A 57,671-nucleotide genomic window follows, 5' to 3' on the forward strand; every position below is an offset into this window, starting at 1 on the left:
AAACTAGTGCTTTTGCAACAACCCCAGAGCATGATTCAGCTAAGAATGAAGCTAGTCGAGCTGGACAAGAAGGATTTGATTTAGTTGTTGCTGCCGGTGGTGATGGTACAATCAACGAAGTCGTCAATGGACTAGCGCCATTAAAAAAACGACCAAAGATGGCCATTATCCCAGCGGGAACAACCAATGATTACGCTAGAGCGTTGCATATTCCCCGTGAAGATCCTGTTGAGGCAGCTAAGGTTGTCTTAAAAAAACAAATGATTCGTATGGACGTTGGTAAAGCTGATGAAAATTACTTTATCAATATTGCAGCTGGTGGTTTATTAACTGAGCTGACATATGATGTTCCTTCGGATTTGAAAACATTATTTGGCTACCTAGCTTATTTAGTTAGAGGTGCTGAACTATTACCCAGAATTCGACCAATCGAGATGGACATTAAGTATGATGATGGTGAATTTAAGGGTAAGGCTTCAATGTTCTTCTTGGCATTAACTAATTCAGTGGGTGGTTTTGAACAAATTGTTCCTGATGCTGCTCTAGATGATGGTAAGTTTACATTGATCATTGTTAAAACAAGTAATTTGGTTGAAATTATGCATTTGGCTGCTAAGGTGATTAACGGCGGAAAGCATATTAATGACCCTAGAATTATTTATAAAAAAACAAAGAAAGTTGTCGCTAAACCAGTTAAGAATCGAATGCAGATTAACCTTGACGGTGAGTACGGTGGCGACGCTCCCATGAAGTTTGTAAACTTGAAGCAACATATTGAAATGTTCGCTAACCTAGACGATATGCCAAATAAGGCGTACACTGATGACAGTGAAGAACTAATTAACTTAGAAAAGACATTTATTGAAAATGTCGATAAGCTTCCAGATAATGATACTGATGTTAATAACTAAGAGATAAAATAAGGGATTGCGTGGCGGTTAACTTTGCTTCGCAATTTTTATTTGGTTAAAGGAAAAGGTGCATACATGAAATTTACGGCCCCAGTTGCCAAGAACGAAACTTATGAAGTAACGATTCAAGACTTAACTTATGAAGGGATGGGTGTTGCCAAGATTGAAGATTTTCCAATCTTTATTGAAAATGCTTTAGTCGGTGAAAAGGTAATTACCTTGATTACTAAAGTTAAGAAAAACTTCGCATTCGGGCGAGTGGACAAGGTTTTAGTTGAAAGTTCAGACCGAGTTCATGGAATCGAAAAGGCATATACTCAAACTGGGATTACTCCATTACAACATTTAAAATACCCGGCACAATTAAAGTTTAAGCAACATCAAGTCCAAGTTGATTTTGATAAATTAAAGATTCCTGCCGAAGTTAATGAAACTATCGGTATGGAAGATCCATTCCATTACCGAAACAAGGCTCAAATTCCGGTTAGAAATGTTAATGGATTGCTATCAACTGGTTTTTACAAGAAACATTCACACGAAATGATTCCGTTAGAAGACTTTAAGATTCAAGACGAAAGAATCGATAAAGCAGTCCTAATCGTGCGTGACATTCTTCGTAAGTTCCAATTAGAAGCTTATGATGAACGTAATCATACTGGAGTTATTCGGAATATTATGGTGCGAGTTGGTAAGTACTCTGGCGAAATGATGATTGTGTTAGTTACCAGAACTAAAAAGTTGCCTAGTGTCGAAGAAATCACCCGACAAATCAACGAACAAATTCCTGGTTTGACTAGTTTGATTCAAAATATCAATCCTGAGAAGACTAACGTAGTGTTAGGCAAAAAGAATGTTTTATTAAGCGGTGTTGATCGAATTCATGATCAATTAATGGGATTAGACTTTGAAATTTCAGCTAACTCATTCTATCAAGTTAATCCGGTACAAACTGAAAAGTTGTATCAATTAGCAATTGATAAGGCTGAATTGACCAAGGATGATGTTGTTATCGATGCTTATAGTGGTATTGGTACCATTTCATTGTCTGTTGCTAATTCAGTGAAGCAAGTTTACGGTGTCGAAGTAGTTGAAGACGCTGTGAAAGATGCTGAAACCAATGCTAAAATCAACAAGATCAAAAATGTTAAGTTTGTTGTTAACAAAGCAGAAGAGCAGATGGAAAAATGGCAAGCTGACGGTTTGAAACCGGATGTTGTTATTGTTGATCCGCCACGTAAGGGCCTTGCTGAATCATTGATTAAGAGTGTTGCTGACATGAATCCTAAACGTGTAGTTTATGTATCATGTAATCCTGCTACGTTGGCTCGTGACGTTAAGTTATTTGGCGACTTCGGTTATCATCTTAATCAACCGGTTCAACCAGTGGATCAATTCCCACAAACAGTTCACGTTGAAAGTGTTTCTGTTTTAGAAAAAGCTTAAATCACTCCATCAAATAAAGTTTAAAGTAAAATAAAACTGTTATCTCAATGCAATTGATTGGGATAACAGTTTTTTTGTTTATACTAAAAATATGGGGGAAAATTGACATGAGCATTATTATCAAAATATTGGGCACTTTGGTTGCTTTGGAATACTTTTATATTTTATACCTTGAGACATTTGCCACGGCATCTAAGCTTACGGCTAAAGTTTTTAACCAAACACAAGAGGAACTACGACGGCCTACTGTTAATACATTATTAAAAAATCAGGGTGTGTATAACGGTTTGATTGGCGGTTTGATATTCTTAGCAATCTTTTTATATGGCAGTCAACCAGCATTGATGCTTTTGATGATCTATACGGTGCTAGTTGCTATTTATGGCGGAATTACTAGTAATCCTAAGATTATTTTATTGCAGGGTGGCGTGGCGATGATCACGTTGATTGCTATCTTGTTGGGACTATAGAAGTTTCCACAAAAAAAGACGTTACTATTTAGTAACGTCTTTTCGTTTGATTAATTTTCAAAGTATCTTGCAACAAAAGCAGCTAAGATAGCACCAATTTCTGGAGCTACTAGGAATACCCAGTAATGTGATAGAGCTGAACCACCAGCGAAGATTGCTGGCCCAAATGATCTAGCAGGGTTCAATGAACCACCAGTTAAGTTCAAGGCAATGATAATCAAGAATGCAAGAGCAATTCCGATGATTAATCCTGCCATGTTTGGGTTGCCAAATTTATCACTAGTAACCAACAAAATAATAGTTACAAAGATGAATGTGATCAAGATTTCCACAATAATGGCTGTGAGAGAAGAAATATTAGGAAAATCATTTTGACCTAGAGAAGTACTTGGTAAACCAAGAGATTTAACGAAGTACAACACGAAGGCAGAACCAACGATTGCACCAACAAATTGGGAAACGATGTAACCAATTGCGTTAGGCAAATCAATCTTATGATTGATCCACATTGCGGTTGTAACAGCGGGGTTAAAGTGACCACCAGAAACAGCACCAAATGAGTATGCTGAAATAGTGATTGCTAATCCAAAGGCAAGTCCAATTGCTAAAACATCACCCTTGGCGATAACTACGGTACCAGTTCCTAGTAAAACTAGGATCATCGTACCAAAAAATTCTGCAAGAAATTTTTTCATGACTATTCTCCTATAAAATAAAATATAATTGCGTTTATTATGCTAAATTATATTGTCCATGTATGTCAAGGATATTTACCATACATAGAACGGATTCCGTTGAAATGAAACGTTTTTTGTAAAAAAGTGCATAAAATTTTCTAGATAAGTATAATCACTGTGAACACTGATTTGAAGCCGGTTTGGTCTGCATAAGTAATTATATAAAAGAGATAATCATTTGAATTAGTTAGCTGATTTTGTTACGGTTGTATCTGTTAATTTATTTTTTGAGGACTTATTTAAGTGCTTATAAAAATAAATTTTTTATTTTAAAGAATGTAAGGAGGAGCACATGACAACTAAACTTCAAGTGCAAAATCTTACCAAAATATTTGGTCGCCGGATTGGCCGGGCCCAAGAATTAATTGATGCTGGTAAGTCAAAGGCTGAAATCCTCGAACAAACAGGATCTACAGTCGGTGTTAAAAATGCTAGTTTTGAGGTTAATGAAGGAGAAATCTTCGTTATCATGGGACTTTCTGGTTCAGGTAAGTCAACAATGATACGAATGATCAACCGATTGATCGAACCTACATCTGGTCACATCTTAATTGATGGCCAAGATTTAACAAATCTAAGCAAGAAAGAATTATTAGAAGTTCGTAGAGAACAAATGAGTATGGTTTTTCAAAGCTTTGCCTTACTCCCAAACAGAACAATTATTGAGAACACCGCTTATGGTTTGGAAGTTAAAGGTGTTGGTAAAGAAGAACGATTACAACGAGCTCATGATGCGTTGGAACTAGTTGGATTACATGGTTATGATGATCAGTTACCAACCCAATTATCTGGTGGGATGCAACAACGAGTTGGCTTAGCTAGAGCTTTAGCTAATGATACAGAAATCCTATTAATGGATGAAGCATTTTCCGCTTTGGATCCACTTAATCGTAAGGATATGCAAAATGAACTTTTGGATCTTCAAGAGAACTTGCATAAAACGATTGTCTTCATTTCTCATGACTTAAATGAAGCTTTGAGGATTGGTGATCGGATTATGATTATGAAGGACGGTGAGATCGTCCAAACTGGAACACCTGAAGAAATCTTGACACAACCAGCTGATGCTTATGTTGAAAGATTTATCGAAGATGTTGATCGGACAAAGGTCTTGACTGCTGCAAACGTTATGATTCGTCCGAATACAGTTAATATTGATAAAGATGGTCCAAGAATCGCCATTCGCCGAATGCGTGAGAATGAAATTTCGTCAGTTTATGTAGTGAATAGTAAACGCGAGTTTGTGGGAATAGTTGATGCAAAACATGCCTTAGACTTGATTGAAAAGGGTGAACGTAAGTTAGATTCTATTGTTGAAAAGGACATTCCAACAACACAAGAAGACACTCCAATCACAACGATTTTGGATCAAATTTCTAAATCTCCGTTCCCATATGCCGTGGTTGATAAACAAAATCATTTATTAGGAATCATCATTAGAGGCGCCGTTCTTGGTGCAATTTCAGGAAATGAGGTGACTGAAGATGAATAACATTCCTCAATTACCAGTAGCACAATGGATTGATAGCTTAGTTAAATGGTTATCAGGTTTTGAAGGATTCTTTAATGCCATTACTAACTTTATTGGTGGCATCGTTGATGGTTTTCAATGGGTCTTTGACATTATTCCAATTTGGTTAGCAATCGTTTTGATTGCAGGATTAACTTATTATCTACTTAGAGATCGCAAGCATTGGTCAATGATCGCGTTCGAAGTGGTTGGTTTGTTATATATTTGGAATCAGGGTTATTGGCGTGACATGACGCAAACACTAACATTGGTACTTACTTCAAGTTTGATTGCGTTAATTATTGGTATCCCAATAGGTATTTGGATGGCTAAGTCCAATACGGTTCAACTAATTGCTAAACCAATTTTGGACTTTATGCAGACCATGCCTGCCTTTGTTTATTTGATACCAGCCGTTGCCTTCTTTGGTATTGGGATGGTACCAGGGGTTATTGCCTCTGTTATCTTCGCTATGCCACCAACAGTTCGGATGACAAACTTGGGAATTCGCCAAGTGCCAAACGAATTGATAGAGGCTGCTGATTCATATGGTTCAACATCATGGCAGAAATTGATTAAAGTACAATTACCCTTGGCCAAATCAACCTTAATGGCTGGTGTTAACCAGAGTATGATGCTATCACTTTCAATGGTTGTTATTGCTTCAATGATCGGAGCCATGGGCTTAGGAAACAAAGTTTACTTTGCCGTTGGTAGAAATGATGCCGGAAGCGGTTTTGCTGCCGGATTAGCAATTGTTATTTTAGCCATCATTTTGGACCGAGTAACACAGGCAATCAACAAAACCCCATCAGATAAATCATAGGAGGGGTTAATATGTTAAAAAAAATTACTAAATTAACGACATTCCTCGCATTAGGTGTCTTGGCTGTTGTTTTGGCTGGATGCTCAAGTCAAACAGCTAAATATAATCCTAATGAACCAGTTGGTAAGCAAATCAATTACACGATAACTGGAATTGATGCTGGTGCAGGAATTATGGCCAGTACTCAAAATGCCATCAAAGACTATGGTTTGGATAAGGGTAACTGGCAGTTGCAAACCAGCTCAACGGCTGCAATGACTAGTACGTTAGACAAAGACTATAAGAAAAAATTACCAATTGTTATCACTGGTTGGACACCTCATTGGATGTTCACTAAATATAAACTCAAATTCTTAAAAGATCCTAAAAATGTCTATGGTAAAGCTGAAGACATTCATACGATTACCAGAAAGAATTTAAAACAAGATAAGCCTGAAGCATACGAAATGCTTGATCGTTTTCACTGGACCCCTAAACAGATGTCATCTGTTATGATCAAGGTGAATAACGGTGAAGAACCATCACAGGCTGCTAAAAATTGGATTAAGAACAATTCTAAACAAGTTTCCGAATGGACTAAGGGAATTAAGCATGTTCACAATCAGTCAATCAAAATGACATACGTTGCCTGGGATTCTGAAATTGCCTCAACCAATGTGGTTGCCCAAGTTTTAAAATCTTTAGGTTATAAAGTTACTATTCAAGCGATGGAAATGCAGCCTATGTGGGCCGCAGTTGCCGGAAATGATGCTGATGCAATGGTTAGTGCTTGGTTACCTAAAACGTCTGCAGTTTTCTATAAAGATTACCGTAGTCAAATCGATGATCTTGGAATTAACTTACGTGGTGCTAAGGTTGGTTTAGCCGTTCCTTATTACATGACCAACGTTAATTCAATTGAAGATTTAAAGAAATAACAGTTTCATAGCTAATCAAAAGAGTGAATCGTCATATGGCGATTCACTCTTTTTGTTTGAACCAATTTTCTATAAAAGCGTTTACATTTGTTCAGAATTCAGATATGATTGATTTATAAGAAATGAAAGGGGTTACATTTATTATGACACTTACAAATTCAGAATTAGCAAAGTACTTAGATCACACTAATTTAAAACCAGATGCTACAAGAGAGAGCATTATCGAAACTTGCGAGGAAGCCGTTAAATATAACACCGCTTCCGTTTGTGTAAATTCACACTGGATTCCATTAGTAGCTGAAAAGTTGCAAAACAGTGATGTTAATCCAATTACAGTAGTTGGCTTCCCATTAGGCGAAACTAACACCGAAACTAAGGTTTTTGAAGCCCAAACATCCATCGATGATGGTGCCGAAGAAGTTGATATGGTAATCAATATTGGTGAATTGTTGGACGGTAACACTAAATTTGTAACCGAAGATATCAAAGCAGTTGCAGATGCTGTTCATGAAAAGGGCAAACTACTAAAAGTTATTTTAGAAACTTCATATTTAAACAATGATCAAATCGTTGCCGGATGTAAAGCTTCTGAAGAGGCAGGTTCAGATTACGTTAAAACATCAACTGGTTTTTCTTCTGCTGGCGCTAAGCTTGAAGACGTTAAGTTGATGAGAGAAACAGTCGGCGACAGATTAGGGGTTAAGGCTTCTGGTGGAATTCATTCTAAAGAAGAAGCTTTGGCAATGATCGATGCCGGTGCGAGTCGATTAGGAGTTAGTGCCACTGTTAAGATTCTTTCATAATTAGAAATTATTTTAGGGGGTAATTTGATGACTAAAAAATATAAACGAATTTTCGGAATAGTATTAGATTCTGTTGGTACTGGTGAAGCAGCTGATGCAGCAAAATACGGGGATGTTGGCTCAGATACTCTTGGGCATGTTGGTGAAGCCTATAAAGGTGATTTGAAGATTCCAAACTTACAAAAAATGGGTTTGGCTAATTTAAGAGACAAACCAATTCTAGGTGTTGATAAAGTTGACCGTTCCTTAGGATATTATGGCAAAATGAAAGAAATTTCAGCCGGAAAAGATAGTATGGACGGCCATTGGGAAATGATGGGATTACCTGTTGAACAAGCTTTGAGTACATTTCCAAATGGTTTTCCAAACTCAATCATTAAACAAATCGAAGACTTTTCTGGTCGTAAAGTGATTGGTAACCGTCCAGAATCTGGAACGAAAATCATCGCTGAACTCGGGGAAGAACAGATGAAAACTGGAGATTTGATTGTTTATACCTCTGGAGATTCTGTATTGCAAATCGCTGCCCATGAGGATGTTATTCCTTTGGAAGAACTCTATCGAATCTGTAAATTCGCTAGATCCATTGTGAACGGACCAGAATATATTGTTGGTAGAATTATTGCTCGACCATACGTTGGTCCTGATAAGAATCACTTTACTAGAACAGCTAACCGTCATGATTTCACACTCGAACCAACTGGAACAACTGATTTAGATTACTTACAAACAGCCGGAGTTCATACGGTTGGAATCGGTAAGATAAATGATATTTTCTCAGGTCATGGAATAGATGAAGGATATCATAATGAAAGTAATATGGATGGCATGGATCACGTAGATCATGTTATGGCAGAAGACTTTGAGGGATTCTGCTTCACTAATTTGGTTGATTTTGATGCTATGTATGGTCATCGTCGTAATCCAATTGGCTTTGGACAAGCATTGATGGACTTCGACAAACGATTAGAACGTGTTTTGAATAATCTAAAAGATGATGATTTACTTTTGATTACAGCAGACCACGGAAATGACCCTGGTTTCACCGGTAGTGACCATACTAGAGAATATGTTCCATTACTTGCATATTCACCATCGATGTCTCAGACGGACAGTCTAGGGGTTAGAGACACCTTTGCAGACTTTGGTGCAACAATTTTAGATAATTTTGATGTCACAGGTAATCCTGTAGGCACAAGTTTTCTTGATAAATTGAAATAGGAGGCGAAAAGATGAGTACACATATTGGAGCAAAAAAAGGTGAAATTGCAGAAACTGTCTTAATGCCAGGAGATCCATTAAGGGCTAAGTTCATTGCAGACAATTTCTTGGAGGACGTAGTTCAATACAGTAGCGTAAGAAATATGTTTGGTTTTACAGGAACTTATCAAGGTAAAAGAATTTCTGTTCAAGGTTCAGGAATGGGTATTCCTTCATTGGCGATTTATACAACAGAATTAATCAAAGAATATGGTGTTAAAACAATTTATCGAGTTGGTAGTTGTGGTGGTATGAGTCCTGATGTTCATATGCGAGACATTATTTTAGGCCAAGCGGGGACAACGGATTCATCAATTATTGAAAATACTTTTGGACCCAATATGTATTATTCACCAATTGCCGATTTTGAATTGTTGGACTCTGCATATCATGTTGCAGAAGAAATGGGAATCAAGACAAAAGTTGGTAATATTTTTGCGGCAGATCGTTTTTATAATGATGAAATCGATACGCAAAAGTTGATTGATTACGGCGTCTTGGCAACTGAAATGGAAACAAGTGGTCTCTATTTGTTAGCAGCTAAATACCATGTTCGGGCGTTGACGATTTTAACCGTGTCAGATCATTTACTGACGGGTGAGGCAATGTCGGCCAAAGATCGGGAAACTTCATTTGATGAAATGATGAGATTGGCTTTAAATACTGCTGTTAAAAATATTAAAGACTAATTGAGGTGGTTTGAGTGGCAGTTAATCGGGATATTGATAAGTTAAAACTAAGTTTGCAAGTGGCAGAAATGTATTATCAAGATAACGCAAGTCAATCCGACATTGCGGCGTCTTTGAATATTTCAAGGCCAACAGTTTCTCGATTGCTGCAATACGCTAAGGAAACTGGCATCGTTAAAATTCAAATAGTTAATCCTGTAGTGAGTGTTCAAGTACTGGCAGATAAATTACACGAAAAGTATGGGGCTGAGTTTCATGTAGTTCCAAATAACTATGTTGGAACTAGCTCGATTCAAGACAGTGTTGGTAAATATGCGGCTGATTATCTGACTTCGATAGTAAAACCTCAAGATGTGATCGGCATTGGTTGGGGTAAGACTATTCATAGTGTTACCAGCCATTTGGAAGATCAGTTTGTGCCAGGAGTCAGAGTAGTTCAATTAAAAGGTAGTGTGAGCTTTGCCAATGAGAAAACTTATGCGCATGAGAGTGTGGAGGAATTGGCTAAGGCTTATCACGTCACGCCTGAATATTTACCATTACCAGTGATTTTTGACAATTTAGCTACTAAGCAGATGGTCGAACAAGATCGATATATTAATAATATTTTGACTCTTGGAAAAGATGCTAACATTGCGTTATTTACTGTCGGAACTGTCAGGTCTGAAGCGCTGGTTTTTCAATTAGGTTATTTTGATGAATCAGAAATTAAACATCTACAAAGTGCGGCCGTAGGAGATATCGTCTCTCGGTTTATTGATGGTCAAGGCCGGGTGGTGGATCCGAAAATTGATGCTCGGACCATTGGAATTGATTTAAGTGATCTGCAGAAAAAAGAACATGCCATTTTGGTTGCGTACGGTAATCAAAAAACTGCTGGAGTTCATGCAGCACTAAAAGCAGGTTATACAAATTGTGTAATTCTTGATCAAACACTTGCCCAATTATTATTAGATTTTTAATGATCAAAGTTTTGTAAGCGGTTACCCAAAGCGGAGGAAATTTTATGAGAATGGTAGATATTATTCATGCAAAACGTTCGGGATCAGAATTAACTGATGATCAGTTACAATTCTTCGTAGACGGCGTCGTCAGTGGAGAAATTCCTGATTACCAGACGAGTGCATTATTAATGGCAATTTATTTTCAAGGGATGACTGACAGAGAGCAGTCAACATTGACGATGAAGATGATGGAGTCAGGAGATCATCTTGATTTAAGCGCTATTCCTGGCGTCAAAGTTGATAAACATTCAACTGGTGGAGTTGGTGATAAGGTAAGTATTCCACTAGCAGCCGTGGTGGCTTCGTTGGGAATTCCTGTGCCCATGATTTCTGGTCGAGGTTTGGGACACACAGGCGGCACTTTAGATAAATTAGAAGCGATTCCTGGTTATCAAGTCGAGATTTCTGAACAGGAATTTATTGATCAAGTGACTAAAGATAAATGTGCAATTATCGGTGCAACAGGTAATATTGCTCCGGCGGATAAGAAAATATATGCCCTCCGAGATGTTACTGATACAGTTGACTCCATTCCGTTGATTGCTGGTTCCATCATGAGTAAGAAAATCGCATCCGGGACTGATGCACTAATTATCGATGTCAAAACAGGTTCAGGAGCATTTATGAAAACTCTTGATGATTCGCGTAATTTGGCAAAGGCATTAGTTGGTATTGGCAAAGGTGTGGGCATGCAATGCATGGCTATGATTACTGATATGAATCAGCCGTTGGGGAACGCTATTGGTAACGCCTTAGAAATTAAAGAGTCTATTGAATTACTAAAGAATAATGGCCCACACGATTTGGTGGAATTAACCACAACAATTGGTGGTTATATGGCAGTCATGGGTAAGGTAGCCAGCACACCTGAAGATGGTAAACAAATGTGCCAGGAAGTCATCGAAAATGGTCAAGCTCTAGCTAGTTTTAAGAAAATGATTGCTGATCAACATGGTAATGAAACTGTAGTTGATGATCCTGATAAAGTTTTGCCACAGGCTAAGTATCAGATTGAACTTCCTGCAAAAGTTACTGGTGTCGTGTCTAAAATTGTGGCTGATGAAGTGGGTATTGCCAGCATGTTGCTTGGCGGTGGTCGTCAAAAAGCTGATGATAAATTGGATTATTCAGTTGGAATTTACCTTCACCACAAGATTGGTGATGCCATTCAGTCCGGTGAATCATTGTTAACGATTTACAGTAATCGAGAAAATGTCGATGATATCAAACAGCTCCTATATGATAATATCGAAATTTCTGATTCTGCCTCAGCACCAACTTTAATTTATGAAACAATTGAATAAAATTAAGAACCTCCGGTAGTCATACCGGAGGTTCTTTGTTAGCTAGCAAAAACATTTCAAATAAAAAAATTTTTGGATATTTAATTGTCGTCAATCGTTTATCTCTGTAAGAGATTGCCAAGCCAAAGAAATATTATCTAAAAAATTTAGTTTGATATTCAAACTAAATTATATTATTATGACTATCGTCCACTAAGGACGTTTTATTTTCACCTAATAGTTTGACTTTCAAACTAAATTTAAGTGTTATATTTCACTTAAAAAAACAAGGAGAAATAACGAATGAGTGTTTTAGATACGTCAGAAATTATGGATTTAATCCCTAATCGATATCCGATTTTGTTTATGGATAAAGTTGATGAGTTGAATCCAGGGGAATCGATTACGGTAACCAAGAACGTAACGATCAACGAAGAATTCTTTCAAGGACATTTTCCTGGTAACCCTGTAATGCCTGGAGTTTTAATTATCGAGGCACTTGCTCAAGCAGCATCCATTTTGATTTTAAAATCTGATGATTTTAAAGGAAAAACTGCTTATCTTGGAGCCATTGATAATGCTAAATTCAGAAAAGTTGTTCGACCAGGAGATGTTCTAAAGCTACATGTTGATTTGGAGAAAGTCCGATCAAACATGGGCACAGTTAAGTGTTCTGCTAACGTTGATGATAAGGTTGCTTGTTCTTGCAAATTAACATTTATCGTCGCAGATGCTGACAAGAAACTATAATTTTTGGAGGTAGATTGATCTAGTGGCTGATCGAAGCATAGAAGAGAAGAAATCCGATTTTAATTTTATTAGTGAATCAATGATTGATGTGTACGACAGTATTATGCGAATTGAGGAATCCGAAATTCGCAAAAGTCGTTTTAAAGATGTTACTGCCAAAGAATTGCATTTAGTTCATGCAATTGGTCTTCATAGACAAAGAGCCACTACCGAGGTTGCTAACTACTTAAAACTCAGCAAGGGGACTTTGACGGCAAATATCAATACGTTAGTCCGTAAAGGTTATGTGATGAGAATCCCCAACCAAATTGATCGGCGAATCATTAATTTAAAACTGACTGATAGGGGTCGACTTTTGTATCGTGCCCACAGTGCATTTCATTCGACACTAGTTAAAAGTGTTTTAGACGGATTTTCAGATGACAATATTGAAGTTATTGAGCAGGTATTAAAAAAATTATTGAAATTTATTGATGAGGTATCTGACTAATGAAATATGAAAATATTTCTGTTCTCCAATCAGCGAGAAAAATTCCGGATCGGGTAGTTACCAATGATGATTTAGCCAAAATGATGACCACTTCAGATGAATGGATTACCCAACGAACTGGAATTAAGCGACGACATGTTGCTAACACGGAAACAACTACAAGTTTGTGTATTGATGTTAGTCGTGAACTGATAGCGGAGTCTGATATCGATCCTGTTGATATTGATTATATTGTTGTCGCTACTATGTCCCCCGATTACTTAACTCCATCAGTTGCTGCTACAGTTCAAGGCGAGATTGGGGCTAGTAATGCCGTCGCATTTGATTTAAATGCAGCTTGTTCTGGATTTTCTTACGGACTTTCAGTAGTTCAAAACTTATTGGTAAGTGATGAACCAAAAAAAGCTATCTTAATTGGTGGCGAGGTTTTGAGCAAGCTGATTGACTGGCATGATCGCAGTACGGCAGTTTTATTTGGCGATGGTGCCGCAGGAATGTTACTGGCAAATAGCAGTAATGCTGGAGCAATTTTAGGCACTGATTTAAATACCCTAGGCGATTTGGGCAAGTATTTAACCGCTGGTCAAACTGGAGAAGTTACACCATTTCAAACTAAACAAACAGAATTTAATAGATTTTTTACCATGAATGGTCGGCGAGTTTACAATTTTGCTGTTAAGAACGTGCCTGTCTCAATTGAGGCGGCATTGAAAAAGGCTGATTTATCACTTGCTGACGTGGATCACTTTGTTTTGCACCAAGCTAACATCAGAATTATTGAGAGAATTGCTGAAAAGCTGGAAGTTGATTTTGACAAATTTGATACTAACATCAGCGAATACGGGAATACCGCGGCAGCTAGCGAACCAATTTTGTTCGATGAGTTAGTTAAGGCCAACAAAATAAAGCGTGGAGATATCGTGGTTCTCTCCGGTTTCGGTGGGGGATTAACGATTGGCACAATCGTATTAAGATACTAATTTTATTTATTAAAAACATTTGGAGGATTTTAAAATGACTAAAGAAGAAGTATTCAATAACGTAAAGACAATTATCGTGGACCAATTAGATGTGGACGCAGACAAGGTTAAAGAAACAACTAATTTTAAAAATGACTTGGATCTTGATAGTTTAGATATCTTTGAAATTGTTGATAAGTTAGAAGATACATACGAAATTGAAATTGAAACAGATGATGGCATGTCAACAGTTGGCGAATTAGTAGATTACGTTACCGAACAAGTTAACAAAAAGTAGGCCATTGTTTTGAAATTAGGATATCTATTTAGCGGTCAGGGGAGTCAATTTGAAGAAATGGGTCAGGATCTTTACAGAGCTGAACCACTGTATAAGCAAACTGTAGATGAAGCCACGGATGTTTTAGGTATGGATCTGAGCAATGCAATGATTTTCGATGATCCTAATAATATTCAAGTAGCAATATTGACGATGAGTACCGCTATTAATCGGGTAATCGCACAGGATATTGAAGCTCCCATCGTGGCAGCGGGATTAAGTTTGGGTGAATACAGTGCTTTAGTTGCGGCCCGAGCAATGTCGTTTAGTGATGCATTGAAATTAGTTCGAGATCGCGCACATTACATGGAAATAGCTGGCAAAAACAATCCTGGCAGAATGACTGCAGTGTTAAACGCTGATGATCATTTATTAGCTGAAGCACTGAACTTTGGTAATGTAAATGGTCGTGTTTTTCCGGCAAATTACAATACTAATTCACAAGTAGTTATTGGTGGGGATGAAACTGGTGTCAGCCAGGCGTCAGAATACCTGAAGCAACATGGGGTAAAGCGTGTTATCCCAATGAAAGTTGCTGTTGCTTCTCACACTCCATTAATGATCGAGGCTAGTGAAAAATTGGGTAAAAGACTGTCAGAGGTTGAATTTCATGAGCCTGTATTTCCGGTCATTAGCAACACTATTTCCGCACCATTTACTAAAGATAATCTTGAACAAACTTTGAGGCGACAACTGATTGAGCCAACTCATTTTGCCGACGGAGTGCAAATCATGACTAATTTGTCAGCTGATACTTTTATCGAATTAGGACCGGGAGCAACTTTAAGCAAATTAATTAAAAAAATTAATCGATCTGTTGATACTTATCATGTAGATAGTGTTTCAACGTTGACAGACTTGAGAAATCAATTGGGGGAAGGTAAATGACATCTGATAACCGTGTGGCGTTAGTTACTGGTGCTGCCAAGGGAATTGGCTTGGCCACAGCTAAACGTTTGTATGACGATGGTTTTACTGTTGTAGTTAATACTCATTCAGAACTTTCAAGTGAGCAAAAAAATGCATTTGAAGAATCTTCGTATGATTTCGATTTAGTTGTTGGCGATGTATCCGACGATAACGCAGCTAAAACGATGGTGGATAATGTTTTTGAAAAATTCGGCAGAATTGACATTTTAGTCAACAATGCTGGAATTACTAAAGATAAGTTGCTAACTAGAATTAATATCGATGATTTTAAAACCGTGATTGATACCAACTTAGTTGGGACCTTCAATATGACTAAATATGTCATGAAATACATGCAAAAGCAGCGGTCGGGATCAATCGTTAATCTTTCAAGCATCTCAGGAATTCATGGAAATATTGGCCAAGCAAATTACTCAGCTAGTAAAGCTGGCGTAATCGGTCTGACCAAGACAGCTGCTCGTGAAGGGGCATTGAGAGGAATTCGTGTGAATGCTGTTGCACCTGGAATGGTCCGGACAGATATGGTTGAGGCAATGAGTGAGAAACGTCAGCAGGAATTCGCAGAAAGTATTCCTTTGAAAAGATTTGGAAACGTTTCTGAAATTGCTGATGCGGTTTCATTCTTAGCAAATAATGATTACATTACTGGCCAAGTATTGACAGTCGATGGCGGTTTAACTATTTAAAAGGAGCACGTTTATGAATAGAGTTGTTGTTACAGGAATCGGAACGGTTAATCCGTTAGGAAACGATGTTGAGTCATTCTTAAATAATATGTTTGATTCTAAAGTTGGAATTACTGAGATCACTAAGTTCGATGCTTCTGGTACTGGAATCACGGTGGCTGGTGAAGTTAAGGACTTTGATCCAACTGTTAGATTAGATAAGAAATCGTCTCGCAGAAATGATGCCTTCAGTAATTACGCTGTTTATAGCGCTAAAGAAGCAATGGAAATGGCTGGATTAAATGAAGATAATCTTGATCCTTATCAACTAGGTGTTATTTACGGTTCCGGAATTGGTGGCTTAACTACGATTGAAGAACAAGTTATTAAAATGCATGACAAGGGACCCAAGCGAGTATCACCACTGTTTGTTCCTAATTCTATTGCTAATATGGCTGCTGGAAATATCGCTATTGAATTTAATGCTTTAAATACTAGCCAAGCAGTTGTTACTGCCTGTTCATCAGGAACTAATTCAATCGGTAATGCATTTGAATTCATCAAATCTAGTAAGGCAGATGTAATGATCGCTGGTGGTTCAGAGGCCTCAGTTAATGAAATTGGTATCGCAGGTTTCGCGGCTTTAACAGCTTTAAGTAAGAATGAAGATCCATTGCGGGCTTCAATTCCTTTTGATAAAGATCGGGATGGATTTGTTCTTGGCGAGGGTGCCGGAACATTGATCTTGGAAAGTTATGACCATGCAAAAAATCGTGGTGCTAACATCCTTTGCGAAATCGTTGGTTACGGCACAACAAGTGATGCATATCATATGACCGCACCGGATCCAGAAGGCCGTGGTGCTATTCGTGCAATGCAACAGGCATTGGATGAAGGAAATATTGATGCCAGTGAAGTAGATTATATCAATGCTCATGGAACTAGTACTAAAGCTAATGATAGTGCGGAATCTAAAGCTATTATGAGTGTTTTTGATGACAATGATCATGTCAAGGTAAGTAGTACCAAATCAATGACTGGCCACTTGCTTGGTGCCGCTGGTGCTATCGAAGCAGTTGCAGTTGTTGGTGCAATTCAAAGAAACCAAATGCCAGTGAATGTCGGTTTGAGACATCAAGATGAAGAATGTCCTGTTGACCTAGTTACTGAGGACAACAAGAATGGTGTCGTTAACGTTGCAATTAGTAATTCATTTGGTTTTGGAGGACATAACGCTGTATTGGCATTCAAGGGAGTTGAATAGCCTGATGGATGAAAAATCAATTGAGAAATTAATGGAAAAATTTGATCAATCATCGATGATGAATTTTGAACTTCAGGATGATGATTTTAAGTTATCACTAAGTAAACGTGAATCAGCAGAACCAACAATCATTGGCAATGCTGAACAAGTTGATCGCAGCTCGAGTTCGACCGATATTGAAGCAACTGAAAGTACTGATGATGCCAATGGTAGTTTGCCAACTGAAAATACTGAAGCAGTTGAAATCAAAGCACCATTAGTGGGAGTTGTTTACTTTTCTCCGAGTCCAGAAAAGCCCGCTTTTAAGGCGATTGGCGATCATGTTTCTAAAGGTGAAGTTGTTTGTGTGATTGAAGCAATGAAGATGATTAATGAAGTTAAAAGTAATGTGGCTGGTGTAATTACAAACACGTTAGTTGAAGATGGGTCAATGGTTGAGTTTGACCAACCCATTTTTCAAGTTGAGGAGGAATAGGTAAATGAGTTTGGAAGTTCAAGATGTGATCCCTCAACGTTACCCATTTCAAATGATTGACTATTTCAATGAGGTCACTCCTGGGAAAAGTGCTAGTGCAACCAAGTTATTGACTATCAATGAATGGTTCTTCGCTAATCAACCCCAAGATAATTTAGTAGTTCCTAGGCCTATTTTAATCGAGGCAGTTGCGCAAACTGGTGTTGCTGCCATATTGAGTATGGATGAATACGCAGGAAAAAATGTTTTCTTTGGTGGTATTAGATCTGCGAAGTTTACAGATGATTTCAGGCCAGGAGACAAGTTGACCATGGTAGTTACCTTGCAGAAACTGAAGTTAAATGTTGGTGTTGGTCATGGAGAAATTTTTCGAGAAGGCCAGATGATTGCAGAAGCTGAGCTAGTATTTGCAATTGAATAGACATTCTGAGGTGAATATATGTTTAAAAAAGTATTAGTTGCCAATCGTGGCGAAATTGCTGTGCAAATTATCAGAGCTCTTCATGATATGAATATTATTGCTGTTGCGGTTTATTCTAGTGCTGATCAAGATAGTCTATTCGTGTCATTGGCTGATGAAGCCATTAAAATTGGTGGACCGCAACCCAGTGACTCATATTTGAATATGGCAGAAATTATCAGTGCTGCCAATTTAACTGGATGCGAAGCAATTCATCCAGGTTACGGTTTTCTATCTGAAAATGCTGAATTTGCGGCTTTATGCGCAGAGTGTCATATTAAATTTATTGGACCTAACGAAGACATCATTCAATTAATGGGTGATAAATCCAACGCCAGATTGGCAATGAAAAAAGCTGGGGTGCCGGTTATTCCTGGTAGTGATGGTGTAGTTAGTGACGTGAAGGATGCTAAGCAAATTGCAGATGAAATTGGATATCCAATTTTATTAAAGTCAGCCGCAGGCGGTGGGGGAAAAGGTATCCGGCGAGTTGATCGATCTGCTGATTTGGAATCAGCCTTCTTATCTACTCAGCAAGAAGCACGCATTTCTTATAACGATGATGATATCTATGTGGAAAAATTATTAACTCATACTAAACATATTGAAATGCAGGTAATTGCCGATAATTTTGGCAATATTGTGTATTTGCCAGAGCGAGATTGTTCATTACAAAGAAATCATCAAAAAGTAATTGAAGAGAGTCCCTGTTCAGAAATTAGTCCGAATGAAAGACAGTATTTGGGTGACATCGTTACAAAAGCCACCAGAAGTTTACATTATACAAATACTGGGACATTCGAATTTTTAATGGATCGGGAACATAACTTTTACTTTATGGAAATGAACACGCGATTGCAGGTAGAGCACACAATCAGTGAAGAGGTCACGGGAATTGAATTAATCAAAGCCATGATTCTAGTGGCTGCTGGAGAGGAATTGCCTTTTGGCCAAGATAAAGCGGTTCTTAAGGGATACGCTATCGAATGTCGATTGAATGCGGAAGATCCTTATCAAGGATTTGTTCCCCAACCTGGGAAAATAACTCATCTGTATCTTCCTGATGGATCATTGGGGGTCAGGTTTGATTCAGGTATTGTTCAGGGCAGTTTTATTTCGCCATTTTATGATTCAATGATTGCTAAGGTCATCGTTCATTTAGACGACCGCCAAACGGCTGTTAACAAAATGAATCGAATTTTAACGGAGTTAGAAATCGGTGGAGTTATGACAAATCAAGATTTTCTGAAAGTTATTCTTCATAGCGATGGATTTATTAGTGGTGAATTCGATACTAGTTATCTTGAAGAGGAGATTCTTAAGCCACAGGAGGTTACTAATGGAAACGGGGAAATTTAAAACTCCTAGTAATGATATCTTAAGAAAAAGAATGAGCGATATTCCGGACAATCTCATCAAGGAATGCCCAATTTGTCATGAAGTTTTTTTTGCAAAACAAGTTGGTGCACTGAACGTTTGCCCTAAATGTGGTTATGGTTTTAGGATTACCGCTAAGAAGAGAGTCGAAATTACTTTCGATGATTTTGAAGAAATTGGTGCTGATATAGTGGCTCCCAGTCGATACCAAAATGCTAAATATTTGGCAAAACTTGAAAAAGCTAAAGAAGTTACCGGTATTAACGAGAGTGTTCTGACAGGAATGGCCAGGATCCAAGATACTTCATTTGCTGCTGGAATTATGGATCCCTTTTTTATCATGGGTAGTCTGGGTTCGATGACCGGCGAGAAAATATCGCGACTATTTAGATTAGCAACCAATAAGTCATTACCAGTGGTTATGTTCACTTCTTCTGGGGGAGCAAGAATGCAAGAAGGCATCATGTCCTTAATGCAAATGGCCAAGGTTTCTGCGGCGATTAGTGAACATGCCCAAGCCGGATTGTTTTATGTAGTAGTGTTATGTGATCCAACCACTGGGGGAGTCACAGCTAGTTTTGCTATGGATGGGGATATTATTCTAGCTGAACCACATGCCCTTGTCGGATTTGCCGGAAGGCGGGTTATTGAACAAACTATTCGTCAAAAACCACCGGTTGATTTTCAACAGGCCGAGACTGTTTTACAACACGGCTTTATAGATGCCATTGTTGAACGAAAAAATATGAAACAGACGTTGCATCAATTGATTAAATTGCATGAAGCTTAGGAGATTAGCGATGAAAAATTCAGCTTATGAGAAAGTTTCTGCTGCTCGAAGTCAAAATAAAATTTTGACGACTACATTAGTTAATCAACTGTTAACTAATTTTTTTGAAATTCACGGGGATCGAAGATATGCGGATGATCATGCTGTAATTGCTGGAGTCGGTTATTTGGACAAATTACCAATCACAGTGGTTGGAATATCCAAGGGAGACGATACTGAAAGTAATATTGATCGTCATTTCGGTAGTCCAACTCCGGCCGGTTATCACAAGGCGTTGAGAGCCATGGAGCAAGCAGAAAAATTTAATCGGCCAATTTTAGCTTTGGTAAATACTCCTGGTGCGTATCCTGATGTTGAATCAGAATATCATGGTCAGGGTTCAGCCGTAGCTCAATGTATAATTCGAGGATTACAACTTAAAGTTCCTTACATCAGTATCATTCTTGGGGAAGGTGGTAGTGGCGGAGCACTTGCGCTTTGCTGCGGGGATGAGGTTTACATGCTGGAAAACAGTATCTACTCAGTACTATCACCAGAAGGATATGCTAGCATCATGTGGAAAGATTCAAAAAAGGTTGCTGAAGCGGCTGAAGAATTAGGATTAACACCTGAGGCCTTGCTTAAAGAACACGTAATTGAAGGTATATTACCAGAGGTAGAGTCAAAGACAGATGTGAATAATCTGAAGCAGTTTCTAAACGACCGTTTTAAAATGCTTCAAGATTTAAGCGTTACTGAACTACTTGAGCAACGCAATATGCGGTATGAAAAGTTTTAAGAAATTCGGAGGAGAAACAATGGATGGGATTTTGACTGGCAAAACGATTGTCATCATGGGAGTGGCTAACAAACGAAGTATTGCTTGGGGATGTACCAACGCACTGATTGAACAAGGCGCTAGAGTTATTTTGACATATCAAAACGACCGCATTAAAGAAAGCCTGCAAAGGTTTGTTCCAGAAGACATAGATATGGTTGAATGTGATGTTGCTGAAGACAGTAATATTGAGTTAGCTTTTCAAAAAATTGGTGATAAATATGGCAAGATCGATGGTGTCATTCATGCAATCGCATTTGCCGATAAAGATACACTAACTAATGGGGTGCTCAATACCGAAAAAGAAGGCTATGATTTAGCCCAAAACATTAGCGCCTATTCATTAATTGCAGTAACTCGCTATGCTAAACCATATCTTAATAATCCAGCTAGTATCATTACTCTGACATATTTTGGCTCAATCCGGGCCATTCCAAATTACAATATGATGGGAATCGCTAAGGCCTCACTAGAGTCCAGTGTCCGTTACTTAGCTCAAGAATTAGGTGGTGATGGCATTCGAGTTAATGCGATTTCAGCTGGTGCCGTTAAAACATTAGCTGTCACTGGGATCAAAGGTCACAGCGAATTGCTTAAAATGTCTAAAGGATTTACAGTCGATAATATTAGTGTCACAATTGAAGAAATTGGTAATGTTGCCGCATTTCTGATGAGTGATCTGTCAACGGGGATGACAGGTGACACATTGTTCGTTGATAAAGGTGTTCATTTAATGTAAGTGATACGAAATTGTTATTTTATATTTATGCTATTATTTATATTAGGAAAGCCGTCCGAAATTCCGGACGGCTTTTATTTTGTGAATTTTAATATAAATTACTAATATGGGTAAATAATATGAAAACAAATCAACTGAACGATAAATTAATCAACAAATTGGCAGAGAAAAATTCAGATAGTAAGCAAATGCCGATTATCAGAATTTTTGACGAATTAGATTCCACTAGTGAGTACTTAAAACGACTTATAGCCCAGGCGCCACAGATCAAACCAATGATTGTTTTGGCTGCAAAGCAAACTAGTGGTCATGGTAAAAGAGGCCGGCCTTTTTATTCACCAGCTGGGACAGGTATCTATATGAGCATTTTGATTCCACAAGTTCAAATTGACCCTGAACTCTCTGGAAGAATAACCATTGGTGCTGCTATGGCTGTCATCGAAGCTATCAAGAATAATTTTTCCAATATTAAATTGACTGCCAAATGGGTGAATGACATCTTGTTTCAAGGTCGGAAAATCGGCGGAATCTTAGCTGAAATGATCACTGATGTTAATGAGCAAAAAAATTTAGTTTTAGGAATTGGAATCAACCTGAATACCCAAGACTTCCCCAACGATTTAAAGGGCCAGGCGGGCTCTCTGACTAACGAAGTAGAATCAGGTGTAAGAGAAGCAATTATCTCAGAAATTTACTCAAACTTTATCAAGCAGCTCGGCCAAATAGGTTCTGAGGTAACAATCGATCAGTATCGGCAAGTATCTGACACGATTGGCAGAATGGTTGAAGTTCAAACTGGTAATATGATTATTCGCGGACTTGCTAAAGATATTGATAATCTCGGCAACTTAGTGGTTGAATTGAATGACGGTCAATTAAGGCATATCGTCAGTGGGGATGTATTAAAGGTGAACGCGACTAATTAAAATGCGCATCGTTAATTCAATTTTAGACGTTAAAGATAAAATATGTCTGGAATTATTTGACTAAGCTATGGGTAACTATGATAAAATGAGTGATCTTGTTAGTTTTAACAAAATATATTCAATTAGCCCGACAGCATATCAGGATTATAGCAATTTTATTGATTCGTCGGTGCTGTCTTTAATAAACAATAGTTATTTATTAATCAATTGAAATTTAGTAAAAGTCATTAAAGTTAAAAGAAAAATATGAGGTTAGTTTAAATGATTACAATTTCAGAAATGGGATTACAGATTTCCGGTAAAAAGTTGTACGAGAATGTTAATTTAAAGTTCACTCAAGGAAACTGTTATGGAGTAATTGGTGCCAATGGTGCCGGTAAATCCACGTTCTTAAAGTTACTTGATGGACGACTTTCACCTAGTACTGGTGAAGTGCATGTTGATAAAAATGAGCGAATTTCTAGTTTGAGTCAGGACCATTATGGCTTTGAAGACCAGACTGTAATGCAAACAGTTATTCAAGGATACCAACATCTTTCTGACGTGATGGAAGCCAAGGATGCTCTGTATGCAAAAGAAGATTTTACTGAAGAAGATGGTATTAAAGCCGCTGATTTAGAAGCTGAGTTTGCAGAAATGGATGGGTGGAATGCTGAACCTGATGCTTCTCAACTACTCCAATCGTTGGAAATTCCTGAGGAAATGCATCAACAGTTAATGAGTGACCTAACTGAAGGTCAAAAAGTTAAAGTATTGTTAGCTAGAGCTCTTTTTGGTAATCCAGATATTTTGCTTTTGGACGAACCTACTAACGGACTTGATGTGTATACTATCAATTGGTTGGAAAATTTCTTAGCTGATTATTCAAAAATCGTGATTATTGTTTCCCATGATAGACATTTCTTGAATCAAACTTGTACGATGATGTGTGATGTCGATTACGGTGAGATCAATATGTTCGTGGGTAACTATGATTTCTGGTTACAATCTAGTGAATTAGCTGCCAAGATGCGTGCAGATTCAAATGCCAAAAAGGCAGAAAAAGTCCAAGAATTACAAGAATTTATTGCCAGATTTAGTGCGAATGCTTCTAAATCTAAACAAGCTACTTCTCGTAAAAAGCAATTGGAAAAGATTACGTTGGACGATATTAAGCCATCTTCTAGAAAGTACCCATTCATTAAATTCGAGCCAGATCGTCCATTAGGAAATGATCTTGTTCAAGTTGATAAAATTTCTAAGACGATTGATGGTGTTAAAGTACTGGACAACGTTTCATTTACTTTAAGACCAGGCGACAAAACTGCCTTTGTCAGTCGAAATGATTTGATTACTACGACATTGATGCAAATCTTGGCCGGTAAAATGGCACCTGATTCTGGAGAAGTTATCTGGGGACAAACAGTTAAATTGTCAGCTATTAACAGGGACTTTACTAGTGAGTTCAATAATAACAATTTGCGAATCATTGATTGGTTAAGACAGTATGCACCTAAAGGGAGTGACGATGACGCCTTCCTACGTCAATTCTTGGGAAGAATGCTCTTCTCAGGTGATGATGTCGACAAGCAGGTCCAAGTTCTCTCAGGGGGCGAAAAAGTCCGTTGTATGCTATCTAAGATGATGTTGGAAAAGGGTAATACTTTATTACTTGATGACCCAACTAACCATTTGGATCTGGAATCAATCACATCTTTGAACGAGGGATTAGTTAGTTTCCCTGAAGCTATTCTTTTCACTTCTCATGATCATGAATTTATCCAAACCATCGCTAACCGAATTATTGAAATTTCTAATACCGGTATCATCGATAAGGCGGATACGACTTATGATGATTTTCTTAATCATCCTGATGTTCAAAGTAAATTAGCAGATCTTTACGATTAATAATTTTAGGCCAGTCTAATCACATTAGACTGGCCTTTTTTGAACGAAGAATTAACGGTTTGCAGTATTATATATGTGGGAGGTGAAAGCATTGAATAAGAATCGGATGGAAGCATTGACCGATGGAATTATCGCAATCGCGGCGACAATCATGGTTCTGGAAATTCATGCACCAGATAGTTTTACGTTTGAATCTCTTCGTGATCAAGTTCCTGCAATGATTGCTTATTTGATTAGTTTTTTATTGGTTATGCTATCTTGGTATAGTTATCATTTGATGTTTTTACATGTTAAGCGAGTTGATTTGCGGGTATATTTAGCTAATACTATTTGGCTATTAGTTTTAACGGGGATTCCTTTTGCCACATCTTGGGTCGGTAGATTTTCAAATAATTGGCAACCAGAATTGACTTATTTACTCATTACCGCGTTATGGGCAATTATGTACACTGTAACTTCACATGCCCTAGAAAGGGCCAACCCAGAGCTTAAAAAGTCTGTTAATCAAGAATCGGTTATGGGGATTATTTTTAGGTACACAATGTTGGTGGGATCATTGATTCTTCTACCATTTTGGCCACCAATTGGTCTATTTTCAACGTTAGTTTTAATGATTATCAGTTTGATGTTTAACTTTAGGGATGAAAAACGCGCCCACAAAAATCATTCGATTTAATAATTATTTGAGTTGTCTTATCTGAATTATTATTAGACGGATTTATCCATAAATTATCAATTAAGTAGGGTATGATATATGGGTAGATAATTTAGATGAGGCGGTGTCTTAATTGAATAAAAGTCGGATGGAAGCTTTAACTGACGGGATCGTCGCAATAGCGGCAACTATCATGGTTTTGGAAATTCATGCACCAGATAATTTTACTTTCGATTCTCTTCGCGCTCAGGTACCTGCAGCGATCGCATATTTAATTAGTTTTTTGCTAGTGATGCTTTCCTGGTATAACTATCATATGATGTTTGCTAGAGCTAAACGTGTCGATTTAAGGGTATATCTAGCTAATACATTTTGGTTGCTTGTGTTGACTGGAATTCCGTTTGCAACATCCTGGGTCGGTGAATATCCAACTCATTGGCAAACTGAGTTGACGTATATGATAATCACTGCTTTGTGGACGATAATGTATTCGGTAACTGAATTCTGTCTGGTATTAAGTAATCCAGATTTGGATGAAAAAATAAATCAAGAATCAGTTGTGACAGTCATTATTAGATATTCAATTCTATTGATGGCAATAATTGTTTTGCCGTTTTGGCCACCAATTTGTTTAACTAGTACTTTTGTACTAATGATAATTAGTGTCCGACGTAATTTTAAGGATGAAAAGCAGCAATCATAATGTTTATAGTAGTCTTTGACACACAAAAACGCCTTGGAGTTTTAACTCTAAGGCGTTTTTTATAATTTAATTACAAGTAACTAGACAACTAAGCTTAATAGCATAACCATTGCAATACCAACAACGGAAATTACAGATTCAAGCACAGTCCAAGTTTGTAATGTTTGCTTAACTGATAAATCGAAATATTCTCTGAACATCCAGAAACCAGCATCGTTAACATGTGATGCGGCTAATGAACCGGCACCAATAGCAAGTACCATCAAGGCAGGGTTAACACCTGATTGAGTCATTAGAGGAGCAACGATTCCGGCAGCTGTTAATGAAGCAACAGTAGCAGAACCTAAAGCAATTCTAAGAACAACAGCGACTAACCAACCAAGAATTAATGGAGACATTGATGAGTTAATGAAGAGTTTAGCAACTTCCTTACCAACACCACCATCAATTAGAACTTGCTTGAAGGCACCACCACCACCAATAACTAATAATAGCATAGCGATTGATTTAACGGCATTTTCAAGTGATTCCATGATTTGTGGAGTGGTACGTTTACGATTCCAACCCATACTCCACATTGCAAAGAATAGTGAGATTAACATTGCGATACTTGGTGAACCAATGAATTCAATAATTGAATCAATAGTTGATGGGTTCTTTGGTGCTTGACCACCATGAACAGTCATTGTGTAAATAGTAGTAATTGCTAACAAGATAACTGGGAATAAAGCAGTTAATACTGAGATTCCAAATGAAGGAGCTTCTTCAGGTGTGTATTGCTTAATTTCACCGATTGATGAAAGGTTACCCTTACGTTCGAAAGCAGCAGGTGCGTATCTACGTGCAACCTTTGAGAATAGTGGACCAGCAATGTAAGCTGCCACGATAGCGATAATGAAACCATAAAGTAATACGTGACCATCATTTGCACCTAACACTTGTGCAATAGCAACTGGTGCTGGGTGAGGTGGTAAGAATCCGTGGGTAACTGAAAGGGCAGCGGCCATTGGAATTCCAAGGAATAGAATTGGCACACCAGCTTCAGTAGCGATAGCGAATACGATTGGAACTAACAGAACCATACCAACTTCGAAGAAGAGGGCAATTCCGAGAATAAATGAGGCAATCATAATTGCTAATTGAAGACGTTGCTTACCAAATCGTTGAATCATAGTTTCAGCGATAATATAAGCACCACCAGAGTCAGAAACTAGCCTCCCCAGCATCGCTCCGAAACCAAAGACCATTGAGAGTTCACCCAATTGGCTTCCGATACCAGTTGATATTGAGTCTGCGATGTTGCCTAAAGGCATACCTAGCATAATAGCGGTAACTACAGCTGTTAGAACTAATGAAACGAATGTATTGATCTTGAATCTAATAATTAATACCAATAAGAATATAATTCCTATAGCTAATGCAATTAATTTCATATTCATTCCCCTTTATAAATATTTGGTACCTTATTTTTTAAAAATTGGACCCTATGCTTTACTTTCGCTGCTATTTTCGTCGGGATTTACATGGCGACGTTGATAATCAGCGATGTTTTTATATTCTGGTTGAAGTGAACGACTTAACCGAATATAAATTGGAACTAACTCACGATATGCATTGAAGTTTTCTGGTTCTGGATGATGTACATTGGTTGTTCCCACGAACCTAGCAACATCTGATAAGTTATCGATCAAACCAAGACTGTACATACCAAGAGTGGCAGCACCAAGAGCGGTACTTTCGAAACTTTCTGGAATGGCAACATCTTGTTCAAAGATGTCAGCTAACATTTGACGCCATAACTCAGAACGGGCAAATCCACCACTAGCTTGGATACTAGTTGGTTTACCAACAACTTCTTCAAGTGCCAACATAACCGTGTAAAGGTTGTAAACAATACCTTCAAGAGCGGCTCTAATCATGTGAGCACGAGTGTGAGTTCTAGTTAGACCAAAGAATGATCCACGAGCGTTAGCATCCCAGATTGGGGCACGTTCGCCACCAAGGAATGGGAAGAACAATAGTCCGTCTGAACCGGCTGGAATCTTAGCAGCGATGTCAGTAAGCAAGTCATATGGATCGATTTGCATTTGTTCAGCGGTTACTTTTTCTGGGGCACATAGTTGATCACGAACCCAACGGAAGACAACACCACCGTTGTTTACGGGACCACCAACGACCCACATATCCTTAGCTAAGTAGTAACAGAATACTCGAGCTTTAGGATCAGTTCTTGGCTTGTCAGTAATAACACGTACAGCACCAGAAGTACCGATTGTTACAGCAACAACGCCTGGCTTAATAGCGTTAACACCTAAGTTAGCTAATGGGCCATCAGAAGCACCAATAATGAATGGTACGTCAGTTGAGATTCCTAATACCTTAGCGTATTCTTCACGAATACCCTTTAGTTGATAAGTAGTATCAACTAATTCAGGTAATTGGTCAGCGGTGATTCCAGCAACTGATAATGCTTCTTCATCCCAGTCCATGTTGTAAATATTAAAGAGGCCAGTTGCGTTAGCAATTGAATAATCTTCCTTTAATACTCCGAATAATTTGTAAATGATATATTCTTTAATTCCTACAAAGCAGTGAGCTTTCTTAAATAATTCTGGTTTGTCGTTACGTAACCAAATAATTTTAGAAAGTGGTGTCATTGGATGAATAGGAGTACCAGTGTGTTGGTAAATTTCCATCCCTTTATCGCTGTGCTTTAATTCATCGGCATACTTAACAGCCCGGTTATCGCCCCATGTAATGGCACGAGTAAGTGGCTTGTGGTCAGCATCCAATAAAATCAAACTGTGCATGGCACAAGAGAATGACACACCTTTGAGCTCGTCGTCGCCCAAGTTGGCTTTTCTAAGAACTGCAGAAATTCCGTCTGTCATTGCAGAGAAAATTTCATCTGGATCTTCTTCAGCCATATCGGGAATGTCTTGGTACAAAGTGTAGCCATTGTTTGAATAACCGTGAACTTTTCCATCAGTATCGAAAAGCACGATCTTTACACTGGTCGTTCCAATGTCTACTCCCAAAGTGTAATCCATAAAAATAACTTCCTTTCTCAAAGTCAAAAAAAGAGCGGTACCATATCGAAATTGAATAGCTTAAATGATAGAATATAAATTGTATCAATAAATTAAGACTCTTTTCTTATACAGATACCGCTTTCAAATTAAAATTTAGCATTTTGAAAACCAGAGAACAACTAAAAAGTTCTATTAGTTTTTATTTTATTGCTATACTAGATTATATGGAAAAAAATTTCACAAAGCAACCTTTTTGTTGTAAAATATTTACAAAGATCATGAAAACATTAAGGGGTGAAGTTTGTGAGTACACCAGTTCAGTTATTAAAACAGTATTTTGACGACTTAAGTAGAACTAACAAAAAAATTGCTAGGTATGTGATTGAGCATCCGCAAGATGCATCAGAAGCCAATATTGAGGAGCTGGCTGAGAAGACGAACACGTCGACGGCCTCGGTATCTAGACTTGTAAAAACGTTGGGATACAACAATTTTAGAGAATTCACGCTGGCGCTGGCTTACACACAACTTCGGCCACAGAACTTACCGATATTTAAGGACATTGATGCTAATGATACTTTAAGTGTGATTGCAGATAAGACTTTTAACAGTTCCCAAAGAGCTTTACAAGATACCCGCGCAGGAATTGAAGAAAGCGATTTTGCTAGAAGCGTCCTTAGAATTATTAATTGTCGCCAGTTAGGATTCTTTGGACTAGGTGGTTCAGCTGTGGCGGCCTTAGATGGTTATCACAAATTTTTAAGAACTTCGATCGACTGTTTCTACCATCCAGACTTTGACGTCCAATTAATGCAGGCTGTTAAGCTAGGCCCGGTCGATTGTGCGATTGTTGTATCACACTCAGGTAAAAACCGCCAAACATTGAAAATATTAGAAACGTTAAAAAATAATGGAACTACTGTAATTGGTATTACCAGTTATCGAGACTCGCCATTAGCACTTCATAGCGATATTACTTTTATTTCTTCAAGTGACGAAGCTAATTATCGTTCTGAGGGGATGTACTCTTTAATTGCTCAAATGACGATTATTGACACGCTATTCATGATGTCGACTGTTAGAATGGGGCCAGATACTGAAGAAGCAATATTGAAAGTTCAAGGAATCATTGAGAGTACTCGTAACTGAATTTGACTCAACAGGGTGATGTTAACAAATGAAAAGACAAGACGTTCAGCCAATATATAAACGAGCTCGTAACCGTGGGCTTTTTTTTGGATGGGGCCTTGTTTTTTTTATTGCCTTGATTCTGATTGGCGGCGGTTATGGCATTTATCGTTATCATCGCAACCAGATTTTGAAAGAATATCCTATTAAAGGTGTTTCTATCAGCCAGGCGAATGGTTACATTGATTTTGAACAGTTGAAAACTGACGGTTATAAATTCGTGTATATTCGCGCATCACAAGGCTCGGTCTATACGGATGACAGCTTTGACAACAATTTCCAACGAAGTCAGGGTTCTCAATTACCAATTGGTGTTTATCATGTTTTTTCATTTAGTAGTTCACCAAACTCTCAATTTACCAACTTTACTCGGCAAGTTGGTTATGATACTGGAAGTTTGCCAATTGCAATTTCTGTGCAACCATACTCTAAATACAACGAAGACACCCTTGATTATCCGCGGGTGTCTAAAGAGTTGAAACTATTAATTTCTAAATTGAAAAATTATTATAAGCGACCAGTCATAATTTGGACCAAACGTTCAATGGTCTCACAGTTGAAATTGCGAATTAACAGTCGCCAACAGTCGTGGTTAAGCGATGGTAGATTAGGACATCCTAACTCTGATGCGACATTCATTTCCGCTGATCAAAACGCTGCCGTAGAAACGGATAACCAAACAGTCTTCCTGAATGAATCTGTCTTTAATGGAACAGTTCAAGAATGGCATAATTACTTAAACAAGAATCTGAGTCAATAAGCGATTGATAGGTCATAGGACGAGTTAGTAGACTCATCATAGAATGCCACTGGCTGACCATCATTAGTTTTAATTTCGATTTTATAACCGAAGTTATCCACGAAAATTAACGTATTTTGAAAAACAGTTTGGACTCGAACTGACAGTGGGTGCCGATCGATTTTAAAATTATCGGTTGAATTGATCTCCAGAATATGAGTATTAGACTGGTTATCTGTATATTGATATTTACCTAAAGAAACCGGTAATTGGTTTGAGTTTTGATTGTCATTTTGATGGGTCATCTTGTTATGTGACCAGAGATTATTTAATAATTTTAATTTCACACAAATACCTCTCAATGCATTAATTAAATAGTAGTTAGTTCTATGATTATCTTAATTTGTTGTATTGTAACGAAATAAAGTGACAGTCTGACTAACGAATAATGTCAATCGTGTAAAAACATTGTTACAATTATAGATAAAGGGAGGATGATTCGAATGATTAAACTTGGAATTATTGGTACTAATTGGATTACACAGCAATTTGTTGGAGCAATTAAGTCCTTAAAAGAGTATGATTTAACAGCTGTGTATTCTCGTAGAGTGGAAACTGCTGAAGAATTTGCCAGCGAAAATGGTGCACGTGATACTTTTACTGATTTAAATGAATTTTTCAATAGTGATGTTTTTGATACTGTTTATATTGCATCACCTAACAGTTTGCATTTTGAACAAGCTAAGCAGGCAGTGGAAAGCGGCAAAAATGTCATTGTTGAAAAACCAGCTTTTAGTAATCAACAACAGATGGCCGAATTTCAAGAAATTTTGTCCGCTCATCCTGAGGTTAAGTTTTTTGAAGCTGCTAGAAACATTCACACCGCTAATTTTCATGCGATTGAAAAACAAATCAATCAAATGGAAGAGATTACTGGAGCAGAATTCACTTATTCCAAGTACTCTTCTAGATATGACAAAGTATTAGCTGGTGAAGAACCTAATGTCTTCTCATTGAAATATGCTGGTGGAGCACTTCAAGATTTAGGTGTTTACACAGTTTATGATGCTGTGACACTCTTCGGCTTACCAGATGAAGTGGCATATTTCCCTACGTTAGTTAACACTGGAGTCGATGGTAAAGGTACTGCAGTGTTGAAGTATGCTGATTTTACCGTTGTTTTGAACTTTTCTAAAATGTCTAATTCAGAAATGACTTCTGAAGTTTCTGGACTAAAGGACTTTATTGAAATTGATGACGCTGGTGAACTAACTGAGATTAGTTATCATGACACTGAAGGTAAACGAACCGTTATCGGTAACACTAATTTAGATAACCCAATGATTGAGGAAGCAGTTGATTTTGCTAAAGTCCTTTTGGCACCAGATGACGCCGAAAATCAAAAGCTTTATCGCTATTGGAATCAATTAAGTATTAATGTAAACAAAGTACTATATAATTTGCGTCAAGATGCACATATCGTTTTTGTTAATGAATAGTGGATACTAAGAGCAACATAGGAGAAATTTATTGTTAGTTGAATTTGAACAGCTTAAGAAACATTTGGGATTCACGGAAGTTACTGCTATCCAACGAGAAGTTTATCAACCATTGTTGGCAGGCAAGAGTGTTATCGGAATCTCACCAACTGGTTCTGGTAAAACTGTCGCTTTTATAGAACCACTACTTGAAAGAATCGAAGGTGTGGACGGCGAGTTAAGCCTGCTGATTTTAGAACCGTCTGCTGAATTGGCAATGCAAGTTTTTAGAGTGGTTTCAGACTGGTCTAAAGAAATTGGCTTAACTGCCATGTCAGCGATTGGTGGGGCAAACATTAGTCGTCAAATCGATAAATTAAAAGAACACCCTGAGATTATTGTCGGTACGGTAGGACGAATCTCAGAGTTAATTGATAAAGGTAAGCTAAATCTTCACGAACTAGATTCTGTCGTGATTGATGAAGCTGATAATTTATTAAGCGAAGAAACGCTTGATCCAATCAGAGATATGGTCGATATGGCACCAGACGATGTGACTTTAGGATTGTTTTCCGCTACACGAAATGACGTCATTGATCACATTAACCGGTGGTTTAATCAAGATATTGAGTTAATTGATGTGACCGACATCGATGATAGCAAGGGCAAAATGACTCACGGATTTTTGATGGTTTCAAACATTAAAAAGCCGTTGATGCTGGCAAGATTACTGGCAATTCATGATTTTAAAGCGTTGGTATTCTTTGATAAAGTTACCACCTTACAGAAAACGTTCAGTAATCTAACTCATAGAAACATTCGAGAGATTGGGCGACTAACCAGTGAACAAACTAAGTTAGCCAGAAAAAATGCACTCCGAGATTTTCGTAAGGGTAAGACACGCCTCTTGATGGTGACAGATGTTGCCGCACGAGGAATCGATATCGACAATTTACCGGCAGTGATCAATTATGAATTGCCTAGGGATGATAAAACATATACTCATCGGTCTGGAAGAACAGCCAGAATGCATCGAGATGGGTTAGTGTTGAGCCTAGGTGATGATCATGATTTCAGAGACTTTAAGAAGTTGTTAGGATCTGACATTGAGCTAACTCAACTATATTTTGATGAAAATAAGTTGGTTGATAAAAGACCTGCCACTAAAAAGACTGATTCGCAACCAAGTAAGGCTGTGAAACAGGAAAGTGGTACACACACAACTGAAAAAAATGTCGAAACTGGTAAATCAGTGACCCGAACAGTTGCTCAAACAGTTAATAGTCCGCTTAAGAGTCCCAAGAAGAAAAAGAACAAACATTCCAAACGTAAAGGAATGCGGCATCAGCGAAAAACCAATAATTAATCTTTACAACCCCTAGTAAAAATGAGAAAATTAAGGGGTTGTTTTGGCCTCATAGCACAACTGGATAGGGCACCCGCCTCCTAAGCGGTTGATCCCGGTTCGAGTCCGGGTGAGGTCACTTATAGATAAAAACCCGTAATAGCATGTTAATTATTGCTATTGCGGGTTTTTATTTTGAAATTTGACGGGTGCCATTATTGAGTCGACAAAATATTTTGAACAAAGAAAACCTTGAATGTTGATTAAGAACAATTAGGATAAACTGTGTTTTGATACGATACTGGTTGTATTGGGTAAATCAATCGTAAAAATGCTTCCTGAATGCAGCTTACTTGTGACCGATAGTCGACCTCCTAGTTGATTAGTTAAATCCTGGGCAATATACAATCCTAATCCATGACCACCTGTCTGCATATTTCTTGACTGTTCAACTCTGTATAGTCGGTTGAATATCTTTGACTGTTCGTCTTGCGGTATTCCAATGCCATGATCACTGATTTTAATTTTGATTCGATTGTCACTTAGTTCACTGCTGATAGTGAGTGATGTACCAGCGTCTGAATATTTTAGAGCGTTGTTAATTAGATTGAAGAGGATTCTCGACAATTTGCCAATGTCTGTATTGATTGAGTTAGCTTTGGGATCGATATTGATGTCAACGTCTCGATGCTCCCGGTCGATTTGAACTTGAAAGGCTGACAAAATTTTAATCAGTAATTTGTCTAGAGATATTTGCTCATTTTTAATTTCGTAATGTTGCTCTTCAAACTTACTAGACCGAATGTAATCTAACTCTTCTACTAACTGGTTCAATCTGGTTGTCTGGTTATCAATTGTTTCAAAATATTTTTGGTATTGATCTGGGGTTATTACACCATCTAAGATAGCCTCAATCGTGGCTTTAATTGATGAAATAGGGGTTTTGATATCATGAGAAAGTTGAGCGATCATCATATCTTTTTCCTGTTCACTGTCTTTTAATTTAGAAAATGTTTGGTCTAAACTAATAGTCATTTGGTTAAAATCATTCGCTAAATCACGAAATTCTTGTGGACTATTCACACCTTTAATTTGAGTAAACTTATTTTCAGCAATATTTTGACTAAGGACTTTAAATTTGTCTAATGACTTAAACGGTTTGTGAAGTAACAAAAGTGCAACTATGATTCCGATTAGACTAGCAACGGTGGTGATGATAATTATCCAAGTGGCGCTCTGATTATCGAGCACCATCTTATTGACGGCCCAAACGACTGCTGAGATTGTGGTAATTACTGAGATCACGTAACTTAGAATTACTAAATATCTTAATTTCATGTTTCTTGCCCCTCCAGTTTGTAGCCTACACTCCAAACAGTTTTTAAAATGGGGGTATTATCCGTTCCGTTTTTAGACAATTCATTTCTAATATTATGGATGTGTACGTTTAAAGTATTAGCGTCGTCAACAAAATCTTCTTGCCAGACCATGTCATATAACTCAGATTTTGAGTAAACTCGCTCCGGATTTTGTGCTAAAATCCACAAAATTTCAAATTCTTTGGCAGTTAATGTGAGGTGCTTACCAGCAATTTTTACATCTCTAGTCTGGTGGTTAATGGTTAAGTCACCGACTATGATGTCCTCATCAATTGAGTTGTGTTGACTTCCGTTAACCCGCTTTAAAATATTAGTAATCCTGAGAACTAACTCTCTTGGACTAAATGGCTTACTGATGAAGTCATCAGCACCTAAAGTAAGCGAATAAATTTTATCCTGGTCAGATGTCTTAGCTGTAAAAAACAAAAATGGTTGATCTGGATTTTTATCAATAATTTCGTTGATCATATCGTAACCATCCATTTCTGGCATCATTATGTCAGTGGCAATTAAGTCAGCGGAATGATTTTTCAGCCACTCTAACGCCTCAATTCCGTTGGCAGAGATGTGGACCACATAACCAGCTCGTTCAAGGTACTTACCATTGATATCTGTAATTGATGGTTCGTCATCAACTAGTAAAATAGTTTTGCTCATTAATTTTACCTCCAAAAAAGCGAAGCTATACTTATGTTTTAAGTATAGCCTCGCTTTCTCTAAAATACATAAAATTTTTAGCTTAAGTCACTTGGAGTTCTCAATGAGTTAGCATTGGCAGCACTTGATGATGCAGTAGCAGCATTAGCAAGTGTGAATACTAAGTTTGCTTGATAAGTACCACTCGTAATGTTTCTTGCTTTGGCTACCAGCAACTTAACATCACTTTTACCTAATTTGACCATTGATTCACCTTTTGCACCAGGTTTAGCAGTTAACAGAGTCTTGGCCTTGCCAGTACTTGAGTATAATTTTGCCTTTGAACCAATAGCACCCTTGGCATTAGTGGTGTTGATGGTTAAACGAGCTTTCGAAAGGTTTTTACCTTGCGCATTCTTTAGAGGGGAAAGAGATGCAAATAGGCGATAGCCACTGTTACTGTCTGATCGTTTAGCGTTCACCTTGATTGCTCCAATTGAGTTTCCATCAAATGCAGTCTTACCAGCACTTATTCCGTTGTTAACTGAGTAACCCATTAGTCCAACAGATTGTGCATTTTTAGAAAGTTTTGCTTTGCTTAGTCCACTGAAGCTTAGATTAGGAACAGCATCTAGTCGAGGGCCAACTGCAGGTTGTTTCTGGTTGCTGGTATTTGTTTTAATAGTCTTAATTGTAAAGACTTTGCCTTTTTTACTATCTGAAACTTTAACTTGAATAGTTGAAATTGCTGCAGCGGCACTTTTACCGTTTCGTGGTCCTAAATACTTTGTACCACCTGAATAGTAGCCAGAGCCTGAAATTCCATCAGCAATGTTGAATCCCTTGTTTGCTGTATAGGTTACAGAACCCATGGGATCTAAATCATTATGGGCAATCCCGGTGTAAGTTGGGAATGAAGGTGCAGCCTTGACAATCTGACTATTACCAGTGATTGCTAAACCAACCAACCCTGAAAATGATACTGCGCTAATAGTTAATAGTTTTTTCATGTTCTTCATAATAAATTCCTCCTAAAATGTAATTGCTTTCTTAACTACGCTAAGAGAATAACACCCGAAGTTTAACTAATTATTTTCTAATTCTTAACTATCTCTTAAATGATACTTAGAATTTTTTGAGGCTTACTTTAATGCTAATAAATCTCACCACATACTAAAAGCAGTCAATAGCGAGCAACAACATAATTGATTATCGATCTCCTGTAATTATCTGTTAAATTTGAAGCCAAAAATTTGATGTTTGTTATGACATACTCTTCATGAAATGGTTCGGGTAGGGGCAGGAAAATTTAATATGAAAAAATACCTTTTCAAAATTTCTTGTTAGTATCTAAATCGATTAATAATAAAAAAATCCTGTGATAACACTAAATTGTGTTGTCACAGGATTTTTTATTTAACATTATTTGTTAGTTACATTTATTAATTCGTGATGATTCCTAAACCAGCTTTAGTAACATCAGAACTGATTGATTGTCTGACCAGAATGTCCCAATCATCAGACTTAGTCGTTAATAAATTGGTTAAGTATACTTCTCGGTGACCTTTATCAGTCACGGTTAAATGATGTTGATCAACAAATTTGTTTAAGGTATCCCACACAGTAGAGTCGGCGGTTAGGGGACCATGATTATTTGATTGAACCTCATAGCCTTCTTCTTGTCTAGTGAAATGAATATTGTCTAGAATTTCTTGTGGATATTTATCTTTGACCATTTCTTTGGCAACTGGAAGTAATTCTGGAATCGTAAAGTTAGGTTGCTTGACCATTAGCATATAGCTACCATCAGTTCGCCAATAACTGTTTAGCGGGTAGGGTTGATAATCTCTAAACCAGTCAAGGGCTTTGCTGGTAGAAGCGGCTTGTTTGATACCATCAGCTAGATCATACATTGCTGCAACAGTATCTTTAAAAGTAGCATCGTTTAAGTCAAATTTACCTTGGCCTTCAAAAGTTAAGTAATTTCTTTCATTAAGATGCACGATCGATGGAGCAGTAGCATTAGAGTACTCTGCAGTTTCATCGATTCGGTAATCAAATTTATCCATGATAATTCCCCCTTAAGCGTTCGGACGGCGTTCAATGATGCCCATTCCAACTAACAATAGGCCCATGGTTGTGGGCCCAACAAATTCAAAACCACGTTTTTTCATATCCTTAGCGACTACAGCCCCGATGGTATCTCGATCACCTTCTTCAGATTTATCTGGTTTAAATGACCAGAAGTAGTCAGCCAGATTGTTAAATTCTGGTTCCAATTGAACCGCAGCTTTGGCGTTCTGTAGGACTGACCGAATCTTGCGGCCATTTTGAATCATATTTGAGTTACTTTCGATGGCCTCTAAATCGGGCTCGTCAAACATGGCAATTTTATGATAATCGAAATTTGCAAATACTTGCTTGAATACTGGAATTTTTGACGCGGCAACTTTCCAGCTCATCCCGGCCTGAAATACTGCGATGGTTAAGAATTCAAAAGCAGTGTCAGCGTCATAAACTTTAGTACCAAATAACTGATGATATTGTTGCACGCCACTAATTTGATCCATGCAATCATCCCCCTTACACATAGGACAATACCACTTTTATTGAAAAGTGGGGTGAAATTTAATCACCGAATAGTGTTAACTAATTTTGATTGTGCCAGATTTGGCCATGGCAGTGATAGCAAAGGAAGCATTCGTTTCAGCATCCACTGTTTGACCCATCGCTGCTCCCTGAGCTCGAAGATCATATGTTGCTTGACGATTCTTTAGCTTAACTGTCCCAGATTCTGCAGACAATTTGAAATCAAAATTCTGTAACATAGGTAATTGAGAATCAATTGTTCCTGATTGAGTAGTTAGTTTAATGTCATCGGTAACATCTTGCCAGCTAGTTTTTATTGATCCTGAATGGGTAGCAAAGGCTCCTGAACCGGAAATAAAATGAGCCTTAATGACACCACTGTTAACCTTCACATTGAAGATAGCCTGTGAATTATCAATATTCACTGTCCCAGAATTACCATTCACGTTGATTTTATTAGCCTGAACTTGACTAGCAGTTAGCTGACCAGAGCTTATTTGAATATTTGAAATATTTGCTTTTACTTGATTGAGTTTGACGATTCCTGAATTTAACGAGATGCTGAGTTCGCCTGATACATTAATAGCATTAACTTGGATACTACTCGAATCGCCATCTATGACAGTTGTTCCAGTGAAGCTGTCTGGAATTTCCACATATAATTTAGACTTTGGATGGCGTAAAGGTGTTAAATACTTTAGCCAACTTGGCTTAGGGATGCTGATACTAACTTTATCTGGTGTTTCAATCGTTTTCATCTTTAACGAATTGTCCGTAGGGGAAATTTTCTGATGAATGTGGATTTCTTCGTCTACGCTTTGACTTAAGAATATTTCTCCAAAGCCAGCATTGATTTCCAAAAGTTCAGGTAAATCATTGGTTTGTTCGTCCATACTTTCTGCTAACTCTGTGACTGAGTCATTCGTTTGCGAAATCAAAGCGATGGCAGGGGACAAATCTCCCATTTGATCAGCAGCTAAATTTACCGCTTGTTCCTCACTAAGTTCGGAATCGTTAGCTAACTTTTTTGAAGCAGATTCTGTTAAATCAGCTTTAACTTCTTCATAGAAATCCAATAATTCACCGGAATGAGGCTTGTCATTAAAGAATCGTTGTAACTGTTGTTCTATTAGTTTTTCATTTATCATTTTTAAGTTCTCCTGTAACTAATTGATTAATAATTTCTCTGGAAAATGCCCATTGATCTTGAAAGTCTTTTAGTTCAGCTTTACCAGCATCAGTTATTTGATAATATTTTCGGCGGCCACCCTGTGACTCATCGCCATAGTGGCTTGTTACCAAACCTTTTTTTGATAGTCGACGAAATACCGTGTATAGAGTGGCTTCGTTGATTTCATATTTTTGATTTGATAGATGAGCGATTTGCTGAGTCATTTTATATCCATATGAGTCTTCTTGAGATAATATATTTAGAACAATGCCGTCCGTCACTCCACGAATCAACTCTTTTGAGATGTTTTGATTTTTTTCCATAGCTCCTCCTGAATATTACTTTGTCATACACAGTATTGTATTACGGATTACTATGTGTGTCAAAGTAATAATCGAGTAAACAAAAAAGCCTTCAATTACACCTAAGTAATTGAAGGCTTTTAACTGTCTACATCAACACCCGGGCAGCAACTGCAAGCAAAACAATTAAGAGAATTGAGATGCCCAGCAATTGATAGCCTAAACGTTGTGTTGCGTGGCCATCTGGAAACACTTGTTTTTTCTGACGAATATCCGTTCGTTTCATATTAAGATTCGGGTCCCTTCTTTTTGAACACTGCCCATTTTGACCAGAAATAATTGACGATAACGACAACTACGTTAGCAATGATCTTAACGGTAATTTCATGCCATTTCAATCCAGAAATTCCTACGATCAGAATAGCTTGTTCAATGAAATAAGATGCGATTCTGCCAATGAAAAACGATGCCATCTCTTTTAAGACAGCTGAGCGTGAATCTGCATAGGAATGAAATACGTAAATCCGATTAGAAATATAAGCGAATAGGGCGCTGATCACCCAAGCAATTGAGTTGTTAATCAAGTAATTCCAATCAGTTAACCAATGGATCAAAGCGAAAATTAAAATGTTAACTATAGTCGTCATCACGCCCCAGAACAAGTAAGAGATGACTTCTTTTTGCTGTTCATAAATTGATAATAGCTTTTTCATAATTAACGACTCTCTTGAATAATGAACTTAGGACGATGCTTAGTTTCTAAGTAAATTTTACTGATGTACTTACCAACGATTCCTAAACAGAACAACTGAACTCCGCTTAAGAACAGGATTATTGAGACGATTGATGCCCAACCATTGACTGAGCCGCCGAAGAAAATAGCACGAATAACTACGAAGATAACCCCGATTATTGACAGGAAGCAAATCAATCCACCGACAAATGTTGCTAGCTTCAAAGGAACATCTGAGAAATCCACTAAAGCTTCCAATGAATAATCAAATAGTTGAGATAATGACCATGAAGTAGTACCGGCAGCTCTGGGAACTCCTTCGTACTCTAAATACTTAGTTTTGAATCCGACCCATGAAAATAATCCCTTTGAGAAACGGTTATATTCTGGCATCTCTAATACTGCATCAACGTATTTACGAGTCATTAAACGGTAATCTCTGACGTTGGCTTTAATTGGCACCTTTGACATTTTGTTAATAACTTTATAAAAAGAAGAGGATAGGAATGCTCGAACTGGATTTTGATGTCTGGATTTTTGGATACAACCAACTACGTCGTACTCTGTATCTGGTTGTTCTAAAATATCGACCATTTGAAGCAATAACTCAGGAGGATCTTGAAGATCCACGTCCATTACTGCCACGAAATCGCCATGGGCATTTGATAATCCAGCTGCGAATGCTGATTCCTTACCGAAGTTTCTTGAAAATGAAATGTAGTGAACTTCGTCTGGATGTTCATTATGTAAGTCACGCATAACGTCTAAAGTTTTATCGACTGAACCATCATTGATGAAGATGTAGTCAGGTTTATATTGTTCGCTACGAGTTTGATTTAATTGTTCAAAGACCTTTTCAGTCGTGTCATAAAACAAGTTGACCGTTGGTTCCTCGTTATAACATGGAACGATCAAGCTAATTGTTTTCAATTTACAATCCTCCATTTGTGCTGCTACTTTTATTAATTAGCCGGCATTAAGTCAAGGCCTACAACATAGAATAAATGAGTTAGTTTTTTATATCAATTATTCTTTGAAGGATAATGACAATCTTAATAAATTCGTCTAATTATTTGTGATTGAAAAAAATTTTTTCACTGAAAATTATATCATATCTCTGCTAACCAGTTTCGCATGGTGTGTGCTGAAGAATCTTTTGTTATACTTAGCTTTAGAAAGGGAGTTACAACCGCATGAAAAAATTAAAAGTAATGACAATTTTTGGGACCAGACCCGAAGCAATTAAAATGGCACCAATTATTTTAGAAATGAATCAAAGACTTGACCAGTTTATCCCTGTGACGGTTATTTCTGCACAACATCGAGAGATGCTGGACCAAGTTTTAGAGGTTTTTAAAATAACTCCTGACTATGATTTAAATATTATGAAACAGAATCAAACTCTCAGTGATATTACTACCAAAATTATTGAGGAACTTGATCCAATTATCGAAAAAGAATTGCCTGATATTATTTTAGTTCATGGAGATACGACAACTACCTTTGCTGCTAGTATCAGTGCGTTTTATCATAAAGTAAAAATTGGCCACGTTGAAGCTGGATTGAGAACTTATGACAAATTTTCTCCTTATCCAGAAGAAATGAATCGTCAGTTGACCGACGTTTTAGCTGACCTTTACTTCGCACCAACAGATTTGAGTAAACAAAATTTACTTAAAGAAAATCATCCGGAAGATAATATCTTTGTGACGGGGAATACCGCAATTGATGCACTTAATCAAACTGTCAGCATGGATTATCATCACGATGTTTTGGATGAAGTATCTCCAGACTCTAGAATGATCTTGATGACGATGCATCGCCGAGAAAATCAAGGTGAGCCAATGAAGCGGGCGTTTAGAGCTATCAAGCAAGTCATTGATGCTAATCCAGATGTCGAAGTGGTTTATCCTGTTCATTTAAGCCCAGCAGTACAATCTGCTGCTAAAGAGATTTTTGGTGACGACAAGCGGATTCATTTGATCAGTCCATTAGACGTTCTTGATTTTCACAATTTAGCTGCCAAAGCATATTTCATTATGACTGATTCAGGTGGTATTCAAGAAGAGGCGCCATCACTAGGTAAGCCAGTGTTGGTACTAAGGGATACCACTGAACGACCAGAAGGAATTACTGCTGGTACATTGAGACTAGTCGGTACTAATCCTGCCCAAATCACTGACTGGATGAATAAATTATTAACTGACCAAGCTGCATATGATGAGATGGCTGATGCCAAGAATCCATACGGTGATGGTCACGCTTCAGAAAGAATCTTACAAGCGATTATCGATAAGATTAGTAATTAAGTTGGAGGAAAGACAATTGGAATCTGTAAAGCCTAAAAAGTTCATGGATTTTATTAGATTGTTTTTAAGCAACTATAAAAATGGGGCGATTTCTGATTCAGCGGTCGTCTTGGCCTTTTATGCTGTCTTAGCGATTTTTCCAGTGTTTTTCATTGTTGGTAGTCTGTTGAATGTATTAAATATCAGACCAGAGGACGTGCAAATTTATTTAGAGCCGCTGTTCCCTGATCGGGTATATTCAACGCTTGAACCAATTATCAAATCCACTTTGTACGGAGGTAGCGCAGGTTCTTTATCAATTGGGTTGGTGGTTACTATTTGGTCTGCTAGCCGAGCAATTGCTGCTTTTCAACGAACTTTTAACCGAACGTATGGAGTGGCTGAAGATCAAAGTAGTGTTAGTAATCGAATCATTTCGTTTCTGTGGACACTAGTTTTGATTATCATTGTGGCAGCAGTATTGCTTTTCATGGTGTTCGGCCAAATGATTGCTAAATGGATTCAGCCGATCGCTAATATTTCAAATTCACTGATTCATTTTATTGGCACGATTAAATTTCCTGTCACTTTGATTGCCACTTGGTTTTTATTGACGCTGTTATTTTACCTTGTACCAATGGCTAGGGTTAAATTCCGCTATGTCTGGGTAGGAGCACTACTTTCCACGATTGGCTTACTTGCGCTAGCTCAAGGATTTTCGATTTACTTACAATTTTTTGGACGCAACATTACGGCGTATAAAACCATCGGAACGTTTATCGTGCTATTATTCTGGCTAGATTTTTCAGCTCTGATTATGTTAGTTGGAGGTGTGCTAAACGCTACACTACAAGAATTTATGGCTGGACCAATTCAAGAACAAGATGATGCATTAGCTAACGCTTTAAAATTGGCTCAAACAGCCACAGAACGTCGTAGAAATCGGATTAAAACTAATAACAAGTCATCAAAGAAGAGACCTCCAAGAAGGCCACAGCGTAGAAGAAAGCAACCCTGAAAATTTGAATTTTCAAAAAGGCTAGGTATAATCCGTAAACTTTGGATTGTACTTAGCCTTTTTCATACGTTTAAATCGTATTTAATTGTTAGATTGCTTAATTCGTTTCCCAAACTCAGTTTCATCGAAGTTATCAATCACGTTCCTTAGTGCTTCCTTGGAAAGGCTAGCACCAAATAATTCACTTCCTGGCTCGGTCATGATACCGTCACTTAATTGATAGTGAATAACCGGGTCAAATCCCATCGTATCAACAAAATGAGCAACGACGTCTACTGCATCGTGATCATCGCCGGCCACGAATAATGCCTTACGATTTGGATCACCAGATTCACGGGCATCTTCTTGTAAATTATGATATCCCATATGATTGAAAGTCTTCACGATGGTGCTCTTATTAAAATACTTTTGGACCTGTTCACTAGAAGTGGTATCGGGATCTAAAACCTCTTCACGGATACCATCAGTTTCCCACCAGTAGTTCATTGCATCGATGACCAACTTATCTTTTAACAATTTTGAATTAATATTTTTGTACCGACTTAACGGAATTGCCAAAATAATAATGTCGCTATTATTGACGACGCTTTGATTAGTAGAGGCAGTTGCACCTGGAACAAGTGTATCAATGGTTAAGGCGATCTTTTGAACTGATCCAGAGCCAGAAATCCTAACGTTGTAGCCTGCTGCAAGCGCTAATTGTGCCAACACAATCCCGACTTTTCCAGAACCTAAGATGCCGACATTCTTAATTTCAGTCATGTTATTCACCTTCCGATAGAATTTCTTTGACACGAGGGATTACTTTGCTACCGTACAGCTCAATCATTCTTTCCCGTTGTGCGGCAGTTTGATTACCAGCTCCATACACTAGATCAAATCTTCCAAGGCCTAATAACTTAATTGTTCTGGCAATTCGTTGTGCAACGTGTTCTGGGTTACCAACATAAAATGAACCAACTTTGGTTTCACCATCAAATTGTTCACGACTCATTGGTGCCCATCCGCGAGTTAGACCAATTCGGTCAAAGTTAGCTTTGATGTTTTTCCAGGCAACTTCGACAGCCTCGTCCTCATCATCAGCGATAAATCCATGTGAGTGAACCGCAATTGGTTGAACTGGCATGTGATATTGCTCAGCTGCTCGTTTATAAAGGTCAACGTATGGTACAAAGCGATCAGCTTGACCACCGATGATGGCAATGATTACTTTGTAGCCATACTTAGCGGTTCTGATGATTGACTCAGGTGAGCCACCAATACCAATGTAAGTTTCTAAACCATCGTAATCAGTCTTAGGGTATACATCTTGATTCTTAAGGGTTTCAGTGAATTTACCAGACCAAGTGATTGGTTTTTCTTCAATGAGTTTGCTGTACATTTCAAGTTTCTCATTAAATAAATCATCGTAATCGGTCAAATCATATCCAAACAACGGAAATGATTCTGTGAATGATCCGCGGCCAAGCATAACTTGAGCTCGGCCTTGTGACAATCCTTCTAAAGTTGCGAAGCGTTCATAAACTCTGACTGGGTCATCTGAACTAAGGACAGTCACAGCAGTGGCTAATTTGATATTATTAGTTACCGAAGCAATTGCTCCTAATACGATTTCAGGACTAGAAACACTATAATCAGGTCGATGGTGTTCACCTACGCCAATTACATCGATTCCTAATTTATCTGCCAATTGGCCTTCTTTAACAATCTGGCGAATTGATTCTCCAGCAGTTTTAAGGCTACCGTCTTCATTGGCCACAATATCTCCAAATGTTTCCAAACCAAATTGTAATTTATCTACGTCGATCATAGTTTTCCTCCCTGACACTTACTTTTTGTAAGTATGTATTATGAACACAATATTACAGGATGTCAGAAAATGCAACTTAAAATGCTTAGTTTGAGTAAACAAAAATAACCGAGCAATCGTATTATAATTACGACACTCGGTTATCTTCAGGACTATTTAGTTTTTTCAACGATAGTATCAACGAATTGATCTAATCTGGTAATGGCATCTTCATCAGGTTCCAAGTTGATCTTGACGCTTTCGGCACCTTGAGTTGCACCGGTTTGTTTAAAAGCGTCCGTAAACTTATCAACAGCTAGGTTATAAAATTCTTCGTAGAAAGTATCTCCAGAACCAGCAACTCCGAATACTTTACCTTTTAAATCAAGATCTGGTAAGTCGTCATAAAAGTCCATTCCTTCTTCAGGAAGGGCACCTTCGTCATAGGTATATGGGCAAACGATACAAATGTCGACATCGCTAAAAACAGCAGGATCAGTTTGAGAAATTTCAGTTTCTGTTGTCTTAATTCCAAGATCTTCAAGGTGTTCCGTGATGATGTCGGCGACGTCTTCGTTATTACCTGTGATTGTTGCGTAAACTACGTGTGCACTTGTCAAATTTATCAACCTCGGATTTAATTAGAATAGATACTTTCAGTATAGCAAATGTTAGAATCAAAGTGAACTTTAAGAGGAGGTACTCATGGCTGCTACCATAACGAAAATCGAAGCTCAAAAAAGAAAGGGTAGATATAATATTTATCTAGATGGCGCCTATGCCTTTCCAGTGAGTGAAGATGTTTTAATTAAATTTCAAATTTTCAAAGGGATGGAAGTCGATGATCAGCTACAAGAGACAATCAAAAAAGCGGATCAAGTTTCTAAGCTTTACTCCCGCGCCATTGACTTTTTAGCTCATAATCTACGAACCGAATTTGAAGTTCGCGAAAAATTATTAACTTTGTCAGAGGATGAAGATGCTATCAAAGAAGTGATTGATCGACTAAAAGATCAGCGGTTAGTTGATGACCAGCATTATGCCCAGAGTTATGTGGTAACTGTCATTCGTGGTCGTAAAAACGGTCCTGCATGGATTAGAAATCATTTGAAAACCAAGCACATTCCAGAAGCAATGATTGATAACACTTTGACAGAGTTATTCAACCCTGAATTACAGTTGGAAATCGCTTCAGAAGGTGCCGTAAAAAACATTAAGCTTAAGAAAAATGACTCGTTAAAGATGGTGCAAAATAAGACTAAAAATCTATTGGCTCAGCGCGGATTTTCGTTTGATATTGCTAGTCAGGCTGTTCAAAGCGTTGATTTAGATGAATTTGCTGAACGGGACAGTGAAATAATTGATAAACTTGCGAAAAGATATTCTCGTAAATATGCTAAATATCAAGGATACGAGAGAGAACAACGACTGAAGCAAGCACTTTATGCTAAGGGATTTTCAATGGATGATATTCAAGGTGCAATTGAGAGACTAGCTGAATGAAGCCAAAATCATTCGGCAAAAAGCACATTATTTGATATAATTATTCACGGATTGGGAACAATCGGTTGCTAATAGCTTAGTCTGAAAGTGGGTATAACTTATGCCACGAGATAGCAAATTACCACGAGAAGGCGACTTCATTGCGATTCAAAGCTATAAGCATGATGGCAGTTTGCATCGTATCTGGCGAGATACGATGGTACTAAAAACTAGTGAAAATTCATTGATAGGCTGTAATAATCATACCTTGGTTACTGAAGATGATGGTCGTCATTGGGTAACTAGGGAACCAGCAATCGTTTATTTTCACAAAAAATATTGGTTCAACGTAGTAGCAATGATTCGTGATGATGGAATTGCTTATTATTGTAATCTAGCGTCACCATATGTATTGGATAAGGAAGCTCTTAAGTATATTGATTATGATTTAGACGTTAAGGTGTTTCCCGATGGTAAGCGGAAATTATTGGATGTTGACGAATACTTAGATTTTTCCGCAAAATGGCATTATGGTGATGAGATTGACCGGATTTTAAAGCGCAATGTGAGAATCATTGTTGATTGGATAAACAATGAACAGGGTCCGTTTTCTAAAGAGTTTATTGCAATTTGGTATGAACGATATTTGGAACTATCTCGTCAGAATAATGAAGACCGTAAATAAAGGAATGCTGAGTGAGTCATTGATTCACTGGCATTCTTTTTTCTTTTTCTCATGAAATGTTTTTCAAAATAAGGTTATGCTAGAATAGTAATTAAAATAAATCATGTGGGAGATCAATAGATGATAAGTAAGTTAAAAAGTTCATCGCTAATGTTTTGGTCAATTGAAATCTTGATTGTGGTAGCAATTATCTGGGGCTGTACCCAAATTGGCTTTATGTTTACCCCAATTGCTATATTTATATCCACCATATTTATTCCACTGTTATTAGCGGGATTCCTATTTTACATGCTTAATCCCATTGTTAATATCTTGATGAAGGTTAAGTTAGGAAAGAAAAAGATTTCGCGGACGTGGGCCGTGGCAATAGTATTCATACTATTAGTTGCCGCTATTGTCTTGATAGCATCAGTGTTTATCCCGAAGTTGGTAAACCAGGTGGCCAATTTGGCTAATCAATTGCCAAGCGTAATTAACGATTCACAAAAATTACTTGATAAGATTTTTAAAGACGCCAATTCACAAAAGTTGTTAAAACAAATTGATTTTAATTCCATTACCCATAAATTTTCTCAGAATCTGACTACATATGCTAACGGCATACTATCCGGCGTTACCAATGGTCTTGGTAGCATAATATCAACTGCCGCAAACGTCGTTATTGTGGCGATTACTGTACCAATTGTGTTGTTTTATATGTTGAAAGATGGCCCTAAATTGGCACCAACAATTAAAAAGATGTTACCTGAAAAACATCAGGGCCAAATTATGGATTTGTTGAGCGAAATGAGCAAAACGATTTCTAAGTATATCAGTGGTCAAATGATCGAATGTTTGTTCGTTGGTACATTTACGGCAATCGGTTATTCAATTATTGGGATGCGGTATGCAATGCTGTTAGGTGTCATCGCCGGAATCTGTAATATTATTCCTTACGTTGGTCCATACATTGGAATCGCACCAGCTTTAGCAGTTTCGTTATCAACTGGTAGTTGGCTGAATGTGGTTTATAACATCATTGTTGTATTGATCGTTCAACAAGTAGATGGTAATTTAGTTTATCCAAATGTTATTGGTAAATCATTACAAATCCATCCGTTGACAATCATTGTTATTTTATTGGCCGCTGGTAATATAGCTGGATTGTTTGGCATGATTTTGGCAATTCCGTTGTATGCTGTGGTTAAGGTTGTCATTGTTCATGCTTATAATATTTTTCAATTACGTGACTAATTAACTTTAAGAACCTTTAAAAAATATTGACGTAGATATTGTTTATGCTAGTATTTAGTATGTGTTTATTAATTCGAAAGTTACTATAAAGTAGGAGATTTTATGAAAAAAGTAATTACATATGGAACATTTGATTTGCTCCATAAAGGTCACGTTCGCTTGCTTAAACGAGCAAAGGAACTGGGGGACCATTTAACAGTTTGTCTTTCATCTGATGAGTTTAATGCTGAAAAGGGTAAGAAAGCATACACATCATACGAAGATCGTAAATATATTTTAGAAGCTATTAAATACGTTGATGAAGTAATTCCTGAAAAGGGTTGGGATCAAAAAATTTCTGACGTTGTTGATAATGACATTGATACTTTTGTCATGGGAGACGATTGGAAAGGTAAATTCGATTTCTTAAAGGACTATTGTGAAGTTATTTATCTTCCAAGGACCGAAGGAATTTCAACCACTAAGATCAAGGAAGACCTTGGCTTATCAGATTCAGATACTTGGAAAGCCTAAGTTAATAAGACGAAATATCCCCAGTGATTAGACTAGGGATATTTTATTATCGGGAGGAAATCATGAAGCAAGCACTATTTTTGGTGACATCGATTGCTGGTTTAAAGAAACCAGGCTTTATTAGTAAAATCGAGGCTTTGCAAAGTAATGATTACGAAATTGCTGTCCTACTTGCAATGACTAATTTTGATGAAATTTATCAAGCTAGAAAGAATATGCAAAACATTCGTGGCAATATAAATCTTGAAAACATCCGTATGACTAGTCTATTCGATGTATTTAAGGACGATGCAGGTGTTCCACTAAAAGAAGAAGAAATTACCAATGAATCTTTTGACGGATTAAATGCCCATGAAATGAATGCAACTCAAGGTATCATTCGACGATATGTCACTGATGAGGGTGATCTCCGAGCAGAATCGTTATTTGTTGATGATGTGCTAACTCATACAATTATTTTTGATGAATCTGCCCAAGTGATTCAGGTCAACAATTACGATCATGAGAGATTGTTTGGTGTTGAAAAATATCGGAATGACGAAATGTTTGAGAGTTTATTGTTGAACGATAATCAAGAATTATTGTTTAGATTCACTAAAACACAAACAACCAAAATGGTTAGTTATCTGTTAGGAAACTCCGCTGTCATTGAGGCACCTGAAGAATTAGTTATGAATGCTGATACAGGTGATGATACGATTAAGACCTTTGAGTCGAATATCGAGACTCCTTCAATCAAGGTGATCTCATACTCTGATTTTAAGCGGTATGATAGTATCAACGGTTTTTATAATCGTCTGCTTGCGAATATGAAATTAACAGATACGGAAATTTATTTAGACTCAGTTGATTTGGTGGATATTGCTAAATATATGCCTAAGCAACGAATCTTTAATTATTAAGGGGACATAAAATTGCGTGCAATACTTTCTGGAGTTCATCAAAAACAGAACAGCCAAGTATTAGAGTTTGAATTGCTCGATGTGGTTAGTTCTCTTGAGAATTCATATATTTTGTTTGTTGAAAAAAATAGTCGGGCGTCAATCATGCAACCGATCAGCAAAATTTTAAGCCACAATATTATTAGAATTTCGATCAACGCACAAGATTTTCATTTTGATAATAGTGATCAAACCGAGTTTGAATGGCAGATTTATTTTGTAACTAACAATAACAGTTCAAAAGAAGTTATTCAGGTTGAGAGTGAGTACTTAGGTGATAGGCATCAATTAGAGTTAACCAGTTACTACCAGTTTAATTCTGATCCAGTAGGGATGGCGAACTTTAATATTCGTACCAATCAGTCTGCTGATCAATTCATGATTAACTCAGTCAACTTGACAGCCGACAGCCTCGAAATTACTGGATACAATAAAATCAACGGTTCTAACATTAAAAACCAACGAGTAATTTTAAAGAGCAAAGCTAGCAATACCAAACTAGATTTTCCGATTACTGAAAAATTATTTGCTGGTATGTTTACGGTTGCCATTCCATTAACTGATATCCCACAGAATTCAGCATGTCAGCTATATATTAATTACGAACTAGATGACAAGAACATTGAGCAACGGATGATCAGTGTCAAATCTCTTGCTGGCCAGGTAACAGATGTAGCATTACCAGGTCAACGTGAAGTGATGTTAGAGAAACAATTTGATAACACCATCGTTGTTAGAGAGTTCCAAGGTGCTTCATTTGGCCAAAAGGTCATGGCAGCTGGTGGTAAAGCCAGCAACGTAATCGATGTTATCAATATGATCCAAGACAAGTTAAATTTGTTTCGTATGCGTCGTTTGTTCAAACGTGGTCATTCACCGTTTGATAATACGACCATTGTGTTTGAAAGTTTTGGTGGCCGACAGGTCAGTGATAGCCCATATGCAATTTATCAATTATTCCAAAAATTATATCCAGGAATCAACATGATTTGGTCAATTGACAGATCATTGAAGAGTTACTGTAAGGAACACGGGATCAATTATGTGGTTCGTCGAACAAGTAAGTGGGTTCGAACACTTGAAAAATCACAATTCTGGATCAGTAATGCCAGATATCCATCTTGGGTTAAAAAGCCAAGTTACGTTACTTATATTCAAACATGGCATGGTACGCCGTTGAAGAAATTAGGTCTTGATATTGAGAATGTATCAATGCCAGGAACAACGACTGCTAAGTACCACAAGAACTTCGTCAAGGAAGCTAATCGCTGGGATGCTTTAGTGTCACCTAATGATTATTCAACTCAAATTTTCCGTTCGGCATTTGGATTTAATAACCAGATTTTAAAAATTGGTTATCCCAGAAATGATGAATTAATCAATACTAAACCAAGCGAAATTGATGACCTTAAACGAGAACTGGGAATTCCACTAGATAAAAAAGTGGTAATGTACGCGCCAACTTATCGTGATAATCAGTTTGCACAAAAGGGTAAGTACACGTTTGAGTTACCATTTGATTTGGATGATTTTAAAAAATCATTTGGTGATGACGCCGTCTTGATTTTAAGAATGCATTACTTGATTTCCAATGCATTAGACATCTCAGATTATCAAGACTTTGTTTATGACTTCTCTAGTCATCCAAATATTTCTGATTTGTACTTAGTTTCAGATTTATTGATTACTGATTATTCATCAGTATTCTTCGATTACGCTTATCTGAAAAGACCAATTTTATTCTATCCTTACGATTATCATTTATATAAGGAAGAACTTCGTGGATTCTATCTTAATTATGAAAAAGATTTGCCCGGTAAGATTGCTAACACTCCTGAACAATTGTTAGAAGAAATACAGCACGCATTCAAACATCCTGATATGAGTGCTAATAAACAATTTATGAACTTTTATGATCGTTTCTGTGCAATTAATGACGGACTTAGTTCATTAAAGGTTGTTAACTACGTTATGCAGCAAATTGAAAAAGGTATTTAAAAAAATCCAGCTATCGTCAATTACTGACAGTAGCTGGATTTTTAAATGTAAATGCTTTAAACAGTTGGGATTATGACACTATTTACTGAGAGTTTGGTATGCTATGAAAATGTGTTAGAATTAACTGATAGATTTTGCGAGTGAAAGGAACAAATATGACAGACAAACAATTAAAACAGGCGGACACAAAGCGCCGAACGTTTGCAATTATTTCTCACCCCGATGCCGGGAAAACTACTATTACTGAACAGTTACTTTTGTTTGGTGGAGTTGTTCGAGAAGCGGGAACGGTTAAAGCTAGAAAAACAGGTAACTTTGCTAAGTCCGACTGGATGGAAATTGAACAAAAACGTGGTATCTCAGTTACTAGTTCTGTGATGCAATTTGATTACGCCGGAAAGCGAATCAACATTTTGGATACTCCAGGACATGAGGATTTCTCTGAAGATACTTATCGGACTTTAATGGCTGTTGATTCAGCTGTCATGGTAATTGATTCTGCTAAGGGAATCGAGCCTCAGACTAAGAAGTTATTCCAAATTTGTAAAATGCGTGGAATTCCGATATTTACGTTCATGAATAAGTTAGATCGTGATGGAAGAGAACCCATGGATTTGATTGATGAATTGGAAGAAGTTTTGGATATCGAAGCATATCCAATGAATTGGCCAATCGGTATGGGTAAAACATTAACTGGTATTTTTGATCGTTATAACCACCGTGTTGAGCTGTATAAACATGATGATCCTTCAGTGATGGTTGAATTAGACGATGATAACAATCCCGTTGACAATGTAGAGTTGAGCGAAGATCCTCAATTTGAAGATGCTAAAGATAATATTGATTTGTTAGAAACCGCTGGCAATCAATTCGATACTGAAAAGATTAAAACTGGTGATCAGACACCTGTGTTCTTTGGTTCAGCATTGGTTAATTTCGGAGTGAAAACATTTTTTGATGCTTATCTTAATTTTGCTCCGGCACCAACCGCACATAAGACTGAAGAGGGTGAAGCAATTGACCCCGCCAGTGACGAATTTTCTGGATTCGTTTTTAAAATTCAAGCTAACATGAACCCTAATCATCGTGATCGAATCGCTTTTGTTAGAGTTTGTTCCGGTGAATTTGAAAAGGGAATGGATGTTAATTTATTCAGAACTCAAAAGAAGATGCGACTTTCGAACGTGACTGAATTTATGGCCAACACCAGAGAGAACGTTAAGAACGCAGTTGCTGGAGATATCATTGGTTTGTACGATACTGGTAACTTCCAGATTGGCGATACCATTTATACTGGAAAGCAATCAATTCAATTTGAAAAATTACCTCAATTTACTCCAGAACTATTTGTTCGAGTAGCTGCTAAGAATGTTATGAAACAAAAGTCATTTCATAAGGGAATTAATCAATTGGTTCAAGAAGGTGCTGTGCAGTTGTACACTTCTTACTCAACTAATGACTACATCTTAGGTGCCGTGGGACAACTTCAATTCGAAGTTTTCCAATTCAGAATGCAAAATGAATATAATTCTGAAGTAACCATGGAGCCAATGGGCAAAAAAACTGCTCGATGGATCGATCCAGATCAGTTGGATGAGAGAATGTCATCTTCAAGAAACTTGTTGGTTAAGGATCGGAATGGTGACCCATTATTCTTGTTTGAGAATAATTTTGCACTTAGATGGTTTGCCGATAAGTATCCTGATGTTAAGTTGACCGCTAAGCTATAAAAAATAATGAAAGAAGTAGTTTAATTATGAGTAAACATCTGTCAGCATGTACAAGTGTGTTAGTTGGGAAAAATGCATCAATCGATGGTTCAACGATGATCGCACGTAACGACGATACTTTCTTACCTTTAACACCTCAACGTTTTTATGTTCATGAAGCTGTTTCTGGCCGTAAAGAAACTTGGATTTCAAATCAAAATGGTTTTACAGCTGAAATGCCTGAAAGTGGCTACCGTTACTTGGCAACTCCAAACGTTGAAGTTGATAAGGAAGGGGTTTACGCCGAGAGTGGTTTCAATGAAAAGAACGTTGCCATGAGTGCCACTGAAAGTGTGTATGGTAATGAACGTGCCTTGGCATATGATCCATTAGTTGAAAATGGTTTGGCTGAAGATTCTATGCAATCAATGGTTTTGCCATTTATTGATTCTGCCAGAGATGGTGTTTCATATCTTGGCAATCTGATTAAAAAGTATGGTTCACCAGAAGGTGACGCTGTGTTATTCTCAGATAACGATGAAGTATGGTATATGGAAATCGTTACCGGACACCATTGGGTTGCCCAACGAATCCCTGATGACGCATACGCAATTACTGCTAACCAAGTTGCTATCCAACAAGTTGACTTTCATGATCCAGATAACTTTATGTTTTCAGATGGAATTCAAGAATTCGTTGAAACATATCATTTGAATACTGACAAAGAAGGTTTCAACTTCCGTCACATTTTTGGTACTGACAATGAAAAAGACCGTCATTACAACACCCCACGTGTTTGGTTTGGTCAAAGATATTTAAACCCTGAAATTCACCAGGAACCTACTTCTTCTGATCTGCCATTTATTTGCTACACTGACAAAAAAATCAGCGTTGAAGATGTTGAATATATCTTGAGCTCTCACTACAACGAAACTGAATATGATCCATTGGCTCAAGGAAATGAAGATACTAAGACTAAATTCAGACCTATTTCAATGAACAGAACGCAAAACTCACACGTTCTTCAATTGAGAAATGATGTTAACAAAGAATCATCAGCAATTATGTGGCTTTCATTTGGTGTTCCTGCATTTAGTCCATACGTGCCATTCTTTGGTAATGTTACTGATACTGATCCAAGTTATTCAAACACCCCAGTTCACTGTGATGACGAGAGTGCATATTGGATGTATCGTAAACTGTCCGTCCTTGTTGAATCACATTACTCAAACTTCATCCAAGATGACGTTGACTTTTTAACTGCTTCTAAGGAAAAATTACGTCGACATGTGCAGAATAGCTTGGTTGAGGCTAAGTCATTAACTGGCGATGAACTCACTAATTATTTAACTGGACAAAACCATGAAGTTGTTAAATTCATGAAAAAAGATGTTGAAGATTTCATGCATCGATTATTTGAAAAGGGATTGACTCTTTCAAAATTAACCTACAACATGGATAAGAATCTTTAATAAACAAAAAAGCCTGTCAACGCAATTAAGTTTGCGCGGACAGGTTTTTTTAGTTGAGAATTACGTATCTAGCAGGGATAACGGCTTTTTGACCCAATAAGTACCATTTGATTTGTTGATCATCAATGAGGATCCTGGTAATTTTAACTTGAGTACCGTTAGCCACACGTTGAACTGTGTGACCGTATGGTTGGTCATATAAATTAACCATTTTTTCATCAACGTAGTCAATGTAGCCAGATAATTCAGTTGATTGAGAAATCAATTTAGTAATACGAACAGCTTCAATTTCAGTTGGCGCATCGCTGATAATACTCTGTGAACCATTGATCCATTGAGTACCGCCAATGTTATACCAAGTTTGATTGTCCTGAGTGACAACTTTCAAAAATACTTTGATAATCAATCCATTAGGTAATTGGCTCTTCAAAGCGGTATTGCCGTTAGGTCGCTCATAAACCGAATGCGTAGATTGTAACCTAATATAATATTCAACTGGCTGAACAGTTTGCCACTGTTCATGACGATAATAAAATACAACATCATGGCTTTGTGTACTAAAGTAACCGTATTTCTTGCCGATACTATTAGTAACTTTATAGCCGGCGACTTTTGGTGCGGAAATATCATATAATTGATTTAGTTTCCCTGAAACCATAGACACTGGGGACAACATAGCTGATGTATCTAAGTCGATTGAATAAATTTTAATTGGTGCCGCAAATTTGAGCGTGTAATAAAATGTAATTGATTGATCATTGTCTTTAAAACGATTTGAAAAACCATCGACATCCACTAAGATATAATCATCAAATTTTGGAAGCCTTAAATTTAACACAGTCCCGCTTTTACCAACTAAAATATCAGGATCATGCAAGAAATTACCATTAGCGTCAAGATAAAAAATCGTGACGGAAGTCACTAGAGGCTCTGGCAAATTAACTTTTTGAGTTGTTTTATCTTCCTCAGTCAATTGTTCCTTAGGAGTGGGAGATTGAATAGTGGATGATGTGGGGGTTGAATCTTGTGCAGGGTGTTGTTTGCGAGGGCGTTTACTAAAACGATTGCGTTGTTTTGCCCGCTTAGAAAAACGGTTGATTCTCTGGTTGATCCAGCCCATAAATGCCATACGTAATTCACCCCCGATTAAAGTATTCTAAACAAAATTATATCATAAAAACAGGGTAGTCAATCTATAGAACAGGTTGATATCAACAATAAAAAAGCCACTGATAATATTTTTATCAGTGGCTTTTGAACTTATTTATTCAGATTTCTTAGAATCATCTTTAATTGGTGCTTGCTTATCTGGAGCTGAGATTACGATTTGATCATCGATCACATCAGCGAGTAGCTTAGTCTCAGTTGAATGATCAATGTAGTAATCAGCAACTTTGTCTTCAATCTCTTCTTGAATGACACGTCTTAATGGACGAGCACCCATAGCAGGGTTAAAGCCAAGGTCAACTAACTTCTTCTTAGCAGCATCTGAAACTTCAATGACGAGTCCTTGTTGAGATAACATTTCGTTAACATCATCGATCATCAATGAAACGATGTGTTGCAAGTTATCCTTTGAAAGGGCATTGAATTCAATGACGTCATCAAATCGGTTCAATAATTCTGGCTTGAAGTAATTGGTTAACTTATCAATGACAGAGTGGGTAGTTCCTGAAGCAGCAGCGGCAAAACCAACGTTTGCTTCTGAATCACCTGTACCTGCATTACTGGTCATGATAATGATGGTGTCTTTAAATGATACTGTCCGTCCTTGGCTATCAGTCAAACGACCATCGTCAAGAATTTGTAAGAACATGTGCAAGACATCTGGATGGGCTTTTTCAACTTCATCCAACAAAATCAAGCTGTAGGGA

At 37.5% G+C, this 57,671-nt stretch carries 61 protein-coding genes and 1 tRNA gene (2 of these 62 cut by a window edge); 43 read left to right on the plus strand and 19 right to left on the minus strand.

What is annotated here, in order from left to right; all coding sequences use genetic code 11:
* From O0236_RS02845 to O0236_RS02855, 3 genes are all read left to right on the plus strand, one after another.
* On the plus strand, positions 1–911 hold the 3' portion of the coding sequence (locus O0236_RS02845) for a diacylglycerol kinase (protein WP_268912656.1). It extends 103 nt beyond the left edge of the window; the window shows 911 of its 1,014 coding nt (coding positions 104–1,014); its start codon lies off the left edge, out of view; the stop codon is at positions 909–911.
* A gap of 75 nt (positions 912–986) precedes the next feature.
* Positions 987–2,354, plus strand: coding sequence for a 23S rRNA (uracil(1939)-C(5))-methyltransferase RlmD (gene rlmD, locus O0236_RS02850; RefSeq protein ID WP_268912657.1), 1,368 nt, complete (start codon positions 987–989; stop codon positions 2,352–2,354).
* A gap of 107 nt (positions 2,355–2,461) precedes the next feature.
* Positions 2,462–2,824 carry a DUF1304 domain-containing protein gene (locus O0236_RS02855; protein WP_268912658.1) on the plus strand — a complete coding sequence of 121 codons (363 nt, stop codon included), beginning with the start codon at positions 2,462–2,464 and terminating at the stop codon, positions 2,822–2,824.
* 50 nt (positions 2,825–2,874) lie between these two features.
* Here the strand turns inward: O0236_RS02855 and O0236_RS02860 are convergent, their stop codons facing one another.
* On the minus strand, positions 2,875–3,519 hold the full coding sequence (locus O0236_RS02860; protein WP_268912659.1) for an MIP/aquaporin family protein: 645 nt from the start codon (positions 3,517–3,519) through the stop codon (positions 2,875–2,877).
* 334 nt (positions 3,520–3,853) lie between these two features.
* On the opposite strand from O0236_RS02860, the gene O0236_RS02865 reads away from it, so the two are divergent.
* The 25 genes from O0236_RS02865 (at position 3,854) to O0236_RS02985 (ending at position 26,077) form a co-directional block, all read left to right on the plus strand.
* Entirely contained in the window at positions 3,854–5,053 is a 1,200-nt protein-coding gene (locus O0236_RS02865; protein ID WP_268912660.1) for a quaternary amine ABC transporter ATP-binding protein, read from the plus strand.
* Positions 5,046–5,897, plus strand: a complete 852-nt coding sequence (locus O0236_RS02870) for an ABC transporter permease (RefSeq protein ID WP_268912661.1) — start codon at positions 5,046–5,048, stop codon at positions 5,895–5,897. Before O0236_RS02865 ends, O0236_RS02870 begins: the two co-directional genes overlap by 8 nt.
* Positions 5,898–5,908: 11 nt before the next feature.
* The gene (locus O0236_RS02875) at positions 5,909–6,814 is read left to right on the plus strand and encodes a glycine betaine ABC transporter substrate-binding protein (protein WP_268912662.1); all 906 of its coding nucleotides are present in this window, start codon (positions 5,909–5,911) and stop codon (positions 6,812–6,814) included.
* Between the two features lie 143 nt (positions 6,815–6,957).
* Positions 6,958–7,617, plus strand: a complete 660-nt coding sequence (gene deoC / locus O0236_RS02880) for a deoxyribose-phosphate aldolase (protein ID WP_268912663.1) — start codon at positions 6,958–6,960, stop codon at positions 7,615–7,617.
* 24 nt (positions 7,618–7,641) lie between these two features.
* Positions 7,642–8,838 carry a phosphopentomutase gene (locus O0236_RS02885; protein ID WP_268912664.1) on the plus strand — a complete coding sequence of 399 codons (1,197 nt, stop codon included), beginning with the start codon at positions 7,642–7,644 and terminating at the stop codon, positions 8,836–8,838.
* An 11-nt stretch (positions 8,839–8,849) separates the two neighbouring features.
* Positions 8,850–9,566, plus strand: coding sequence for a purine-nucleoside phosphorylase (deoD, locus tag O0236_RS02890; protein ID WP_268912665.1), 717 nt, complete (start codon positions 8,850–8,852; stop codon positions 9,564–9,566).
* A gap of 14 nt (positions 9,567–9,580) precedes the next feature.
* Positions 9,581–10,528 (plus strand): sugar-binding transcriptional regulator, encoded by a 948-nt coding sequence (locus O0236_RS02895; protein WP_268912666.1) that lies wholly within the window; start codon positions 9,581–9,583, stop codon positions 10,526–10,528.
* Positions 10,529–10,572: 44 nt separating this feature from the next.
* Positions 10,573–11,874 (plus strand): pyrimidine-nucleoside phosphorylase, encoded by a 1,302-nt coding sequence (locus tag O0236_RS02900; protein ID WP_268912667.1) that lies wholly within the window; start codon positions 10,573–10,575, stop codon positions 11,872–11,874.
* Positions 11,875–12,156: 282 nt separating this feature from the next.
* The gene (gene fabZ, locus O0236_RS02905) at positions 12,157–12,603 is read left to right on the plus strand and encodes a 3-hydroxyacyl-ACP dehydratase FabZ (protein WP_268912668.1); all 447 of its coding nucleotides are present in this window, start codon (positions 12,157–12,159) and stop codon (positions 12,601–12,603) included.
* Between the two features lie 79 nt (positions 12,604–12,682).
* Positions 12,683–13,093: a MarR family winged helix-turn-helix transcriptional regulator gene (locus O0236_RS02910; RefSeq protein ID WP_268912740.1), complete on the plus strand. Its 411-nt coding sequence runs from the start codon at positions 12,683–12,685 to the stop codon at positions 13,091–13,093.
* Entirely contained in the window at positions 13,093–14,073 is a 981-nt protein-coding gene (locus O0236_RS02915; protein ID WP_268912669.1) for a beta-ketoacyl-ACP synthase III, read from the plus strand. Before O0236_RS02910 ends, O0236_RS02915 begins: the two co-directional genes overlap by 1 nt.
* A gap of 34 nt (positions 14,074–14,107) precedes the next feature.
* Positions 14,108–14,350: an acyl carrier protein gene (locus O0236_RS02920; protein ID WP_268912670.1), complete on the plus strand. Its 243-nt coding sequence runs from the start codon at positions 14,108–14,110 to the stop codon at positions 14,348–14,350.
* A 9-nt stretch (positions 14,351–14,359) separates the two neighbouring features.
* Positions 14,360–15,277, plus strand: a complete 918-nt coding sequence (locus O0236_RS02925; RefSeq protein ID WP_268912671.1) for an ACP S-malonyltransferase — start codon at positions 14,360–14,362, stop codon at positions 15,275–15,277.
* Positions 15,274–16,005, plus strand: coding sequence for a 3-oxoacyl-ACP reductase family protein (locus O0236_RS02930; RefSeq protein WP_268912672.1), 732 nt, complete (start codon positions 15,274–15,276; stop codon positions 16,003–16,005). The genes O0236_RS02925 and O0236_RS02930 overlap by 4 nt, the downstream gene beginning before the upstream one ends.
* 13 nt (positions 16,006–16,018) lie before the next feature.
* On the plus strand, positions 16,019–17,248 hold the full coding sequence (gene fabF, locus O0236_RS02935) for a beta-ketoacyl-ACP synthase II (RefSeq protein ID WP_268912673.1): 1,230 nt from the start codon (positions 16,019–16,021) through the stop codon (positions 17,246–17,248).
* A 4-nt stretch (positions 17,249–17,252) separates the two neighbouring features.
* Positions 17,253–17,723, plus strand: coding sequence for an acetyl-CoA carboxylase biotin carboxyl carrier protein (accB, locus tag O0236_RS02940; RefSeq protein ID WP_268912674.1), 471 nt, complete (start codon positions 17,253–17,255; stop codon positions 17,721–17,723).
* Positions 17,724–17,727: 4 nt separating this feature from the next.
* Positions 17,728–18,144 (plus strand): 3-hydroxyacyl-ACP dehydratase FabZ family protein, encoded by a 417-nt coding sequence (locus O0236_RS02945; RefSeq protein ID WP_268912675.1) that lies wholly within the window; start codon positions 17,728–17,730, stop codon positions 18,142–18,144.
* A gap of 18 nt (positions 18,145–18,162) precedes the next feature.
* On the plus strand, positions 18,163–19,542 hold the full coding sequence (locus O0236_RS02950) for an acetyl/propionyl/methylcrotonyl-CoA carboxylase subunit alpha (protein WP_268912676.1): 1,380 nt from the start codon (positions 18,163–18,165) through the stop codon (positions 19,540–19,542).
* Positions 19,523–20,350: an acetyl-CoA carboxylase carboxyltransferase subunit beta gene (locus tag O0236_RS02955; protein ID WP_268912677.1), complete on the plus strand. Its 828-nt coding sequence runs from the start codon at positions 19,523–19,525 to the stop codon at positions 20,348–20,350. The genes O0236_RS02950 and O0236_RS02955 overlap by 20 nt, the downstream gene beginning before the upstream one ends.
* A 10-nt stretch (positions 20,351–20,360) precedes the next feature.
* A complete protein-coding gene (accA, locus tag O0236_RS02960; RefSeq protein ID WP_268912678.1) occupies positions 20,361–21,128 on the plus strand; it encodes a carboxyltransferase subunit alpha in 768 nt (255 codons plus the stop codon).
* Between the two features lie 19 nt (positions 21,129–21,147).
* Positions 21,148–21,906 (plus strand): enoyl-ACP reductase FabI, encoded by a 759-nt coding sequence (gene fabI / locus O0236_RS02965; protein WP_268912679.1) that lies wholly within the window; start codon positions 21,148–21,150, stop codon positions 21,904–21,906.
* Between the two features lie 119 nt (positions 21,907–22,025).
* Entirely contained in the window at positions 22,026–22,832 is an 807-nt protein-coding gene (locus O0236_RS02970; RefSeq protein WP_268912680.1) for a biotin--[acetyl-CoA-carboxylase] ligase, read from the plus strand.
* Between the two features lie 261 nt (positions 22,833–23,093).
* Positions 23,094–24,719 (plus strand): ABC-F family ATP-binding cassette domain-containing protein, encoded by a 1,626-nt coding sequence (locus O0236_RS02975; RefSeq protein WP_268912681.1) that lies wholly within the window; start codon positions 23,094–23,096, stop codon positions 24,717–24,719.
* Between the two features lie 91 nt (positions 24,720–24,810).
* Positions 24,811–25,395, plus strand: a complete 585-nt coding sequence (locus tag O0236_RS02980; RefSeq protein ID WP_268912682.1) for a TMEM175 family protein — start codon at positions 24,811–24,813, stop codon at positions 25,393–25,395.
* 112 nt (positions 25,396–25,507) lie between these two features.
* Entirely contained in the window at positions 25,508–26,077 is a 570-nt protein-coding gene (locus O0236_RS02985; RefSeq protein WP_268912683.1) for a TMEM175 family protein, read from the plus strand.
* A gap of 80 nt (positions 26,078–26,157) precedes the next feature.
* Here the strand turns inward: O0236_RS02985 and O0236_RS02990 are convergent, their stop codons facing one another.
* The gene (locus O0236_RS02990; protein WP_268912684.1) at positions 26,158–27,510 is read right to left on the minus strand and encodes a gluconate:H+ symporter; all 1,353 of its coding nucleotides are present in this window, start codon (positions 27,508–27,510) and stop codon (positions 26,158–26,160) included.
* Between the two features lie 51 nt (positions 27,511–27,561).
* Complete coding sequence (gene gntK, locus O0236_RS02995; protein ID WP_268912685.1) at positions 27,562–29,127, minus strand: gluconokinase; 1,566 nt, start codon at positions 29,125–29,127, stop codon at positions 27,562–27,564.
* A gap of 285 nt (positions 29,128–29,412) precedes the next feature.
* Here gntK and O0236_RS03000 point away from each other — a divergent pair, with 285 nt between their 5' ends.
* The gene (locus O0236_RS03000) at positions 29,413–30,258 is read left to right on the plus strand and encodes a MurR/RpiR family transcriptional regulator (RefSeq protein ID WP_268912686.1); all 846 of its coding nucleotides are present in this window, start codon (positions 29,413–29,415) and stop codon (positions 30,256–30,258) included.
* Positions 30,259–30,286: 28 nt separating this feature from the next.
* Positions 30,287–31,057, plus strand: a complete 771-nt coding sequence (locus O0236_RS03005; protein ID WP_268912687.1) for a GH25 family lysozyme — start codon at positions 30,287–30,289, stop codon at positions 31,055–31,057.
* Here O0236_RS03005 and O0236_RS03010 read toward each other — a convergent pair.
* Positions 31,051–31,383 carry a DUF4828 domain-containing protein gene (locus tag O0236_RS03010; RefSeq protein WP_268912688.1) on the minus strand — a complete coding sequence of 111 codons (333 nt, stop codon included), beginning with the start codon at positions 31,381–31,383 and terminating at the stop codon, positions 31,051–31,053. The two genes, O0236_RS03005 and O0236_RS03010, sit on opposite strands and share 7 nt — an antisense overlap.
* A 156-nt stretch (positions 31,384–31,539) precedes the next feature.
* On the opposite strand from O0236_RS03010, the gene O0236_RS03015 reads away from it, so the two are divergent.
* From O0236_RS03015 to O0236_RS03025, 3 genes are all read left to right on the plus strand, one after another.
* Positions 31,540–32,535, plus strand: a complete 996-nt coding sequence (locus tag O0236_RS03015) for a Gfo/Idh/MocA family protein (RefSeq protein ID WP_268912689.1) — start codon at positions 31,540–31,542, stop codon at positions 32,533–32,535.
* Between the two features lie 31 nt (positions 32,536–32,566).
* Positions 32,567–33,880, plus strand: coding sequence for a DEAD/DEAH box helicase (locus O0236_RS03020; RefSeq protein WP_268912690.1), 1,314 nt, complete (start codon positions 32,567–32,569; stop codon positions 33,878–33,880).
* A 45-nt stretch (positions 33,881–33,925) separates the two neighbouring features.
* A tRNA-Arg gene (locus O0236_RS03025) sits at positions 33,926–33,998 on the plus strand.
* A gap of 134 nt (positions 33,999–34,132) precedes the next feature.
* Here the strand turns inward: O0236_RS03025 and O0236_RS03030 are convergent.
* From O0236_RS03030 to O0236_RS03075, 10 genes are all read right to left on the minus strand, one after another.
* Positions 34,133–35,197: a sensor histidine kinase gene (locus O0236_RS03030; RefSeq protein WP_268912691.1), complete on the minus strand. Its 1,065-nt coding sequence runs from the start codon at positions 35,195–35,197 to the stop codon at positions 34,133–34,135.
* Positions 35,194–35,895, minus strand: coding sequence for a response regulator transcription factor (locus tag O0236_RS03035; protein ID WP_268912692.1), 702 nt, complete (start codon positions 35,893–35,895; stop codon positions 35,194–35,196). The genes O0236_RS03030 and O0236_RS03035 overlap by 4 nt, the downstream gene beginning before the upstream one ends.
* A 77-nt stretch (positions 35,896–35,972) precedes the next feature.
* Positions 35,973–36,893 carry a WxL domain-containing protein gene (locus tag O0236_RS03040; protein WP_268912693.1) on the minus strand — a complete coding sequence of 307 codons (921 nt, stop codon included), beginning with the start codon at positions 36,891–36,893 and terminating at the stop codon, positions 35,973–35,975.
* 423 nt (positions 36,894–37,316) lie between these two features.
* On the minus strand, positions 37,317–37,943 hold the full coding sequence (locus O0236_RS03045) for a hypothetical protein (RefSeq protein WP_268912694.1): 627 nt from the start codon (positions 37,941–37,943) through the stop codon (positions 37,317–37,319).
* 12 nt (positions 37,944–37,955) lie between these two features.
* A complete protein-coding gene (locus O0236_RS03050; RefSeq protein WP_268912695.1) occupies positions 37,956–38,444 on the minus strand; it encodes a DNA-3-methyladenine glycosylase I in 489 nt (162 codons plus the stop codon).
* Positions 38,445–38,519: 75 nt separating this feature from the next.
* Positions 38,520–39,611 carry a DUF4097 family beta strand repeat-containing protein gene (locus O0236_RS03055; RefSeq protein ID WP_268912696.1) on the minus strand — a complete coding sequence of 364 codons (1,092 nt, stop codon included), beginning with the start codon at positions 39,609–39,611 and terminating at the stop codon, positions 38,520–38,522.
* Complete coding sequence (locus tag O0236_RS03060) at positions 39,601–39,957, minus strand: PadR family transcriptional regulator (protein ID WP_268912697.1); 357 nt, start codon at positions 39,955–39,957, stop codon at positions 39,601–39,603. Before O0236_RS03060 ends, O0236_RS03055 begins: the two co-directional genes overlap by 11 nt.
* 127 nt (positions 39,958–40,084) lie before the next feature.
* The gene (locus O0236_RS03065) at positions 40,085–40,222 is read right to left on the minus strand and encodes a hypothetical protein (protein WP_268912698.1); all 138 of its coding nucleotides are present in this window, start codon (positions 40,220–40,222) and stop codon (positions 40,085–40,087) included.
* Position 40,223: 1 nt separating this feature from the next.
* Entirely contained in the window at positions 40,224–40,649 is a 426-nt protein-coding gene (locus O0236_RS03070; protein ID WP_268912699.1) for a GtrA family protein, read from the minus strand.
* Between the two features lie 2 nt (positions 40,650–40,651).
* Positions 40,652–41,599 carry a glycosyltransferase family 2 protein gene (locus O0236_RS03075; RefSeq protein WP_268912700.1) on the minus strand — a complete coding sequence of 316 codons (948 nt, stop codon included), beginning with the start codon at positions 41,597–41,599 and terminating at the stop codon, positions 40,652–40,654.
* A 263-nt stretch (positions 41,600–41,862) separates the two neighbouring features.
* Between O0236_RS03075 and wecB the strand changes: the two genes are divergently transcribed.
* The gene (gene wecB / locus O0236_RS03080; RefSeq protein ID WP_268912701.1) at positions 41,863–42,978 is read left to right on the plus strand and encodes a non-hydrolyzing UDP-N-acetylglucosamine 2-epimerase; all 1,116 of its coding nucleotides are present in this window, start codon (positions 41,863–41,865) and stop codon (positions 42,976–42,978) included.
* A 16-nt stretch (positions 42,979–42,994) separates the two neighbouring features.
* The gene (locus tag O0236_RS03085) at positions 42,995–43,975 is read left to right on the plus strand and encodes a YihY/virulence factor BrkB family protein (RefSeq protein ID WP_268912702.1); all 981 of its coding nucleotides are present in this window, start codon (positions 42,995–42,997) and stop codon (positions 43,973–43,975) included.
* Between the two features lie 81 nt (positions 43,976–44,056).
* Here O0236_RS03085 and O0236_RS03090 read toward each other — a convergent pair whose 3' ends face one another.
* From O0236_RS03090 to O0236_RS03100, 3 genes are all read right to left on the minus strand, one after another.
* On the minus strand, positions 44,057–44,737 hold the full coding sequence (locus tag O0236_RS03090) for an NADPH-dependent F420 reductase (protein WP_268912703.1): 681 nt from the start codon (positions 44,735–44,737) through the stop codon (positions 44,057–44,059).
* Between the two features lies 1 nt (position 44,738).
* Positions 44,739–45,785 (minus strand): LLM class flavin-dependent oxidoreductase, encoded by a 1,047-nt coding sequence (locus tag O0236_RS03095; protein ID WP_268912704.1) that lies wholly within the window; start codon positions 45,783–45,785, stop codon positions 44,739–44,741.
* A gap of 152 nt (positions 45,786–45,937) precedes the next feature.
* Entirely contained in the window at positions 45,938–46,384 is a 447-nt protein-coding gene (locus O0236_RS03100; RefSeq protein ID WP_268912705.1) for a flavodoxin, read from the minus strand.
* Between the two features lie 85 nt (positions 46,385–46,469).
* On the opposite strand from O0236_RS03100, the gene recX reads away from it, so the two are divergent.
* The 8 genes from recX (at position 46,470) to O0236_RS03140 (ending at position 55,797) form a co-directional block, all read left to right on the plus strand.
* Entirely contained in the window at positions 46,470–47,267 is a 798-nt protein-coding gene (recX, locus tag O0236_RS03105; protein WP_268912706.1) for a recombination regulator RecX, read from the plus strand.
* A 100-nt stretch (positions 47,268–47,367) separates the two neighbouring features.
* Positions 47,368–47,931, plus strand: coding sequence for a DUF402 domain-containing protein (locus O0236_RS03110; protein WP_268912707.1), 564 nt, complete (start codon positions 47,368–47,370; stop codon positions 47,929–47,931).
* Positions 47,932–48,051: 120 nt separating this feature from the next.
* Positions 48,052–49,164 carry an AI-2E family transporter gene (locus O0236_RS03115; RefSeq protein WP_268912708.1) on the plus strand — a complete coding sequence of 371 codons (1,113 nt, stop codon included), beginning with the start codon at positions 48,052–48,054 and terminating at the stop codon, positions 49,162–49,164.
* A 102-nt stretch (positions 49,165–49,266) separates the two neighbouring features.
* Positions 49,267–49,677 carry a glycerol-3-phosphate cytidylyltransferase gene (tagD, locus tag O0236_RS03120; protein ID WP_268912709.1) on the plus strand — a complete coding sequence of 137 codons (411 nt, stop codon included), beginning with the start codon at positions 49,267–49,269 and terminating at the stop codon, positions 49,675–49,677.
* A 62-nt stretch (positions 49,678–49,739) separates the two neighbouring features.
* Positions 49,740–50,579, plus strand: coding sequence for a hypothetical protein (locus O0236_RS03125; RefSeq protein WP_268912710.1), 840 nt, complete (start codon positions 49,740–49,742; stop codon positions 50,577–50,579).
* 12 nt (positions 50,580–50,591) lie between these two features.
* Positions 50,592–52,616: a CDP-glycerol glycerophosphotransferase family protein gene (locus O0236_RS03130; RefSeq protein WP_268912711.1), complete on the plus strand. Its 2,025-nt coding sequence runs from the start codon at positions 50,592–50,594 to the stop codon at positions 52,614–52,616.
* Between the two features lie 155 nt (positions 52,617–52,771).
* The gene (locus O0236_RS03135; RefSeq protein ID WP_268912712.1) at positions 52,772–54,346 is read left to right on the plus strand and encodes a peptide chain release factor 3; all 1,575 of its coding nucleotides are present in this window, start codon (positions 52,772–52,774) and stop codon (positions 54,344–54,346) included.
* Positions 54,347–54,372: 26 nt separating this feature from the next.
* Positions 54,373–55,797, plus strand: coding sequence for a C69 family dipeptidase (locus O0236_RS03140; protein WP_268912713.1), 1,425 nt, complete (start codon positions 54,373–54,375; stop codon positions 55,795–55,797).
* A gap of 49 nt (positions 55,798–55,846) precedes the next feature.
* Here the strand turns inward: O0236_RS03140 and O0236_RS03145 are convergent, their stop codons facing one another.
* Positions 55,847–56,926, minus strand: a complete 1,080-nt coding sequence (locus tag O0236_RS03145) for a MucBP domain-containing protein (protein ID WP_268912714.1) — start codon at positions 56,924–56,926, stop codon at positions 55,847–55,849.
* Between the two features lie 135 nt (positions 56,927–57,061).
* On the minus strand, positions 57,062–57,671 hold the 3' end of the coding sequence (locus O0236_RS03150; RefSeq protein ID WP_268912715.1) for an ATP-dependent Clp protease ATP-binding subunit. The gene runs 1,628 nt beyond the window's last position; 610 of the gene's 2,238 nt are visible here — the last part of the coding sequence; the start codon falls outside the window, past its right edge; its stop codon occupies positions 57,062–57,064.

This window comes from Lentilactobacillus sp. SPB1-3, assembly GCF_026913205.2.
In the GTDB taxonomy this organism is placed as follows: Bacteria; Bacillota; Bacilli; order Lactobacillales; family Lactobacillaceae; genus Lentilactobacillus; species Lentilactobacillus terminaliae.

Bases quoted from the DNA above. Each gene is read 5' to 3' on its own strand.
- rlmD (WP_268912657.1), top strand. From the start codon at position 987: ATGAAATTTACGGCCCCAGTTGCCAAGAACGAAACTTATGAAGTAACG.
- O0236_RS02855 (WP_268912658.1), top strand. From the start codon at position 2,462: ATGAGCATTATTATCAAAATATTGGGCACTTTGGTTGCTTTGGAATAC.
- O0236_RS02860 (WP_268912659.1), bottom strand. From the start codon at position 3,519: ATGAAAAAATTTCTTGCAGAATTTTTTGGTACGATGATCCTAGTTTTA.
- O0236_RS02865 (WP_268912660.1), top strand. From the start codon at position 3,854: ATGACAACTAAACTTCAAGTGCAAAATCTTACCAAAATATTTGGTCGC.
- O0236_RS02870 (WP_268912661.1), top strand. From the start codon at position 5,046: ATGAATAACATTCCTCAATTACCAGTAGCACAATGGATTGATAGCTTA.
- O0236_RS02875 (WP_268912662.1), top strand. From the start codon at position 5,909: ATGTTAAAAAAAATTACTAAATTAACGACATTCCTCGCATTAGGTGTC.
- deoC (WP_268912663.1), top strand. From the start codon at position 6,958: ATGACACTTACAAATTCAGAATTAGCAAAGTACTTAGATCACACTAAT.
- deoD (WP_268912665.1), top strand. From the start codon at position 8,850: ATGAGTACACATATTGGAGCAAAAAAAGGTGAAATTGCAGAAACTGTC.
- O0236_RS02900 (WP_268912667.1), top strand. From the start codon at position 10,573: ATGAGAATGGTAGATATTATTCATGCAAAACGTTCGGGATCAGAATTA.
- fabZ (WP_268912668.1), top strand. From the start codon at position 12,157: ATGAGTGTTTTAGATACGTCAGAAATTATGGATTTAATCCCTAATCGA.
- O0236_RS02910 (WP_268912740.1), top strand. From the start codon at position 12,683: ATGATTGATGTGTACGACAGTATTATGCGAATTGAGGAATCCGAAATT.
- O0236_RS02915 (WP_268912669.1), top strand. From the start codon at position 13,093: ATGAAATATGAAAATATTTCTGTTCTCCAATCAGCGAGAAAAATTCCG.
- O0236_RS02920 (WP_268912670.1), top strand. From the start codon at position 14,108: ATGACTAAAGAAGAAGTATTCAATAACGTAAAGACAATTATCGTGGAC.
- O0236_RS02930 (WP_268912672.1), top strand. From the start codon at position 15,274: ATGACATCTGATAACCGTGTGGCGTTAGTTACTGGTGCTGCCAAGGGA.
- fabF (WP_268912673.1), top strand. From the start codon at position 16,019: ATGAATAGAGTTGTTGTTACAGGAATCGGAACGGTTAATCCGTTAGGA.
- accB (WP_268912674.1), top strand. From the start codon at position 17,253: ATGGATGAAAAATCAATTGAGAAATTAATGGAAAAATTTGATCAATCA.
- O0236_RS02945 (WP_268912675.1), top strand. From the start codon at position 17,728: ATGAGTTTGGAAGTTCAAGATGTGATCCCTCAACGTTACCCATTTCAA.
- O0236_RS02950 (WP_268912676.1), top strand. From the start codon at position 18,163: ATGTTTAAAAAAGTATTAGTTGCCAATCGTGGCGAAATTGCTGTGCAA.
- O0236_RS02955 (WP_268912677.1), top strand. From the start codon at position 19,523: ATGGAAACGGGGAAATTTAAAACTCCTAGTAATGATATCTTAAGAAAA.
- accA (WP_268912678.1), top strand. From the start codon at position 20,361: ATGAAAAATTCAGCTTATGAGAAAGTTTCTGCTGCTCGAAGTCAAAAT.
- fabI (WP_268912679.1), top strand. From the start codon at position 21,148: ATGGATGGGATTTTGACTGGCAAAACGATTGTCATCATGGGAGTGGCT.
- O0236_RS02970 (WP_268912680.1), top strand. From the start codon at position 22,026: ATGAAAACAAATCAACTGAACGATAAATTAATCAACAAATTGGCAGAG.
- O0236_RS02975 (WP_268912681.1), top strand. From the start codon at position 23,094: ATGATTACAATTTCAGAAATGGGATTACAGATTTCCGGTAAAAAGTTG.
- O0236_RS02990 (WP_268912684.1), bottom strand. From the start codon at position 27,510: ATGAAATTAATTGCATTAGCTATAGGAATTATATTCTTATTGGTATTA.
- gntK (WP_268912685.1), bottom strand. From the start codon at position 29,127: ATGGATTACACTTTGGGAGTAGACATTGGAACGACCAGTGTAAAGATC.
- O0236_RS03005 (WP_268912687.1), top strand. From the start codon at position 30,287: ATGAAAAGACAAGACGTTCAGCCAATATATAAACGAGCTCGTAACCGT.
- O0236_RS03015 (WP_268912689.1), top strand. From the start codon at position 31,540: ATGATTAAACTTGGAATTATTGGTACTAATTGGATTACACAGCAATTT.
- O0236_RS03030 (WP_268912691.1), bottom strand. From the start codon at position 35,197: ATGAAATTAAGATATTTAGTAATTCTAAGTTACGTGATCTCAGTAATT.
- O0236_RS03035 (WP_268912692.1), bottom strand. From the start codon at position 35,895: ATGAGCAAAACTATTTTACTAGTTGATGACGAACCATCAATTACAGAT.
- O0236_RS03040 (WP_268912693.1), bottom strand. From the start codon at position 36,893: ATGAAGAACATGAAAAAACTATTAACTATTAGCGCAGTATCATTTTCA.
- O0236_RS03045 (WP_268912694.1), bottom strand. From the start codon at position 37,943: ATGGATAAATTTGATTACCGAATCGATGAAACTGCAGAGTACTCTAAT.
- O0236_RS03050 (WP_268912695.1), bottom strand. From the start codon at position 38,444: ATGGATCAAATTAGTGGCGTGCAACAATATCATCAGTTATTTGGTACT.
- O0236_RS03055 (WP_268912696.1), bottom strand. From the start codon at position 39,611: ATGATAAATGAAAAACTAATAGAACAACAGTTACAACGATTCTTTAAT.
- O0236_RS03060 (WP_268912697.1), bottom strand. From the start codon at position 39,957: ATGGAAAAAAATCAAAACATCTCAAAAGAGTTGATTCGTGGAGTGACG.
- O0236_RS03065 (WP_268912698.1), bottom strand. From the start codon at position 40,222: ATGAAACGAACGGATATTCGTCAGAAAAAACAAGTGTTTCCAGATGGC.
- O0236_RS03070 (WP_268912699.1), bottom strand. From the start codon at position 40,649: ATGAAAAAGCTATTATCAATTTATGAACAGCAAAAAGAAGTCATCTCT.
- wecB (WP_268912701.1), top strand. From the start codon at position 41,863: ATGAAAAAATTAAAAGTAATGACAATTTTTGGGACCAGACCCGAAGCA.
- O0236_RS03090 (WP_268912703.1), bottom strand. From the start codon at position 44,737: ATGACTGAAATTAAGAATGTCGGCATCTTAGGTTCTGGAAAAGTCGGG.
- O0236_RS03095 (WP_268912704.1), bottom strand. From the start codon at position 45,785: ATGATCGACGTAGATAAATTACAATTTGGTTTGGAAACATTTGGAGAT.
- recX (WP_268912706.1), top strand. From the start codon at position 46,470: ATGGCTGCTACCATAACGAAAATCGAAGCTCAAAAAAGAAAGGGTAGA.
- O0236_RS03110 (WP_268912707.1), top strand. From the start codon at position 47,368: ATGCCACGAGATAGCAAATTACCACGAGAAGGCGACTTCATTGCGATT.
- O0236_RS03115 (WP_268912708.1), top strand. From the start codon at position 48,052: ATGATAAGTAAGTTAAAAAGTTCATCGCTAATGTTTTGGTCAATTGAA.
- tagD (WP_268912709.1), top strand. From the start codon at position 49,267: ATGAAAAAAGTAATTACATATGGAACATTTGATTTGCTCCATAAAGGT.
- O0236_RS03125 (WP_268912710.1), top strand. From the start codon at position 49,740: ATGAAGCAAGCACTATTTTTGGTGACATCGATTGCTGGTTTAAAGAAA.
- O0236_RS03135 (WP_268912712.1), top strand. From the start codon at position 52,772: ATGACAGACAAACAATTAAAACAGGCGGACACAAAGCGCCGAACGTTT.
- O0236_RS03140 (WP_268912713.1), top strand. From the start codon at position 54,373: ATGAGTAAACATCTGTCAGCATGTACAAGTGTGTTAGTTGGGAAAAAT.
- O0236_RS03145 (WP_268912714.1), bottom strand. From the start codon at position 56,926: ATGGCATTTATGGGCTGGATCAACCAGAGAATCAACCGTTTTTCTAAG.